Raw genomic sequence first — 57,671 nt, forward strand, 5'->3', positions numbered from 1 at the left:
TATTTTAGTAAGTTAAAACATTAAGGCGGTGAAACTGGAAAAATCTCAGGAAAATTATTTGCCAAAATTTCGCCAAAAACACTTGCCAGTTACATAAAACTTTTAACTGTTTCATCATAACCATTAAAATAACGATTAGACCCACTTTGGATAGCATCAATAGCCATTTGTTCGTGATTTCCTCTCAGTAGAATAATATGATCTTTACCATACTTTTTCTGTAAGCTGATCAAAAGTTGAATTACATCCCAACTATTAGGTCCCCTATCAATGAAATCCCCTAGAAATATGATCTGATCATAATTAAAATCTGCTTTAATCCTATTGAGTAACTCTACTAGCTGAATATAACACCCATGGATATCTGCTACTACAAATTTTCTCATTTCATCGCTCCTTTCTTTGTTATCTTAATTATAGTTTAGATAAAGGTTTTACTCGATGAAGCTGGGCTTCATAATTAATTGCATTTGATGTAAACGAATATTACAATAGAGAAAAGGAGGGGGAGTATGAAGGGAACATTAGCTTGGGAAATTAGAAAATTATATGAAAATAGCAGAAAAAATGGTGGCGTCAAAAAAGAAGATTATGAAAATCTAGTGTCATTTTTCGAAAATTACTATGGGGGAAAAACTAGAGATAGAGAAACTCTAGAAGTGTTAGATATCAGTATGATGGATCTTTTAAGGGATGAAAGCGAATTTATGTTTAATGTTCTTCAGGGGGTTAAATCATACCCAAATGACAAGTGTAAGTTATCAAAACGGTTAGAGGTGTTCTTAGCTCATCTTAAGATAAAGTATGGATTCAATTATAGCGACAATATCTTTGAAAACTTTAAGGTAAATGATAAAAATCAAAGAATATTGTTAATGCTAAAATACCTTCACTCTGGGGAAAAGAGTAGAAGTGATATAGCAGAGGACTTTGGAATCAGTGAAAGAACTGTAGCAGAGGATTTATCCATACTTCAGAATGGATTTACTTTTCTAGGGACTGAGATGAATATTCGAGGGTTAGAGAGAGGTACGAATAAATATAAGTCTATTATTCATCCTATATTTCTAGCAGCAAATTCAGCAGAGATCTATGCACTAACAGTAGGTTTGAAGCTACTTAGTAAGGGCACTGTATTTGAAGAATCCTTAGGAAGAATATCGAATGTAATATATGAACAATTATCTGAAAACTCGAAGAGAATGATTGATCAACATGAGGATGAGATTGTGACCTTTGATAATGGAAGTTTAAAATTCATAGATTCAAGTCGTTTAGTTCAAATGATAGAAACTCCTTTTGCATATTTCTTGAAGGATCCAGTGGAATGTATAATCACCTATAGAGAAGAAGGAAGACAGGTGAAGTATATTGGGACTTTAAAACTAGCAAGAGCATCTAAAGGAAACATATATAATAAAGTTATACTTGAAAATAATGAAGAGACCATTATCCTTGATATGGAAAATATTTTGAGTATTCGTAGAGTTGACGAAGATATATATTTTGAAGATAGGTAGAAAGGTAGTACTAAAAACTTTAGTCTTTATGTTATTAATTAACTCAATAAAGGAGGGTCTTAATGCCATCTATTATAAGTATGCTTGAGGGTTTTATAAATAGCAATTATAAATATGGATGTAAAAAAAGTAGAAAGCTGATTCTAGGTAATGAAGCATATTCTCTATGTGTTCAAGAGGAAATCCTAGATATTCTAGAAAAGAATGTAATTAAAACTACAGATAAAACAATGTTAAGTCAACAAATAGCAGAGGCAATAGAAGGTTCTTTTGGGAAGATATCTGGTTTTAAAGATAAAGCTTTTGCTAAAGAACTTTATATGGATCTAGTAGAATATCTAAATGAAAAATATAAATTTAGAATTAATATTGACTCTATAGTAGAAAACATAATAGGAACTCCGGAAGAAAGATGTCTATATTTACTCAGAGAAACAGAGAGAACTAATTTCTATGGAAAGAAGATGGGCTTAACTGAGATAGCCGCTAAGCTAGGATGTAGCCGACGTGTTCTAGAAAAAGATGTTCAAAGAATCACGGAACAAGGATTTAACTTATTAGGTCTCAATATTAAATTAGTAGATGAGAGAAATAGTGTTCTAAGTATGGAATCAACCCCTCATCCTATAATATTGATGCAGAATATTTCGCAAATAATGGTTATGCTTGAAGGATTACGGGCAATGGAGAACACTAAAGCATATAACAACTATGCTCGTTCAACAGCAATAAATATATGGAATCAATTAACTGAATATGCTCAAAACAAAGTACTAGATGCGATAGAAGTATTAAATAAGGAATCGGATGCTATCATCGAATGGTACTTAAATTTACGAGATGAAAGTTTAGCCCATAAACACTTTATTACTGAGATAAAAAACAGTGAAGGAAATATTAGTAGTCAGTTAATGTATCTTGCTAAAAACCAGAAACCCTTTAATATTACATACAAAGATAAAGACGGCCTAGTACAGACAAGAAATGATTGTTGGGTGATATTTTTTAATCCCTCAAGTGACATATTACGAGTTAAAACTCCCTATTCAGAAGTAGAACTCGAGGAAGATCAAATTATTGAGTTAGATGTCCTGTAGTGCGAATTTTTTGTTCGCACCAAGATTCTAATAAAGTGTTATTATAAGCTTAACAATGAGAGAAAAAAGAATATGGGAGGAATGAATATGATAACACAATTTAGAAGATTTAATGAGGAAAATATAGGGAGAGAACTGGATGATTTTGTAGAGGACCTTAGGGGTGCATTGGATGAACTAGTTGATATAGATACAGTGCAAAATGAAGCTAGACAACTAATGGAGTCATTAATTAAAGAACAAGACGAGGATGGGTTTTGGGGAATAATACCTAGTCCCCGTGTAGATGGTGACATTAGAGTAGCCTATTGGTACGAAACTACCTATATCGCCTCTGCTCTTATGATGAAATATTGGATAAACGCCTTAGCTGAAGCTGAGATAATAGAAGGTTTTGAAAAAGCACTTACGAAGGGACTTAAAGCTTCAACAGGTAGAGGATTTTCTGGTCATGGATTTGATGATATAAGAGGTAGACTCTCAGCAGTGAAGATATTTAAGAAGGGAAAAGTGGCTGATTTTCTAGATCAATTTCCTAACCTTTGTCCAGTTTTTACAGAGGTCTTTAGTGGAGTTCTTGAAGGTCTAAAACATGCATTAGAAAATAATCACACTCAAGGGGCATGGGGAGAGGATTATAAACAGGAAATGGAGAAAGCATTACATGGATTTCCATTAGGAGACGGTTTTTTAGTATTTGTATATGGGACATTGATGAAGGGTAACAGTAACCATAAGAGATTCTTGTCTAATGCCAAATGTCTAGGCACAGGTGTAGTAGTAGGATATACCTTATATGATTTAGGGAGTTATCCAGGGGTTAAGCATAGTAAAGAAGGGGTGGTAAAAGGGGAAGTTTATAAGATTAATACTGACATGCTGAGGGACCTTGATTTATTGGAAGGAGAAGGCAGCTTATATCTTCGTGAAAAAACTAAAGTTATATGTGAAAACCAACAGTTTAATGACGTTTATATTTATATATATAACAATAGTGTTTCTAAGAATAAATGTATCCCTTTTAAGAAACAGCCATGGCGATATAATGATAATTATAGTGGGCAAGAATAAAAAAACTTATTTTATATAATAAGTAGATAAGTATTAATGAAGAAAGATAATTTTCCGAGGATTCATATTGAAAAAAGGTACTAGAACTTTGGGATAGAAGAAAGATAACATATCAAAACATGAGAAAACCTTCTAAAGACATAAAGACGTTTGGTTTAATAAAACTTAATGTCTTTATTAATATGGTGTAAATTAATGAGATTTTATGCTGTTGCAATAAATAAAGTTAATACTGGATTGTATGAAAAAAGTGGTATATTTAGCTATAGTTCCGGCACAAAGGTTTATTGGAAGTGTTCAAAAGATCATTTCTAGATTACTATAAGACCAGCTAAAAAAAGTCAATAGTTAGTTTCAAGTTTTTTAAAAAAGCTCATTTTAGAAAAAAAGTGCAGCAAAGCTAGCCATATGCAAAATACGAACAATGGCAAAATATGAATATTTTCATTGTAATAAGGCTTAAACAGCTTTTGAATTTACTAAGTTTTTACTTTGTCTCCAGTTTTGATGTTCTTCAGGGCTCCTAAGCATGAATGGCTTTTCGTCACGGAGAACCGCAAAGATATAATGGAGAAGCTTGTGCATAACAGCTACTAGAGCTACTTTTTTCTTCTTGTTTTCACATTTTTTATGATAGTAGTCCCTTAGTACAGGGTTGATTGCATCTCCCTTTCGGGTTGTCCTAATGGATGCTAGAGCCGCTGTAAAGAGTACCCTACGTCCAAATCGTGTACCACGCTTTGAGATTTTGTTTCTATCGCCATTGAATTTGCCTGATTGGTTTACACTTGGATCAATCCCAAAGAATGCGGTAAATGCTTTAGGAGAATGTAATTTAGAGAAATCTCCAATCTCAGCTATGAGTGTTACAGCGGTTAAGAAACCAATGCCGGGCATATCTTCAAGGAGATTAATATATCCTCTGACTTTAGTTGGAAAGTCCTCAGCGTCAATCATGGAGTGAGGTTGTTTCATAAGCCCATCAAGGCTGCTTTGAAGACTTCTGATGCCATCAAGATGAAACTTGATTTTCATACTGAGGATACCAAAATCCATGGGCATGGATAGAGCCATTTTAGATATTTCTAACAGGGTATGTACTTTTTTCTGAGCCCACAGGATGTTTTTGCGGCTTGTCTTTGAAATTATTTGAGCCAATTCAAGTGGGTCTGCATCCAGCACATGCCTAGGGGAAGGATATGACTGTAACAACTCTAAAGAGGCTTTTCCGAAAGGATTTGAAAAGACATCTAGGTATCTTGGAAAGAGTAAGTAAAGGTCTGTACAGAGCCTGTTTTTCATCTCAGTGAGCATATCTGATAGGGCATAATACTCACGGGTCATCATGCGAAGCGCAAGAACCTGAGGCTCTGGCACAAGGGAATACTTTACTTCTTGGAATTTAGCAAGCCTTGCAATGGATTCTGCATCTTTTGCATCATTTTTCACTTTTCTTAAGTCAAAATTTTGATAGAATGGACACACAAAGGGTTTAGGACAAAACCTTTGAGGTCATTCGATCTCAAAAAGAAGAAGAGTGGTAAATGAAAGATACCCGTAGATTCTACGAAGTAGATGGGCTTTTGTTTTAACCGCTCTTCTTCTTTTTTGAGAATCTGTAAGAGTTTATTGAATCCGGCAGGATTATGATCAATCCGAAAAGGCTTACGAATAAGTGAACCGCTAGGTTCAAGCATTGCAACCACAGAAAATTCTGAGGAAACATCAATACCGACAACAAAAGCATTAATGAATTTAGACATAAAAAACACAACCTTTCTGTTCAAAATGAATCAGAGCATCCACTAAATGAAGAACGTCAAACAACCTTGCATTTGAAACGGGTAACACCAAATAGTGGCCCAACCAGCTAAACATCGAATCGTCCTTGTGGAGTGACACGCTTTTTTACGGATAAGTCTTCTAGTAAGAAGGATCCAGGAGGAACGCACATCTATCTCTCTGACAAAGAGATTATAGCACGATATTTACAAATTTTAAATGTTAGGTGTCACTGATTCATCTAAACAATAGATTTGAAATTGTCAAAGAACATTCGGGTAGGTTTTTGAACCTTAACCCTATATTTATCTTACAAGGAGGGAGTTATTAATGCTGAATGATTTACATGAGATTGCCCTTTCAGTGCAGAAAAAATATAAAGAAGAGTTTAAGGTAAATGAAATTATATTATCAGATACGTTAAAAGAAGCCTATGGTACATATTTAAGAGAAAACTCTCAGAATGTTAGTTTTTCGCTATATACTGCAACTGTAACTACTTCTCTTAATAAGAAAATGTATATTCCTAATCAGTGGTTTTTGGCAGCTTCGTTCATGGTGCCTTATGTAGTCGAGATTGTTAGGTACAAGAATGAGACTGAGAAAGTTCTAGCTAACATGTTTAATAGTAGCAAGGACAAAAAAGAATATATAGTCAAAATGAAAAATATTGAGGATATGACTAAAATTAGCATATTAAAAGAGAAGATTAAAAGTTATTTTATACAAGTGGGTTCGGATACGGTAGAAGACGATACGAATTATCTTACCAAGTTCATAACTGATTACGAATGGTGGTTTGGTAGCAAGACTATAGACAGAGGAGATTACTATGTATCTCCAGTTTTGTTTTTGCTTGGGGTTGTAAATGTGTCACAGGGTTACATTGCTGATATAGCTTATATTCTTTCCACTGAACCATCGCTTACTGCGGTATGGAATAAAATGATTGAACCAGAAGATATTATCAAACATGATATAACTACTACCATTCCCGTGGATTTGAAAATAAAAAGAAAGACGGGCGGTATAAATGAGATAGTTTACGGTGCACCAGGCACTGGGAAGAGTAGATATTTGGAAGATAGGTATGGCAAAGCACCATTAACAAGAAGAGTGGTTTTTCATTCAGAGTATTCCTATTTTGATTTCATTGGTGTTTACAAGCCTGTTCCAGTATATAAGGAGACGGATAAAGTATTTAAGACCATAGATGGACAACTTATGGATAAAGGCGAACCTTATATCGACTACAAATTTGTTCCTAGACCATTTATCAAAGTGCTTGTAGAAGCTTGGTTGGATCCATAGAACATGCATACATTACTGATAGAGGAGATCAACCGTGCTGATGCAGCATCAGTTTTTGGAGTGGTATTTCAGCTTCTTGACAGAGATGCAGAGGGATATAGCGAATATACATTTGAACCATCTGAGGATTTGTATGCGTATTTGTTTTCAATTGAAGGAATTAAGAACTATATTAAAAATGGCATAAAGCTACCTTCAAATTTGAATATTGTAGCAACAATGAATAGTGCTGACCAAGGAGTTAGACCAATGGATTCAGCTTTCAAAAGAAGATGGAATTTCAAGTACGTTAGAATTGATATAAAAGGAACTGTCTGCGAAAAAGCTAAACTGACTTATGGGGGAAGAACCGTATACTGGGCAGGTTTGTTGAATTGATCAACAGGAAATTAAGTGGTGGGGTTTTAAAAGTTGACGAAGATAAACTGGTAGGGCCATTTTTTATTAAGCCAGAAAAAATTGGAAAAAAACGCTCCATTGATAAATTACTCTTATATTTGTGGGATGATGTATTGAGGCATTCTAGAGATTCTTTCTTTAATAGTGATATTAATAACTTCGCTGATTTATCTGAGAAGTTTGAAGTCGAAGATGTTTTGGATTTAATTCAGCGTAATGAAGATATCAACTATATGACTGTTGACAACATGGCTGAATTGAATGAAATAACAGAGGAATTAGAAGGAGAGTATACTGAAAGCGAGGAGTGAGAACATGGATATAAAACCAATTTGAATCAATGACTCCACGTTCTACAGCATGAAGGTTTATCCAAGGATTGCAGATTATCTCAGAGGACTTCCTGATATTTGCACCGTACATGATGATATGTTTCAATTTAAATTTACTGGCATGGTCATCTTAAATGATGTACCTGTATTAGTATTACCTAAAAATTATGCAATACCAGAAAATATTGATGAAAAGTATAAGCATGCAGGGGTGTTTGAAAAAGTACTTATGAGATATAGGAATGAACCATACCATGAACAAGAAGAAAATAAACTATTATATGGAATGGGGAGTGATAATGCACGGATAGCTGTAGCATTTCAAATTATTGAAGATTATTTGGCATATGGAATACTTGAAGGGAAAAAATCCTGTTCACTGAATCACCAAAAGGTAGAACAGATTGGAATAAGACAATTAATAATACTACCCCTGTAGTAAATCATGGACAGGTAATTTATACCTATCCAATAACCAGATTTAAAAAAACAGATGATATTAATTTGATACATAAAGTCCATTTTTTTTGTGGTAAAAGAATGTTTGAAAATGTGGGGATGGCTTTATGGAGTAGACTCAGAAACAATCCCTCAAGAATATCAGCTGCTGCCATGCTCCAAGGATAAGGCGATAATTGCCCTCTATCAAGAATTGAAAGAAACCTATATTCAAAGAGAAATAACGGTAATTAAAAATCTAATAAGTTACTTGTCTGCTGAATCAGGTAAAACTAGCGAAATGAATTAGGAAATACTAGGAACACAATACTTTAGCTATGTTTGGGAAGCAATATGCGGTTATTTGTTTAGAAATAAGTATGCAACTACTAGGGATATTGTTCCACAACCAGAATGGGAAGGAATTGAGGGGAAGATTAGTCAAAGACCGGATATACTTACAGTTGATGGACCAATATTATATGTTTTGGATGCAAAGTATTACAATTATAATGTTGGTCTTCTAGGATGGCATGATGTTATTAAACAACTGTTTTATAGGCATACAATAATCGAGAACCTAAAAGGGAAAAAGGGTGCGAGGTTATTGCCAAACGTTAAGACAGTAAAAAATGCTTTCTTGCTGCCCGGTAATGAAACTGATAAATTAAAGTATATTGGCCGTGTCTTTGTGCGTGACATAGAAAATCTTGGTGAAGTAAAGGTACTTGCAATTAATCAGTGGGACGCCATGCGAACCTATGCGTTTAGAAATGATGACAGTATAGGGATGACTTGATAAAAAAATTGGCAGCCGAATGTTAAGGGATATAATCTTTACACGAATGAAAATTTGTGATAAAATGAGGACATAACGACCTGATAATGTGGAGGATAAATCATGGGAAATGGAGAAATCATAAAGGAAAAAAGAATAAAGCTAGGGCTTACCCAGAAGGACTTTGCAGATGCACTCGGTATGGGAAGAAATGGAGAAAGGACATTGAGACGTTGGGAAAATAACGAATTTTCTCCTTCAAACATAGAAATGCAATATATTACGCAGTTTGGGATTAATGCACCATATGCAAACATGGTAGGTAATTATAATTTTCGATTCATTGACTTATTTGCCGGAATTGGTGGCATAAGAATACCATTTCAAGAACTTGGTGGAAAATGTGTCCTTACATCTGAATGGGATAAATTCTCCCAAAAGACATATAGAGTGAATTTTGGCGAAGAGCCAAGCGGAGATATATCAAAAATTGAAGCAAAAAATATCCCCGATTTTGATGTGCTTTTAGCTGGATTTCCATGCCAACCATTCTCACAAGCAGGATTAAAGAAAGGTTTTGTAGATACCCGTGGAACCTTGTTCTTTGATATTGAAAGAATTTTAGGCGAAAAGAGACCAAAGACATTTCTACTTGAAAATGTAAAGCAGCTTAAGGGACATGACAAGGGACGTACATTAACTGTAATTCTAAATCGTCTTCACGAACTAGATTATCATGTAAGTACTCGAGTTTTAAGAGCTGCCGATTTTGGAGTTCCACAAAATAGGGAACGTATTTATATTGTAGGTTTCGATGCACGAAGATACAGCCTTAATAGTGAATACGAATTTCCTTACCCAGAGCCAACCCTTGAAGAGACCAGAGTTGGTGATATACTTCAAGAGAATGTAGACGAAAAATATACCATCAGCAATGCATTGTGGGAAGGACATATAAGACGAAAAAACAAACATAGGAAAAAAGGAAATGGGTTCGGATATTCTCTGTTTGATGGGAACTCTCTATATACTAATACTATAAGTGCTAGATATTATAAGGATGGAAGTGAAATCCTTATAGACCAAGGAGCGGGCAAAAATCCTAGGAAATTAACACCTAGGGAATGTGCACGACTTCAAGGTTTCCCAGAAGAGTTTATAATACCCGTATCAGATACACAGGCTTATAAACAATTTGGGAATTCTGTAGCAGTACCTGTAGTACGTGCTGTGGCAAGGAAAATGATAGATGAAATGGAAAGAATGGACGCTGCAGCTAGGCTAGACAGTTAGTGGCAGTGAGCGAGCTATAGCTATCTAGACGTGTCTAATAAGTATTGAAGATAAAAGAATAAATTATTATATCAAATACATAATCATACTAATATTAGATAGCTTATTTAAAAACAGAGTTAGGGGCAACCTAGCTCTTTTTTTCGATTAAAACAACAAACTTATTTTTGGGACTCTACTGAGTAAAGTACTGTAGTAATGAGTAACAGAGAATTTAATTGGAGTATATGCATATAAATATAAATACTGAATATATAATTAATGCCATCCGCTGTTAATGACCTCGAATATATCCCCAATATATCAAAAATAAAAATACATTAATTCATATTTATGGAAGGTAAATACCCATTAAAAGTAGAAATATAAATATTAATTATGTATAGTAGCATTCATTATTGAAAGTAGGTGACAGATATGTTTAGTGAATTTTCAGAAATTTTCAATAAAATAAGGTTCAGTTATGACGGTTTAGACTATCCGCTAAATCAAACAGAAAAATTGATCATACAAGACTTAATTATTAGAAACATTGAAACACATGCAGAAGATAAGAACCAAATTGTACTATATCCTACAGCATTACCCCTAATTTTATTCGTTATATCAGTATTGCCTTTGTTTTTATTAAAAAGAGATATGGACACTAATACTTTTGATATTAACAAAGCTCTAAAAATTAATGATAAAATTAAATACAATGGTTGCTTAGGGGAGTATTCTGGAATATATGAATTTAAATTTAATGGGACTAAAGAGAAAAAGATTAAAATAAGATTTAAAGATATTGATATATCCATTTCTCTTAGAGATGCATGGAAGATAAATAAATATGATGGTGATGCAAAAGAGATAAATAATTATAAACCTAAACCAAGCAAGCAAAAAAGAACTAAAAAATTTTTATCAGAATTATTTGATATAGATCAAAATGAAATACCTATTATTTACCAATCAGATATACTCGTTGTTATGAACAAAAGAGATGTTATAGAAATATATACAAAATTAACTATTAATAATATGCCTCTTAATACTATTTTTCCTGCAGCATATTTCTCATCATTTGACAACTTCGAACGAATTGGTTGTGATGATCTACAAAGGGAGCCACGAGTGTTGTTCTGTTCTAACCTTAATGTAGCTGAAGAAATTATAAATATGAGAAACTCTGTAAAAGCATTATTGATACATGGACTAAATAAAACTGCTGGAAATATATCTTCGTTAGATAATATCATGAGTAATAAAAGTATTGGTAGTATCGCAATAATTGAAGACCTTCATAAATATAATATAGAGAACATTACAAATCTAGTTAATTTAAACTTTAAGTTACAGACTTATAGTGTCGATTTATTGAGAAATATAGATGAATCTATTGTTACAGGAAAAATTAATAATACTATTAATTATTTTGCTAGAAGTAAAGAGTCGATTCGCATATTTGCTCAATCTCAACAACATAAGATTAATATTATAGATGAATCAGCAGAATTAATTAAAAGTATTTATCAGTTGTTAAATAGAGTAAAGAAGAACAATAGTAAAAATGTACATCAGGAAAAATATATTATCAAGGTATATCGGCTTTTAATGCAAATGAGACTTTTACCAGTAACTCTTAGTTATTTAAGCGAAAATGATTTTCCAAATGAATTTAATGGAGCCATCAAATATTTACAAGAGTTGAGAATTTTCATGTATAGTTTTGTAGATAGTGATATTTTTGAGACAACAGGTGAAATAATTAATTTGTTAGAAAAGGTGCAAGATATGTATTTTCAATATCACCCTAAAGAATCGGTGGTATTAAATAAGTATAGAGAATTTAAAAATAACGATGTTATAGTGTGCAGTAATAAAACACATCAATTAATACTAAAACATAAATTAAAAGGAGTATATCCGTATGGTATGGCTAAAGTACTAACCTTAAACGAGTTACTAAAATCAGATAAATTATATGATAAAGTTATTTTTACTGGGTTGTATGGTGAAAAATTAGAAAGAGCATTCTTAAAACCAGGGATTAGAGAATATAGGACTATATGCTATGAAGAGGAAGCTAAATTTTTAGATTACTTTATTAAAAAAAGATCAGATTTTTTTGTAAAACAATCAGAGATGATAGGAATTGTAGACGAAGTAGCTGCTGTTAGAGATAATGATATAGAATTTGAAGATTCAATCTACACTTATAGAACTGACGATATTATTAATGCCATTAAAGATTTTGCTATAACTGAAAACAGCTATAATAATGAAAACAAAATATATGAGGCATTCCCTGTAGAACTTGAAGATGATTATATTGCATTTTTAACAGACGGTTTTAGGTGCAGGATATTTGATTATAACAAAAAAACTATTAAAAAGAAAAAGGTTAAAGATCTTGAAATAGGTGACGAAATTATATTTTCAAAAGATTCTAAAGAAGATATTTTTGAAAAAGTAATTGACACATTAAAGGAAGCATCACAAGATATAAAAGAAAAATCAGAACTGGTAAAAGTCTGGAGACAAGCTTTAATCAGGTATTCTAATGAAAACAATTTATCTCTTGAAGAACTACATAGAAAATTGATGGAGACAGGTTGTACCAGAGGATTTGAGACTGTTAAGTGGTGGATGAACTCTAATGACTGTATCTGTCCTGACGACCAAGTACTATACAATATACTGGAATTAACTAATGACCAAGACCTCAAAGAAAATATATTGGATGTAATTAGATCAGGTAAATTAATTAGAGCATTACATGTTAAAATTGGAAAAATATTAGCTTCTAGAATAGCACACTCATTGACCGCCGAGGAAATTAACGAGGATCCTCTATTCGATCAAATTCAGGAAGATTTATCTAAACATGCTCATGCAGTTATTGTAAAGAAGATACATTTACATAGTGTAAGTATTCCCGCCAGTCAGGTCAATCGATTAATTGACCGTGAAAATTACTAGATGAGGTGATACTAATTGACAAAGATGATTCCACCTTACATACATAAAGATGTAAAAAGTGCAGCTGAAAAAAACTTGTTTAATAAAATAAGAAATGACAACTATCTAGATGATTGGATTTGCTTCCACTCACTAGGTCTAGCTAAACATACCACTAAGACTGAAGGAGAAGTAGATTTTTTACTAGTAGGGAAAGAAGGGATATTCTCTTTAGAGGTAAAGGGTGGTGATGTAAAGAGAAAAGATGGCCTATGGCACTTTACTAATAGATATGGGTTAATAAATAAAAAATCAGAAGGCCCTTTTAAACAAGTTTCTCAAGCACATTTCTCTTTAATGAAAAACTTATCTAATCGATTCCCAGGCATAACTAATGAATGTCTATTTGGTTATGGGGTTTTATTTCCTGATATACCTTTCAAATATGTGTCTGTAGAATGGGACAATCATATTATCTATGATAAAGACGATAGATTAAAACCATTTGCACAATACTTAAGAAGATTGATTAACCACTGGAGAGAAAAACATCCTCAAAAAGGATACTTACACAAAAGTAGGATTAGTGAGGTTATAAACTATTTAAGAGGAGACTTTGAGTTAATAAAACCACTTAATATTACAATGGATGATAATGAAGAACTCTTTATAAAGTTCACAGAGGAACAATATAAAGCTCTAGATCGAATGGAATATAACAGTAGGGTATTCTTCAGAGGAACTGCTGGAACAGGCAAGACTCTTCTAGCGGCAGAAAAAGCTCGGAGGCTTGGTACATCAGGCAAGAAGGTTCTAATGCTTTGTTTCAATAAAATTTTAGCTGGCAAACTAAAGGCTACTTTTCTTTCTAATTCAGACTATAGTAACGTAAAGGTAGACTCAATTCATAAATACTTCCAAAGTGTTATAGTAAATTCAATTATATGTGAGGAGTTTAAATATGTAAAACAAGAGATATTAGAGAATGAATTCTATAAGGTTCTATACCCAGACTATTTTGTTCGAGCATTAAATGATGTGTCAGAAGAATATGACTATCTAATTATAGATGAAGGTCAAGACTTCTTATGTTACGAATATATTATGGCATTAGATTATGTAATTAAGGGCGGATTTGAAAATGGTAGTTGGGCGATATTTTATGACCCTAATAAACAGGCAGATATGTTTGGTAACTTTGATGAAGGACTGGCCAATAGTTTAAGAAATTTTGGAGCAGCAGAATATGTACTAGACTTCAATTGTAGAAACACTAAAAACATTGCAGATGCCGCATCAATGATGTCTGGTTATGATATAGAAGAGACTAGAGTCAAAACTGGAGAAGCTGTAAAATATAGTTTTTACAAAAATAAAAGTGATCAAATAACGATCTTGGCTGATACGATTAAATCATTAAAGTCTAAAGGTGTAGAATATCATGACATAACAATCTTATACCCTAGTCCTGAAATGGAAAATTCTATAATTAAAGGGTTGAATATTAATCATAAACCAGAAAAGATAACATATGACAATGCCGCAAATCTTTCAAAAGGGATAGTATCATATAGTAGTGTTCAGGCATATAAAGGGATGGAAAATAAGATTATAATTCTTATAGGCATTGAAGAATTAGATAATGACTGGATAAGCAGTGTAAATTATGTTGCAATGACAAGGGCAAAGCAAATGTTAATTATTTTACTTAATAAAAACCTTGAAGAAGTAGTGCAGGTGAAAATATTAGACTTATTACAAAGGGGGCGTCTAGTTGATTAATGATTGTAGGAATTTAAGAATTGATTTATTAAAATCTTTATCAAAAGAAATGGCAGGTCCAGGTTCGGAAAGGTATGGAGATATTGAAGAGGAAATAATAAGCGAAAGTCCACTAGAAAGATATTCGATTGGAATTCTGTACCCTCAGAATCAGAATGTTAGAATAGAAGAAGAAAATGATGATACTGGACAAAACCATATTTCGGATGGAAGTGACAAGACTCAAAGTAACGAGCATTTAGATAATGCTATTAATATTTCAAATCAATACTATCCGTCCGCTTTAGGGATGAGCTTTTATGTTAATGGTATGTGCCCTTCTATAGAGGTTCAAATTAATACTGCAATATATAGAAAACCAAAGCCTAACGAATGCTACGCCTATGTAGAATATATCCCTGAAAGTGTTAAAGCAAGCTACTTATTTGATAAAAAATTACATTATTCTGATGAAGATAAAACAATTAGCTTGATAGATAAGATTACTAAAGAAGAAAGAGAGGGGCTTTTAAATCTCTTCAATCATGATGGATATAAGAATGCAATTTATAAATTATACGAGTTTTTGCATAATGGATATAAGAGAATTCCCCTTTATGAATCTATAATCATTCCCGAGGACAACACAGAGAATATTATTCAATGGGAAAAAGAAATAATGGAAGGACTAAACTTATTCTGTGTTAGGCGACCTGATAAAGATAGAAATATTACTCTATTCACTATTACGTTAATCAATACAAATAAGTCCAAGAGAGAAAAAAGTTGTGATGAGTGCTTCTTTCAAACTCATTTTAAGGCTAGAGCAGTAAACTCTTCAACAGAATTCTTAGATTATAATATACATAATAAATACACAGATGAACTAGAAGAATTATCAAATGCAATGTTATACAGGAATTATAAAACATACGCTACTGGCCATGGTTGTGCAGTTTCATGGTCTAATGTTGACTCGGATAGGGTCAATGAACTTAATACAGAAATCATTCCTTATAAGGAAGTACCCCAACTAAAATTTGAAATTAATGAAATATCGGATATTCTACCAGTCCTTTCAATGAAAAATTTATCTGACTTATCTACCCTTTCAAAAACTGAAATAATTGACTTATTATTTAAGTTCTGCCAAAAATATGATAAATGGATTCAGGATACAAATAAGTTGAAGGATTCGCTAGATTCAGATTTCATAGACGTAGCAAATAGACATTTAAATAATTGCAGTATTGCATTAAAAAGAATGAAGGTAGGAGTAGACTTATTAAATACAGATGAAAATGTATTTAGATCATTTCAACTCGCTAATACTGCAATGTATATGCAACGACTACATTCGGAACTCCAGAGTCAGTTAAAATATCCTAACGAAGATGCTATACTTTGGCCAAGATACAAAGAAATGAATGATGAAAAAGCAGCTAAGGCAGCAAGTTGGAGACCATTCCAACTAGCATTTATCTTGTTAAATATAGAAGGCATAGCAAATAAAGAAAGTGAAGATAGAGATATAACTGATTTAATATGGTTTCCTACTGGTGGAGGTAAAACTGAAGCATACTTAGGTGTCTCTGCATACACTATTTTCCTGAGGAGAATAACGAAAAAAGAACTGTCTGGCGGTACTACAATTATAATGAGATATACATTAAGATTGCTGACATCACAGCAGTTCCAAAGAGCTAGTACATTGATATGCGCATGTGAAAAGATTAGAAAAGAAAATCCTGAAGAATTAGGAAAAGACACAATTAGTATTGGGTTATGGATCGGTTCGGATTCAACACCTAATGAAATTAATGAAGCACTACGAGTAAAAGACAAATTGGTTGCAGGTACAGAAGATAAAAACCCTTTTCAAGTTTTAAACTGTCCTTGGTGTGGTACAAAGCTTTCTCGAGAGAAGATAGGGAAAGTAAATAAGGGTAGCTGGGGTTACAAAAAAGGACTAAGACCCAAACGATTCATTATTCACTGCACAGAATTAACCTGTGATTTTAATAATGAGTTACCCATAAGGATTGTCGATGAAGATATATATAATAATCCACCAACACTATTATTCGGTACTGTAGATAAGTTTGCTTTAATGCCCTGGAAAAAAGAGATATCTAATATATTTGCTTTGGATGATAATAACGAAAACCTGACACCTGAACTAATTATTCAAGATGAACTACACTTGATATCAGGGCCCTTAGGTACGGTAGTGGGTTTATATGAAACTGCTCTTGATGCACTATGCTCTGCAAAGGGAGTAAAGCCTAAAATAATAGCATCAACTGCCACAATAAGAAGGGCAGAGGATCAAGTTAAAGCTCTATATAATCGTAGTGTAAGTCAGTTCCCACCACCAGGAATCAATGCGGAAGATTCATTTTATGCCAGACAAGATTCCCTAGAAGAAAAGCCTGGTCGTCTATATGCAGGTATCCTCTCGACTGGTAGAACGCTTACTACAACTCAGATCAGAGCTATGGCTGCATTGCTTCAATATATGAAAGAACTAGATTATTCAGAAGAAGTTCTAGATAAATATTGGACGTTAGTAGGATACTTCAATACTCTAAAAGATATTGGTAAAACATCAACCCTTGCAGATGATGATATTAAAGATCAGGTACGGAGAATATCTAGAAGAAGGAGAGTTGAAACGAGAGTTTATTATGAGGCAGAAGAACTAACTAGTCGAAAAAAAGCTGAAGAAATCCCCAAAATACTTGAAAAATTAAATGTTGCTTATCCGAGCAATGCAATTGAAATTTTGTTAGCATCAAATATGATATCAGTAGGAGTAGATGTTGATAGATTAGGACTAATGATAGTGGTAAATCAACCTAAGACAACATCGGAATACATTCAAGCAACAAGCCGCGTAGGAAGAAAATATCCAGGATTAATCTTTACATTATATGATGGTGCTAGATCAAGAGATAGATCTCACTATGAAATGTTCACGGCTTATCACCAAGCTTTCTACCGTTATGTCGAACCAACGAGTGTTACACCTTTTTCAGGACCAGCTAGAGATAGAGGCTTGCATGCGGTTTTAGTTACTCTCGTTAGACATTGGGCTGGACTTCGAAAAGATAATGATGCTATAAGATTCAGTAGAGATGCTTTAGAAAAGATAGTAGAATATATCCAATCTAGAGTTAATGATGTTATGACCGAAGAGACTGATAATACAATGAATCAGTTAAATTATTTAATAGATTTTTGGTTGGAATGTATAAATAATGGACAGGAGCTAACATACTCTACAGGTGAAAAGGACCACCTGTTATATACAGCAGGTAAAAAAAATGATAAGCATTGGGAGACATTACAATCTATGAGAAATGTTGATGTAGACTGCAATGTTACTGTCTTGGAATAAGTGGAGGTGGGTTAAATGACTAGAGAGACCCATAATAGTGGGATAAGATATCAAGCAATAAGGAGGGCCCAATTTATAACACCCTTTGGGGTTGGTAGTATTGTTGATTTCCCAGATGAATCATTAATGCCAGCAGGCATAGATTTATGGGGAAATAATGTTGGAACGATTATTAGAGACGAAAGATTGCAGCAAAGATTAGGTGTTAATTATTTCAAAATGCCTCCCTCATACGAGGAAAGTAAAAATGGAGTCCCTTTTTTTAGGTTTCCTAAATGGTTATTTTGTCCCAAGTGTCGTTCATTAAAACATGTTGACGAATGGAGGAATAATTATAATAGGCTTCAAAATCAAAAGTATAGTTGGAGAATACCGTATTGTCATACATGTAGTATAAAGTTGATTCCTACTAGATTTGTAATGGTATGTGATAAGGGACATATAGATGACTTTCCCTGGGTTGATTGGGTACATAAAGATGAACCTTGTTCTAATCCAGACCTAAAGCTGTCAACAGGAGGCACTGCCTCTGGACTTGGAGGAATAAGTGTAGAATGTAAATCACCGGGCTGCGGAAAAAAAAGAAGTATGCAAGGTGCATTCGGAGAAGATATACATAAAAATAAGTGCAAGGGTTTTAAGCCTTGGATTAATAAATATGAAGGCTGTGGGGGAACACCAAGAACATTGCAACGTGGTGCGTCTAATGTGTATTTTCCCAAAATTGTGAGTTCAATTGTTATTCCTCCCTATTCAGATGATCTAGTTAATGACGTCATAGGTCACGATGGATATAAGTTTATAGAGGGGCAAAGAGGGGCTTTTGGAGATCCAAACTCACCTTTTTTTAAACAAGCATGTGACCTTATTGCAAAAGATATTAATAGAAAAACAGGGGAAGTTGCAGAATTAGTATGGAAGTTGTTGCATAAAGAAGACAATATATGTGAGTTTAGAGAAACAGAGGTAAGTTATAGATATGAGGAATTTAAAGCTTTTTTAGGTTGCATTGAAGAAGAAAGTAAAAAATCAAAAGACTTCCATATTGAAGAAAGACAGGCCTCGGAATACAATATTCCAGGTATAGAGAATGTTGTTTTAGTACATAGGCTGAGAGAAGTTAGAGCTCATGTGGCATTTAGCCGTTTGAGGCCTTTGGAAAGAAACTATTTATTTGATGAAGAGGAACGAGAAGGAGTAGCAGTACCTGTGAGTGAAGACTCTAGCATTAAATGGCTTCCAGCAATTGAAGTGCGAGGTGAAGGTATTTTCTTATCATTTAGTACTTCTAAATTAGATAAGTGGGTACAAAGTACGCCAGAAATAGTAGAAAAGATAAAACTTATAAATAACCGTTATAATGAATTTACTGAACAACTAAAGCAGGAAAGTAGGTTAATAACACCTAAGTTTGTTTTCCTTCATACACTTGCCCACCTACTTATAAGAGAATTAAGCTTTGAATGTGGATATTCTAGTGCATCAATACGAGAAAGAATATATTGCAATGAGAGTGAAGAAGAACCTGAAATGGCTGGAATTTTGCTATATACAGCCAGCGGTGATTCTGAAGGAACAATGGGAGGATTAGTAAGGCAGGCCAAACCACAGTTTTTAAACCCTATAGTTCGTAAAGCTGTAGTTAATGCCGTATGGTGCTCTAATGATCCTCTATGCATAGAAAGCAGTGGTCAAGGATTCAGTTCTCTTAACTTAGGGGCCTGTCATGCCTGTACGCTATTGCCAGAAACCAGCTGTGAAGAATTAAATAGATTTTTAGATAGAACTACGGTTGTTGGTCTTCCACATAAACCAGAAATAGGATTTTTACATCAATTAATTAATATGATGACTTAGTTCATATATTAAGATTAAATATTAACGGTAGTATAGATTAAAATTGTTAATTTGTTAAAGTGGCTGTCTCTAACTAGAAAATAATTTCTAGGGTTGAGACGCCCTTTCTATGAAAAAAATTTAAAAAGACAAACTCCAAAGAATATACTAGTTTTGGTAAAATATAATTACCACAACTATTATATACCAAAGAGAGTGTATCAAGAATTTGAGAGAATATCAATAGTTTAACGAAATACACTTGAGTTCATATCTAATAAAAGCAAGAGGATGATTTTACTCATCCTCTTCTATCATTTTAGCACTTAAAATTAATACCATAAGCTCATCTATATTTTTAGCATTTGTATCTGTAGAAAATTCTTGATAGACATTATCCATCTAATACCCCCCTTGTAAAAACTGGTAGTGTCAAGTTTCGGCACTACTTTTTTATATTTAACTTAAACTTTTCAAGGGTTACATAGTTTTTTTTGCAAACAAAAACAATGACCCCCTTTTTCTGTTATAATTGTAATCGCCAAACCACAATTTCCATGAAAGGATGTCATTGTTTTGGATTCAATTATAACTTATTTACTACTATATTCAATATCTAGAGAGACAAATTTTTCAACTTATTTTATTTATCTCTAAAAATATTCCTCTTAAACAATGGATGTTTGATGATTCAAGGAGCCCTGAGTATCAGAAATTCAAGGTTGATAAGCTTCCTATAATTTTAAAATTTGAAAAACAGGATTATCAATTTCTTCTTCAGTACTACGAATTTCTTTATTCTAAAAAAATCAAAGCTGTACAAAGGCGTAATGGTAAAACTATTCCAGAAGATACCTTCTGCCCCCGTTGTAGTGCTCCGCACCATTACATCTATGATAATAATGATGGCAAAGGACAGTATCAATGTAAAGTTTGTGGGCAGACTTTTAATACTGGTGAAATAGTGAAAAGACCACTAGTTCTTACCTGCCCTTACTGCGGGCACACCCTTGTTCCAAAGAAAGATCGTAAACATTTTAGAGTTCACAAATGTACTAACAAAAAATGTTCTTACTACTTATCTAACCTCAGAAAACTTCCTAAAGACTTAGCACCAGAAGATAAACATAAATACAAGTTGCACTACATTTACCGTGAGTTTAGTATTGACTTCTTCAAAATGGACCTACATGCGCTGCCTCGTTGGGCTACAAATTTCAAATTTAGAAGACAGAATGCCCATGTCATGGGGTTATGCCTTACTTATCATGTAAACCTTGGTCTTTCCTTAAGAAAAACCGCTCAGGCTTTAAAAGAAGTCCATAACATCAATATCTCCCATACTATGGTGGCAAATTATGCGAGAACTGCATCAGTTGTGATTAAGCCTTTTATAGATACCTATGACTATCAACATTCTAATTCTTTAGCTGCTGATGAAACTTATATCAAAGTTAGAGGTGTTAAAGGTTATGTGTGGTTCATTATGGATGTAATTTCTCGATCCATCTTAGGGTACCAAGTCTCCGATACTAGAGCAACTGGTCCCTGTATACTTGCTATGCGTATGGCTTTTGAAAAATTTAAAAAGTTCCCTGGAGAAAAGCTTGAATTTGTTGCCGATGGCTATAGTGCCTATCCCCTTGCAAGTCAGCAATTTATGATTCAAGAAAATAAGAACTTCGACATTACACAAGTAATTGGTCTAACAAACGATGATCCTGTCTCCACAAAGTACCGCCCATTTAAACAAAAGATAGAACGACTCAATAGAACCTTTAAAGCTTCATACCGTGTTACTTGCGATTATGGTAGTGACGATGGTGCCACCTATGGTGTAGGTCTTTGGGTAGCTTATTACAACTTCTTAAGACCTCACAAATTACATCAATGGAAACGATCTTTAAATGATGTTGACATGCTACGAAAAGCTGAAAATATGCCTGCCAAGTGGCAACTCCTCATTTTCCTTGGACAACAGACAATCCTAACAATGCAAAAGAACAAAGGTTAGCATATCTGTTTTAAGATTCTTGAGCCTGAGGTACCTAGCCATCCAAAACTCTGTTTTGGACATGCCCTTGATTGCTTGGTAAAACAATGCTAAAATGCTGTGAATCAGACGGTGATACCTATCTGTTTTTGAGTTCTTTCGCCGTCGGTAAAAATTTCAGAGCATTGTTTGCCATGCTGTCAAGGGTGGCGGTGGCTAGCAGACCATTTAATTTTGCAACTAAAACATTTACCATGGCCTTTAAAGACCTGTATTTCTAATTCAAAAGTAGATTTCGTGACTTTTTTAGGTTCAGTTTTCTTTACTTTAGTTTTTCATAGGCTACTTTACACTACTGAATTTATTTACACTGTAAAACAGTGCATAAGTTCATTATACAGGGATAAAAGGAGTAGTTTTAGAGGTTAATAAAAGGTTCTCTATCAAATTAATTAAATGGATGAGTAACATAAATTTTACAGAATGTTAAGCCTATCCTATAGCATACAATTAAATGAATGCATAAGGGGGGATAAGATTGAAACAGAGGATGCTAAAAATCTGTATATGCTGTCTAATGATAGCTCTCGTTGTATCAGGTACAGCTACAGTAATAAGCTATTATAAGAAAAATCGTCCTAATGGTGATGTAAGAGGACTTAATGAATACAATCAATGGGAATCCAATATGATCAAGGAAAACCCTGATTACAATAATTTGAAGATTTTAATAGACATTTCAGAAAAAAGACTCTACCTATTAAATGGTAACCAGTTGATAAAAAAATACCCCATTGCCAGTGGCCGGCCAGGGCACCCATCCCCAATAGGGTCATGGAAGGTTGTTAATAAGGCAAAATGGGGTGGTGGCTTTGGTACTAGATGGATGGGGTTGAACGTACCGTGGGGTAAGTTCGGAATCCACGGAACCAACAAACCAAATTCAATAGGGGCCAACGCCTCGGCTGGATGTATTAGAATGAAGAATAGCGATGTAGAAGATCTATACAAATATGTCAAGCATGGTACACCTGTAGCAATTGTCAACGGCGAATTTGGTCCCTTTGGGTATGGATTACAGACCATTCGACCAGGGGATTTTGGATCAGATGTGGTTGAAGTACAAAGGCGACTAAGGGCCTTGGGGTACTATCAGGTGGAATACCTAGATGGAAAGTATGGACCCTATATGGAACAGGCACTGTATAAGTTTCAAAAAGAAAATAATCTTCCTAAAGATCCTGTTATTACATATGAGACATTAAAGGCACTGGGAATCGTCATTATGGAGTAACAAGTGAAATATATCAGCCAAATCCTCAAAATGAAGGTCCTATTGATGAGAAAATCATGATAGGGCCTTTACTATATCTTCTTAGGAACTAATCGCTATAATTAAAATCAATTAAAGGGAATATTCTAAATATATAGAATTAATCATGAAAGACAAATATATATGGTGGTGCATTCCTATGTATGAAAAGATTGTATTGATCGCTCCCTATGCTGGATTAAAGACAATATCAGACCAAGTTGTGGAGGAAAATAATATTGACCTTACTACCAGGACAGGAGATATGTTTTTGGGAGTAGCAGAAGCCCAAAAGGCAAAGGCAGAAGGAAAAAAGGTCATCATTAGTCGCGGTGGTACTGCAAAGGTAATCAGGGAAAATGTGAACATACCGGTTGTGGAGATAAAGGTAACTGGTTACGACCTCCTTAGGGTTCTGCATAAATACAAGAATGTAAAAAAGAAAATTGCAGTTATAGGTTATGACAATGTTGTATCTGGGGCCAAAGTATTATCTGGTATTTTAGGAATAGATATAAAGTATTTTCCCGTACTGGAGGAGGAAGAGGTAGAAAAGAAAATAGAATTAGCCTATCAGTCTGAAATAGACATTGTTATAGGGGATACCATTGCTGTGAGGATGGCGGAGAGAAAGGGAATGGAGTATGAACTGATTAGCTCTGGTAAGGAGGCTATTTTAAACTCTATTGAAGAAGCCATCAAGCTATATGAAGCTATTGAGATAGAGAGGGAAAAGAACCAGAGAAATAGGATTGTACTTGACTTCATCAATGAAGGGGTTGTTGCGGTGGATAAAAGCGGTAAAATAATCATCTACAATCCCATGGCCGAGAAAATTTTTGGTATCCCGAGGGAAAATGCCATGAATAAGAATGTAGCTGAAGTCATCCCCAATACTAGAATCACGAATGTTTTACTCAGTGGAAAGGAAAAATTAGGGGATATCCAAAATGCTGGTAATGCCATCATAGCAACCAACAGAGTACCCATTATACTGGAGGATGAAGTGAAGGGAGTCGTAGTTACCTTTCAAGATATCACGAAAATCCAAGAGGTAGAAAAGCAAATTAGGCAAAAGTTATTAAAGAATGGACTGACAGCAAAAAAGACCTTCAATAACATTATAGGGGATAGCCCAATAATCCAGAAGGCGATCAAAATGGCAAAGGAATTTGCTAAATCAGAATCCACCATATTGATCTCCGGTGAAAGTGGGACAGGAAAAGAGGTTTTTGCTCAATCGATCCATAATGAGAGTAGTAGACGGAATGGACCCTTTGTAGCGATTAATTGTGCAGCGATACCAGGAAATCTATTGGAGAGTGAATTGTTTGGGTATGTTGAAGGAGCCTTTACTGGAGCACGTAAGGAAGGAAAGAAGGGTCTGTTTGAGCTTGCAGATAGGGGTACTATTTTCCTAGATGAGATTAGTGAAATGGATATCCAAGTACAGGCAAGGATACTCAGGGTGATACAGGAAATGCAGGTTATGAGAATTGGGGACGATAAGATTATTCCGATTGACGTCAGAATTATTGCTGCAACCAACAAGCATTTGCTTAAGGAAGTAAAGAATAAAACCTTTAGAAATGATTTGTATTATAGACTCAATGTACTTAATATTTATATTCCACCCTTGAGGGAGAGGACAGGAGACATAGAAGCAATTGGAAACTACCTACTGAGAAAATTATGCAAAAAATACAATAAAAGAATGTGTCGGCTCAGTAAAAGAGTAGTGGAAATCCTGAACAATTATGAATGGCCTGGTAATATTAGGGAAATGGAAAATGTTATGGAAAAATTAGTTTTAATCGGAGAAGAAGAGATCTTTAAGGAAGATAGCCTCCATCTTGTTTTTAATGAACTTCAAACCATGGTGAGTAAGGAAACGGAGGAGATAGATTATCTCGAAGGTTCTTTGGAGGAGATAGAGAAAAAAATTATAAAGAAAGTATTAGAGGAAGAGGGCTATAATAAGACGAGGGCTGCCGAAAGGCTGGCAATTACCAGAGTCACCTTGAATAAAAAGCTAAAAAACGTATAGAAAATATACAACCACCCTTAAAAAATATACAAAAAACCACTATATGAGGAATGTCCATACTACTAAATGCCCCTTTACAGGGACATTTTTTTTTGGCATGATAATTGCTTTATAATACTGTGAAGATATGAATAGGGGGTGAAAGGATGCACAATAATGGAATTATAGCGCATTCAAAGGACAATGTTTGCACAATCGTCCAAGAATTAAAGGCAAAGGACACAATAATGATTAAAGACGCTAATCGGGAGGAGAATTTCCACGTTATTCAGGATATTCCTTGTTTCCACAAAGTTGCCCTAGTGGATATAGCCAAGGGGAAGGAAGTATTTAAGTACGGAGAGGTGATAGGGGTTGCCTCTGGGGATATTAAAAAAGGTGAGCATGTACATGTACATAATGTTGAGAGTACAAGGGGTAGAGGAGATAGAAAGTAGAAATGGAGGTGTTTAAGGTAATGGTATTAAAAGGATATAAGCGGGAAAATGGCACCTATGGCATTAGAAATCATGTTGCAATCATACCAGCCTCAGTATGTGCCAGTGAAACAGCGGTAAGGATCAGTAATTTAGTTCCTGGAAGTGTTGCTCTACCACATCAGCATGGTTGTTGCCAGATTGGGGACGACTTAAAGCTGACAATCGATACTTTAATTGGCCTAGGGAAAAATCCTAATGTTGGGGCGGTTTTAGTAGTTGGTCTAGGATGTGAAGGCGTTCCTCCAAAGGAGTTAGTTGAAGGCATCAGTGAGACTGGAAAAAGAGTAGAAAAAATTATTATTCAAGATTTGGGAGGAACTTTAGGAGCCATTAGAGAGGGAGGCAGGATAGCTTCGGAGATGGCAAGGGAGCTATCCCAGCAGGAAAGAGTAGAATTTGATATAGGGGAGCTTACGCTGGCCATTGAGTGTGGTGGGTCAGATCCTACCTCAGGAATAGCGTCAAACCCTGCTGTTGGATATGCTTCGGATCTATTAATTAAGAATGGCGGATCTTCAATATTATCAGAAACAACAGAGCTAATTGGTGCCGAGCATATTTTAGCCCAGCGATGTATTAATGAAGAAGTTGCCCAGAAACTTTTTAAAATTGTTCAAGATACAGAGGATAGGGCTATTGCAATGGGTACTGACTTAAGAAGTGGTCAACCCACACCGGGCAACAAAGAAGGAGGACTTACGACGATAGAGGAAAAGTCCTTGGGATGTATATACAAGGCTGGCCTTTCACCGGTTATAGGGGTATTAGGATATGCAGAGCAAGTCAATGAAGGCAACAAAGGATTATATGTAATGGATACCCCAGGACAAGACATTGATTCTATCACTGGAATGTTGGCTGGGGGCGCACAAATAGTGGTATTCACCACAGGTAGAGGAACACCTACGGGATCTCCTATAGCACCAGTCATTAAAGTGACGGGCAATAGTTCAACCTTTCATAAGATGCAGGACAATATCGATATAAATGCAGGGAGAATAATTGACGGAGAAGCCAGTATTCAAGAGGTGGGTCAGGAAATACTCAACGAAATGATAAAGGTTTCAAATGGGAAATATACTAAGGCAGAAAGTCTAGGGCATAAGGAGTTTGGCATCTACAGAATTGGAACGACTTTCTAGCATAAAAAATTAATTGAATATTCAACAAAACATTAAATGGTACATACTTTGTGTAAAAATGATTAAATAATACGGGGGGCTTTGTTATGCAAATTAAAAAAGCGATAGAAAGAGTACCGGGTGGAATGATGGTCATTCCCTTGATTTTAGGGGCCTTCATCAACACTTTTTTTCCAGAAGCACTTCAAATAGGGGGTTTTACAACAGCGTTATTTAAGAATGGAGCTGGAACCCTTATCGGGATGTTCCTATTCTGTATGGGGGCAGGAATTAGCTTTAAGGCGGCACCAAAGGCATTAAAGAAGGGGGCTGTAGTCACTGCTAGTAAGTTCCTAATTGCAGTGGCAATTGGTCTGATTGTATCTAAGGTATTTGGTGAAAATGGATTATTTGGTCTTTCATCCCTTGCAATTATCGCTGCTATGTCCAATACGAATGGTGGGCTTTATGCAGCGCTTACAGGTGAGTTCGGTGATGAAACAGATATTGGAGCAATAGCCATCGTATCCATCAATGATGGGCCATTTTTAACGATGATTGCTTTAGGAACGGCAGGAATCGCTAACATTCCTTTGATGTCTCTAGTGGCAGTCATTATACCTATTGCGCTGGGAATGATTATTGGTAACCTAGATGAAAATATGAGAAAATTCCTAGTAGCAGGTGGGCCAATACTAATTCCTTTCTTTGCCTTTGCATTGGGGCAGGAATTGACTTTGCTATGCTAATTAAAGCCGGACTACCAGGATTATTATTAGGGGTAATGACGGTTGTTGTCGGTGGTTTCTTTAATATCTATGCCGATAAGATAACTGGTGGTAGTGGTATTGCAGGGGCAGCAGCATCTTCAACCGCTGGTAACGCCGTGGCAACTCCGATGGCAATCGCCATGGCTGATCCGACAATTCAGGCCCTTGCAACTGTAGCAACGCCACAGGTGGCTGCCTCAACAATCACTTCAGCATTATTGACTCCTGTGTTGACCTCCTATATAGCTAAAAGAAATAAGAAAAAAGAAAAGCTAGAGGCGGAGGCCCAGCAGTAATTTAACTAATGAATATAATGGGGAGAGGACTCATCTCACCATTATATTCATTGTTCTAATGTTGAGTAGCTCAAATAATAGAAGAAGGTGAAGATAATGCAGGATAGAAGACTAATTTTAATAGCAGATGACTTTACTGGATCAAATGATACTGGGGTCCAATTCAGTAAAAATGGTCTGAAAACTGTAGTGATGACAAACTTAGACTTACTAGATGAGGCACTATCTAATTGTGATGTATTGGTGGTGGATACGGAAAGTCGTTTTGACGATAGCAAGACAGCCTATGACAAAACCCTTCGCGTAGGCCATTTGATTAAAAGAAACAAAGTCAATTATTTTTATAAGAAGCTGGATTCTACATTTCGTGGAAATATTGGTAGTGAGATCGCAGGTGCAATGGATGGAATAGGTGTTGACTTTGCCATAGTAGCCCCTGCCTTTCCTGCTGCTGGAAGAAAAACATTGGGTGGTAGGGTTTATGTTCATGATACGCTATTAGAAAAGACTGAAGTGGCAGTGGACCCCAAAAACCCAGTTATGGAATCATTTATTCCTGCTATCATAGCTCAGCAAAGTGACAAGCGAACCGCAATTATCGATAGGTCAATAGTTTTGTACGGTATAGAAGCACTACACAAAGCAATTATAGACCAAAGGAATAGGGGGGTAGAAATCATCGTAATTGATTCTGTTGATGCTGAGGATCTCAATACAGTAGCCCAAGCTATAGCTCAAATGAAAGATAGATTCCTTATGGTTGGTTCAGCGGGGTTAGCGGAGTTTTTGCCCAAGACCTTAAAACTCATGAAGGAAAAGAAAAGTATAGGTGTAATCGTGGGAAGCGTCAGTGATATAACTAGAAAACAAGCTAATTACGCTATCGATAAATATGGTTTAGAAGAAGTAATCATACATATCCAAGACATGTTTACTTCAAAAGAAGAAGAGAAGAAAAGGATCTTAGGGAAGGTAATTAAGCTAGTAGAGGAAAATAAAGATTTTGTTCTACGCAGTACTAAAACAGCGGAGGATGTCAATCAGGCAATTGACATTGGCAAAGAATATGGCCTCGATAGCTATGGAGTAAGCGATAAGATCGCCCAATTTATTGGTGAGATAACAAAGGGAATACTAGATAGCTCCTGTGTAGCTGGTCTAATGCTTACAGGAGGAGATATTGCCATTAAAGCAGCTACCATGCTGGGGGTATCGGGGACAATGATTAAGAATGAAATTTTACCCGGCATCCCCTATGGGTATTTTTTACACGATACCTATGGAAATTTACCGATAGTGACTAAAGCGGGAGGATTTGGGGAAGAGGACGCAATCATCAAGGTCATAGATTATTTAAGAAGGGAATGCTAACAATGGACAATCAAAGACCTATAATAGGGATTACAATGGGTGACCCATCTGGTATAGGGCCAGAAATTATCATTAAGAGTTATTTAGATGAAAACATAGGCAATCATAAATTAGTCGTAATTGGAGATTATGATGTGATGACTGCTGCCGCCAAGGCCTTTCAAATAAATATAAAAATTAAAAGGGTGAAAAAAATTTCAGAATGCCAGTTTGACAAGAATACTGTTCATGTCTATGACTTAAACAATGTGGATGTCACTAGATTAGAGGCAGGGGTGGTTCAAGCCATGTCAGGTAATGCTGCCTTCCAATATGTTAAAGAGGCCTGTAGTCTTGCAATGAAGGGGGAAATAAATGCCATCGCAACGGCCCCCCTCAATAAAGAAGCTATGCATAAGGCAGGTCATTTCTACCCAGGTCATACTGAAATATTAGCTAAATTTACCAATACTAAGGATTATGCTATGTTTTTATATGATGAGGCCCTCAGGGTAATCCATGTATCCACCCACGTATCACTACTGAAGGCAATTCAAGGACTAAATAAGAAAAGAATCGCTACAGTGATAGATCTAGCCCATAATACAATGGTGAAGCTTGGGTGTCATGCCCCTAAAATAGCAGTAGCAGGTATTAATCCCCATGCTGGTGAAAATGGCCTCTTTGGTGATGAAGAAATAAGGGAGATTATTCCCGCAATAGAGCTTAAGAAAAATCAGGGGATAAATGTCATTGGGCCAGAGGCACCAGATACGATTTTCTTAAGGGCAAAGGAGGGTGCATTTGATGTTGTCGTTGCAATGTACCATGACCAAGGCCACATTCCTCTAAAGCTACTGGGGTTCCATAGTGGTGTTAATGTAACTGTAGGTCTTCCTATCATTCGGACTTCAGTTGATCACGGAACTGCCTTTGGAAAGGCATGGAAGGGTATTGCCAATGAAAATAGCATGAAGGAAGCAATCAAATTAGCAATAAAGCTCGTTTGATTTCAGCTTTAATGCACCCTTTAAAAGACTATTTTCTAAAGGGGTCTTTATAAGATCTTCCCTATTGATTAGATCTTTTAAAAATATCAAAGGAGTCATTTAAGAGTATAAAGGAATAAAAATCATCCTAATGGAGTCATCACATTAGGGTGATTTTTTAATTCTGATTGGAAATAATGATAGACAAATCAGATAATAGGGAAATAATAAAGGTATCCTAAAGCTTGATGTAGAATACCTGAATAACCATTATGGGAATGAGTTAAACTGATTTCCTATTGGGGAAGCCAGATGGGGGAAAGATGAGAAGTAACAACTTAAGAAAAATAAATTTAGTACGATAAGGGGAGAACTTAATGACAAAAGCACCGTATCAACCAATATACAGCTTCAAAAACGACTATAGCGAGGGAGCCCATCCAAATATTTTGCAAGCCCTAGTGGACACCAATCTCCAACAACAGGCAGGATATGGCGAAGATGAATATTGCCAACAGGCAATAGAAATATTACGTGAGAAACTTCAAAACCCAAAGGCAGACATACATTTCGTATCTGGGGGGACCCAAGCAAATCTAATCGTAATTTCATCTGTCCTCAGACCCTATGAGTCTGTAATATCAGCCAATACAGGACATATCAATGTCCACGAGACAGGAGCAATCGAAGCCACAGGACATAAAGTAAATTCTGTGGATACAGAGGATGGTAAGCTGACTCCAGAGGATATTAAGCCAATATTAGAGTTTCACGCCGACGAACATATGGTAAAGCCACGAATGGTCTACATATCCAATACAACTGAAATTGGAACCATCTACAAGAAAAAGGAATTAGAAACTCTACATACCTTCTGCAAAGCCAATGGACTATATTTATTTTTAGATGGAGCCAGATTAGGCTCTGCCCTTTGTTCATCAGAAAATGATCTAAGTCTATCGGATCTATCTCATTTGGTGGATGCCTTTTACATAGGTGGAACTAAAAATGGTGCCTTTATCGGAGAAGCCATTGTCATTAATAACGATGAACTAAAGCGGGAGTTTAGATTTAATATGAAGCAAAAAGGGGCATTACTAGCAAAGGGGAGATTGTTGGGAATACAGTTTAGAGAACTGTTCAAAGATGATTTGTTTTTTCAATTAGGGAACCATGCCAATCAAATGGCATCAAAACTCAGCGAAAACATAGAAGCATTGGGACATGGATTTTTAACTAAATCCACCTCAAATCAAATCTTCCCTATACTTCCCAATGAAACCATTGAAAAACTAAGTAAAAAATATGCCTTCTATATATGGAGTAAGGTTGACTCAGAAAAGTCTGTTATTCGCTTGGTAACATCTTGGGCAACTAAAGAAGAGGCAGTTAACCAATTTATTGAGGACTTAAGAAATATCTAAGGAAATTTTCAGACTTTCTTAATAGGTCTACGTATATACTATAGGGTAGAATATAAGGGAGGGGGGAGCCATGAACACTTAAAAGAATCATTATGCAAAACAAGGAATGATGACGGGATTATGGATTGAGGGAATAGGAGTAGCAGCTTAGTACCTGTCCTTGGACTGCTGTAGGGAGTCTTTAAAGACCGTAAATAGATCAAAAAGTTTAGGAGGTAATAACATGAATACAGCCACAAAAATACTTATTGGAATAGTCGTTGTTTTTGTACTGCTGGGAGTAAGCATAGTAGGAAGCTACAATGGTTTAGTAACTAAAGCAGAAGTTGTAGAAACAAATTTAAGTCAAATAGATACTCAACTACAACGTAGAAATGACTTAATACCAAACTTAGTAGAAACTGTTAAGCGATTCGCCCAACAAGAAGAAGATATTTTCACTGATGTAGCCGACGCAAGGGCTAGATTAGCAGGAGCAGGAACGGTTGAAGAACAAGCAGATGCAGATGCAGCCCTTGGGGGAGCCCTTTCAAGATTACTAGCGATCTCAGAGAATTATCCAGACCTGAAGTCCAATCAGAACTTTATTCAATTACAGGATGAGTTGGCAGGGACAGAAAATAGAATTGCAACAGCTAGACGGGACTACAATGAGTCAGCTAGAGCTTACAATACAACAATTAGAAGATTTCCTACTGTACTATATGCTGGTATTTTAGGCTTTGAAAAAGTAGATTACTTTGAAGCCTCTGAAGAAGCAAGAGAAGTACCAAATGTAGGTGGTCAATTTGGTAACTAAATCAAAAAAACCTAAAAAAATATTACTGTTTACCAGTATCCTGCTTCTATTATTTACTTCAATCGTATGGGGAGTGCAGTATCCGTCTCCTACAAGGGACTTTTATGTTAATGATTTTGCCAACGTATTGAGCCCCTCAGCAGAGGCATATATCCTATCTACAGCAGTTGAATTAGAGAGGACCACCTCTGCCCAAGTTGTAGTGGTAACGATGGAGGACTTAGAAAATGAAGCATTGGAGGAATATTCCTTAGGACTCTTGAGGGAGTGGGGAATAGGAGCTAAAGAGGCCAACAATGGGGTTTTAATCCTGTTGGATATAGGGGGAGGACAATCCCGTATCGAAGTGGGTTATGGACTAGAGGGAGCCTTGCCAGATGGAAAAACAGGCAGAATACAAGATAATTATATGATCCCTTATTATCAACAGGGTGACTATAGCAAAGGGATCGTAGAGGGCTTTAATGCCATTGCCAACGAAGTATACAAAGAATATGGATATGAAGATCAAATAGCAGGTGACTATCGTGATTTACAGGATAACTATAGGGATACTACACCTAAGAAAGAAGGAGTACCACCAATAGTCCTAATCATTGGACTAATATTAATCGTTCCCCTCATCATCCTAGACTTTAAGCTAACAGGAGGAGCCTTTACCTATATGTTGATTAGAATGTTGGGTAGAGGTGGAGGAAATTCTGGTGGTCCAGGAAACTCAGGCGGAGGCGGTAGTGGTGGTGGGGGAGGTAGCTCCCGTAGATTTTAAACACCTAAAATCAGCCAAAGAAAATCAATAAAAATTATCTTAAATAAAAATAAACGTATTAAATAAATATCAAATTTAAAGGATGATCTTAAGTGATAAGATCATCCTTTGTTGTTAGTATATCTTTATTTAACTCTTATTCTAATACTCTCATTGATGATTGAAGGGTAGTCAATTATCTCTAGGATAATAGGACTAGCAATTTCCTTATCCAGTGGGATACAATTTTCAACAAAGTTGTTAAATTCACTGCCATCATTACCCATCCTTAAAAAATTTTTAAATCTATTGAAAAGTACTGACTTAACAAAGTATAATAGAAAGGATGCAAATATAATTTCGAGAGTAGAAAGAGGTAACTTAATGATTAAAAACAACTTGACTGAAGGAAATATATCGAAAGTATTATTAAAACTAGCTCTTCCTATAATGGGAACCTCCTTTGTCCAGATGGCATATAACCTAACCGACATGTTTTGGGTTGGAAAGTTAGGGAGTCTTGCAGTGGCAGCCGTAGGTACAGGCGGCTTTTTCATGTGGTTATCCATGGCTTTCATATTTATCTCCAAAATAGGAGCCGAGGTTGGGGTAGCTCAATCAGTAGGAAGAGATGATGTTACTGGAATTAGAAGTACAGTAAAAAGTGCGCTACAAATCAATGTAATTCTTGCCTTGGTTTATGGGGGAATATTAATGCTATTTAAAAGACCCCTTATCCAATTCTTTGATATCAAAGAAGTAGAAGTAGTGGACCAAGCCGTGGCATATCTAGCCATAGTTGGCGGGGGAATGATCTTTAGCTTTAGCAACCAAGTTTTTACAGCTATTTTAAATGGATACGGCAACAGTAGGACACCCTTTGTCATCAATGTAATAGGCCTACTAATCAATATGGTGTTAGACCCACTACTGATTTTAGGGGGAGGACCCTTCCCAGCTTTGGGAGTGAAGGGTGCTGCGATTGCCACAGTAATTGCCCAGATGATAGGAACCTGTATTTTTGTATATAATATGAGAAAAGACCCAGTACTATTCAGTGGGTTAGATTTTTTCAAATTTACAGAAAGTAAAAGAATTAAGCAGATTATTCGATTAGGTACACCCGTTGCCCTCCAGAGCGGACTATTCACCATATTTGCCATGTTTATAGCAAGAGTCATAGCCGGATATGGAGCTACGCCTGTGGCAGTTCAAAGAATCGGTAGTCAAATAGAATCCATATCTTGGATGACAGCAGGGGGCTTCTCTACAGCCATTAGCGCCTTTGTTGGCCAGAATTACGGAGCAGGGAAATGGGACCGTATTAAGCGGGGTTACTTTACAGCCCTGTATCTGGTAGGTGGAATTGGTATATTTGCCACCTGTCTATTATATTTTGGTGGAGGAACCATCTTCAGCGCCTTCCTTGAGGAGGAAGAGGCTGTGCGATTAGGGATCGACTATCTAAAAATATTGGCCTACTCTCAAATCTTTATGTGTATAGAAATTACAACAGCTGGGGCATTCAATGGGTTAGGAAAAACAGTTCCACCATCTATTGTAGGAATTATCCTAAATTTCCTACGTATACCAACAGCCATGTTCCTTACAACTGTTGACTCATTAGGGTTGAATGGAGTGTGGTGGAGTATCAGCTCCACCAGTATTCTAAAAGGGATTATTTTAACATCATGGTTTATCATAGTGTTAGGGGTAAATCTACAACCTAAAGAAGAAAAATTGATAGTGAAGACACAAAACTAATGCTAATCTAAATCCACTGCTTTATGGTGGATTTTTTTCTACATATTTATATAAAGGGAGTGGAGGAAATGAAGAAGACCAATGCAGCTAGGATATTAGACAAACATAAAATACAATACGAGATGATAGAATATGAAGTGGACGAAAATGATCTAAGTGCCGAAAATGTTGCTAACAAATTAAATATGCCCTTAAATCAAATCTTCAAGACTTTAGTGGCTAGGGGCGACAAAACAGGAGTCTTAGTGGCATGTGTTCCTGGGGGAGATGAGCTTAACCTCAAATCCCTTGCGAATTTAAGTGGTAATAAAAAAGTAGAAATGGTACCCCTCAAAGAAATACAACAACTGACAGGATATATTAGAGGAGGATGTTCCCCTATAGGTATGAAGAAAAACTATCCTACTTTTATAGATGAATCGGCACTAGCCTTTTCTCAATTAACCATCAGTGCAGGGATGAGGGGACAGCAACTCTCCCTCGCTCCAGAGGACTTAATTTCAGTGACTAAGGCACAGGTTGGCCCCATAACCGTAGCCTGTTGAAAATACCTCATCTTCTGCGTCACTGCGACACCCCAGCACCCTCACGTATTACAGATACGCTACGTTCGCTGGCTTGTCTTGTTCCTTGAATCTAAGGAATTTTGAACAGGCTAAGACGATTGAAAATACCTCATCTTCTGCGTCACTGCAAATGACCAGCATTCTTGCGTATTACATATACGCTACGACTGCTGGTCACTCTTGTTCCTTGAATCTAACGACTTTTGAATTGTCTACGTGTCTACGCCTGTTGAAAATACCTCATCTTCTGCGTCACTGCGACACCCTAGTATGTAAAAAAGAAAGGAGTCCCATCTATGGTAGGACTCCTTTTGAGTATAGATTATTTTTAGACTGCACTTTCAAACTGAGATTGATAGAGTTTTGCATAGATCCCAGCATCCTGTAACAGAGAATCATGGCATCCCTCTTCCACAATGCCATCCTCCGTTAATACCATAATTCGATCAGCATGGCGAATCGTAGCCAAACGGTGGGCTATGACTAAAGTAGTTCTACTTTCTGAAAGCTTTACAAAGGATTCTTGAATAACCTTTTCTGTCTCATTATCTAAAGCTGAAGTAGCCTCATCTAATATCAGTATCGGTGGATTTTTTAAGAAGATTCTAGCAATGGATATTCTTTGTTTTTGACCACCAGAAAGCTTCACTCCCCGCTCCCCGATGTAGGTATCATAGCCCTTTTCTAGAGACATGATGAACTCATGGGCATTTGCCATCTTAGCAGCTTCAATAATTTCAGCATCAGTGGCTCCGATTCTTCCATAGGAGATATTTTCTCGAATCGTACCAGAGAAAAGAAAAACATCCTGTTGAACAATGCCAATATTATTTCTTAAGGATTTTTGAGTAAATCTTCGAATATCAGTACCATCAATCTTTAAACTCCCTTGATCAATCTCATAAAATCTAGGGATTAAGCTACATAGGGTAGTTTTTCCTCCGCCAGAAGGACCAACAAAGGCAACAGTCTCACCAGGCTTAATAGAAAGGTTAATGTCAGTTAAAACATGACTATGATTGCTATAACTAAAAGTAACATCCTCAAATTGAATTGCTCCCTCCATTCGTTCTGCTTCGATTGCATCTGGGGCATCTGTAATATCAGGATGTATATCTAATGTCTCTGTAAAACGTTGGAAACCTGCCATACCTCTTTGAAGATTTTCAATCAGAGCAGTAATCCTTCTAATAGGTTGCAGGAACATGGATACATAAAGTAAGAATCCAATTAACTCACCTGTAGAGAATTTACCATAATAAATAAAGACTCCACCACAAATCAACACTACAAGGTTGATAAAATTAGATAGAAAGCCTATTCCAGAGAAGAATTGCCCCATTACCTTAAAGGCAGTTTCGCGGGATTTTCTGAAATTAATATTTCCTACCTCGAATTTCTCTTGCTCATACCACTCGTTGGTAAAGGATTTTACCACCCGAACACCTGAAATACTATCCTCCACCTGTGCATTTATGTCAGCGATCTTAAGTCTCATATCCTTAAAGGCAGACTGCATTTCTTTATTCTTTAGGATAGCAAACAACAGCATAATTGGAATGATGGCAAAGACGATTAAGGTAAGCTGCCAATTAATCTGCACCATGATGACAAAGGCCCCAAGTAGCGTGACAGTAGCGATAAAAATATCTTCAGGACCATGGTGGGCCAGCTCAGAAATTTCATTTAAGTCGTTTACTAGACGGGACATAATATGACCTGTTTTAGTATTATCGAAATAGGTAAAGGAGAGTTTTTGGATATGGCTGAATAAGTCATTTCGCATATCATATTCCATCCTAACTCCTAAAACATGACCATAATAATCTACAATATAGTTTAGAATAGCCCTAACAATATAAAGGACTAACATGCCTACTCCAGTCATAATAATTAATCTAAGATTTCTTGCTGGGAGGACTTCGTCAATTACATAAGTCACTACCCAAGGGAAGACCAAATCCAGTAGGGCCATAACAAAAGCACAGCCGAAATCAAGAAAGAATAATGGTAGATGATTGCCATAGTATTTTATAAAACGCTTCATATCCCTTCGTCTCCTTTAATCTAATATAGTTTACTTCAATTTATACTTCGGTACTCTAACTAAAGTATTATAACATATTTAAAATAAATTTTAAATATTTCCATAAAGCTTAAATTTTAATGGAGTACTTAGTTCGGCGTAAATCTACAGCAAGAACTAAAATATATCAAAAACCTTATAAAAAGTGAATTTTTAATGTAGACAAACATTAATTGTACACTTCAATCATATGTTTGAATATGATGAAAAAATCTTAATAGATTCAATAAGTATATTCGTGAAGTGGAAAAAGGAGTGGGAGATATGTGTGGTATTGTCGGATGGGTAAACTTAAAAGAAGATTTGTCGGAAAAAAGAAAAATAATGGAAGAAATGACCAATACTTTGGTAAATAGAGGACCTGATGCTTTTGGACTTTACAATAGTGCTAATGCCCTCTTTGGCCATAGAAGACTCATTGTTGTCGACCCAGAAGGGGGAGGGCAGCCAATGACAAGAATGATAGAAGACCGAGAATACACCATGGTGTATAATGGGGAGTTATATAATACAGAGGAAGTTAGAAAAAAACTTTTAGATCTAGGCTATCAATTTATGTCCTACTCAGATACAGAGGTATTATTAGTTTCTTACATTGCTTGGGGACCAGATTGCGTTGATCATCTAAATGGAATCTATGCCTTTGGAATATGGGATGAAGAAGAAAGAAGATTATTTATGGCAAGGGACCGTTTAGGAGTAAAACCCCTGTTCTACACCAACAAAGGGCATAATTTTATGTTTGCATCAGAATTGAAGGCCCTATTAGCCCATCCAATGGTGGAACCAATCATTGATGAAACAGGAATTATGGAGCTATTTGGATTAGGTCCAGCTAGACCATTGGGAAGTGGTGTATTTAAAGATGTCAAAGAAATTCCACCAGCCCACCGTCTTATTTGGGATGAAAATGGATGCAAAATCCAGCAATATTGGCAACTGGAAAGTCGCCCCCATGAAGAAGATTTGCAGACAACAATAGCCCACACAAGGGAACTGTTGGTGGATGCAATAGAAAGACAGTTGGTCTCAGATGTACCGGTATGTACCTTCCTATCAGGAGGTTTAGACTCCAGTGCCATTTCTGCCATTGCGTCAAATGCTTTCAAAAGGGATGGAAAAGGTCAGTTGCATACTTATTCAATTGATTATCGAGATAATGATATCTATTTCAAACCCAGTGAATTTCAACCTAACTCCGATAAAATGTGGATAAAGAAAATGACTGAATTTTTAGGCTCTCAGCATCATGACATCATCATTGATACTCCTCAATTGGTGGATGCCCTAGAGGATGCAGTCAAGGCTAGAGACCTACCAGGTATGGCGGATGTAGATTCTTCCCTATATCTTTTCTGTAAAGAAGTCAGAGAAAATGCAACCGTTGCCCTATCAGGAGAATGTGCCGATGAAATTTTTGGAGGTTACCCTTGGTTTAGAAGACCACAAGATATCCATGCCAATACCTTCCCATGGTCAAAGTCAGTGAAGGAGAGAAAAATGATGTTGGGCAGTTCCTACAATCACCTACCATTGGAGGAATATGTGGCATCTCAATATGAAGATACCTTGAAGCAAGTCCCAGCCCTAAGTGGTGAGTCAAAGGAAGTTCATCGCATGAGGGAAATATCCTATCTAAATTTAAAATGGTTTATGATTACCCTATTAAATAGAAAAGATAGGATGAGTATGGCCAATGGGTTAGAAGTAAGGGTTCCCTTTGCAGATCATCGTATTGTAGAATATGCTTGGAATATTCCTATCGAAATGAAGTATACTGGAGATCGAGAAAAGGGATTGTTACGTCAAGCTTTAGCTGGTATTCTACCACAGGAGGTTATCGATAGAAAGAAGAGTCCTTATCCAAAGACCCACAATCCAGGATATCTAAAGGCAGTACAAAGAAAAATGAAGATGATTCTACAAGACCCTACATCTCCAATTCTACAAATAGTTGATAAGCATCGTATGTGGGATATTGTCAACTCAGGGGGGGCATCCTTCGATAAGCCTTGGTTTGGTCAATTAATGACAGGGCCGCAGCTGATTGCTTATTCCATTCAAATGAATCAGTGGATGAAGGCGTATAATGTAAGATTTAAATAAATTTTTCGTGTTTTAAAAAAAGTACTGTTGTATTTTTTTCTACAGCAGTACTTTTTCATATACATAGAAAATAATAGACAATATGATTACTAATGAAAATAAAACGATGGCTGTGTCCTAAAAATTCACCTAACATTAACAAAAGCAAACAAAACCATTACATTGAGTTAATACTTCTTCCTTATAATAGAAAAGAATAAAATAGAATATACTGTTTCTTGTTATGGGAACTGAGCTGTTTAGTGATTATAATGAAAAGATTAATGGATTACAAGAAAGAAAAATAAAATAGCTATACAATAAAAAATGTGAGTTACCTTTTTTGTTAGAAGGGTATAATAATTTTAGAAAAGCCTCAAGGGTATTGTCAAAGATGTGATGGAGGTTAAACAGTCCTTGTAATACCTCAAAAAACTTGGTAAAATATAGTTAATACAGATGGATTGCATTACAAACTAATTAATAAATTAAAGGGGGTATTTAGAAATGTATATTAGGAATTTAATTGTTGGAGTTGAAAATTTAACTACTTTAAGTCCCACAGTTACAGTCGGAGAGGCACTTAAAACCATCGAGGATAATGGTTTTTTATCCCTACCAATTATAGATGGAGGGGTTTTTAAGGGTTGCATATCGACCTACGACATCTATAAAATCTACTTTAAAAAGACAAAAGAAGAACAAGAGAAGATGTTCAACGAGCCAGTAATGAGTTATGCCCAAACCAATATGCCAACAGTAACAAAGAATACTGTAGTGGAAGATGCTTCAACACTGTTAAGACAGCATAACTTACCTTTTATTCCCGTTATAGATGAAAATGGAGTACTTAATGGAATTGTAACCCATAAGGCTTTGTTTGATGCTATTGACAGGCTTTTAGGTTACCGAAAAGGAGTTAGATTTACGCTTCATACACCAGATTTTAAGGGTGGTATTTCAGTGCTAGCGAAAGCGATTAAAAAGGCAGATGGAAACATTATCTCCTTAGTGGTAAATGACCTAAATAAAATGATACCTACAAAGGAGATTGTTGTTAGAGTAGAAGCTGATGACATAAAGAAGGTCAAAGAGTTTGTTGAGAAAGAAGGATTTAAAGTCTTTGAAGTAATCCAATAATAAATACAAATAAAAGCATGGTCTGTATTGTCTCAGAAATGAGATTATATCCGAATCCTAAGGGATCTAACTACTTCCGAAAGATAAATTTATGGAATCGTTTTAAATAAGTATTTAAAATGTTAGTTAAATTTATTTTAGTAAATACACAAGTTTTAATGATAAAATTTTTACATATACAATTAAAGCATAGCAATTGTAAACACTACAGTCAAATAAATATAAAATTTAATATGGCTAGATTTAAAATACTGGTGTAGAATACACCAGTATTTTTTGTGGGAATGGAAAATTCTACATTAAATTAATAAAAAAGAGATTTTCTTCGTAAATGAGTTTCAACATAAGTCATCAATCAATCTTCCAAGGAAGACTTTGTTCTGAAATTAAAAATTAATATTCATATAAAAAGTAGAAGTGATTAATGTGAAAAAATAACAATCCAGGAAAAGAAGTTGAACTTTATATCCTGTATAATCGTATAGAAGAATCATTGACAAAGTTTCTAAGGGGATCATTAATGACTTAAGAAAGTAAAAAAATATTACGCTACAAAAAACCTGCACTATAAAAAGTACAGGTTTTTAAATGAGTGCAAAATTAATTAAATTAGATTGTTTCTTTAGTGAATCAAGTTAATCATCTACAGCACATTAATCTCAACATCCTTCACAGGTCCCTCTACAATAGTATCCAAAACAGGGTCTAGCCCCAATACATTAACCTCTCCTAACAATTGTTTTCCAGCTTCAGAGAAGGAACCAGTAATCTCAACTGACAATACAACCTCCTCCTCAGACTTTAAAGAACCGATACTCCAAGTAATACCGTGTCCCACAAACAAGGCATAACCCTTTGATACCGACAATACATTAACATTTGAAATATGATTTAAATGGATAACGTTGGACATGACAACATTACTAATTCGACCTTTTCCAATATTATTTACATGAATTTCTAATACCCAAGTACCCTCTTCGTCAATAAAAACAGATGATGGCCCATTGATAATAAGCTTCTTTAGAGAAAAGCTGGGTAAGCGACATGTTAGTGACATACAAACCCTCCTTATAAAATGGTTTACTGTCATTTTATGCATACATACTAGTGAGGGTGCATATATATAAGGTTTTATTAGTTTAATATCCTCATCTGTTCACCACCATACTCAATACCACAGGCCCTGCCCCAATCCTCCAACAGAATTTTACCACTGGGCTCTTCCCACAACCGAATAAATACTTTACTCCGAAGGCTTTCCTCCACTAAAGGAACCATCTTGCCATCCCTTGGGCCATTGCAAAGGATATAGGAATCCGGTTCGCTACTGGTTATAATCCTTAAGCCGTGCTTTTTATTCTTTAATATAATTTCAACATCATTCCCTTGTTTATTAATCGTCATTTTAGTCCCCTTCATGGTGGTAAATTCATAGAGGGTAGATTCGTGATAGAGCCCTATTAAGAATCCGCGAAAACTAGTGAGCCAGAGGGGGATATGACCAATGGAGCAGCTGAGGGAGGTGGTGGGACTACTGAAATGGTTAGACTGAATCCAAATCCAAGAGTAGGGGAAAGCATTGCCCCAGTTTTTCTCCCCATAGCCCTTACCCCCATCAAAATTGTAGGTTTTCCCATTAATTATTAAATCTCCTGACAAATCCATATCCATAGCCCATACATGGCTATAGCATTGAAGGAAGGGGATAAAATTAAAATATCCCATACTACCGGGGGAATATGGCTTATCTCGCCAATCCACTCGATTGGAGAACTTCAAACTTCCTTGAACCTTTTGTTGTGGAGAATCAATGGAAAGGGACATTCCCTCTAAAGAAAAATGATTCTTTTCCACTTGGATCCTAAGGGAGGATTGGGTAGTAGCATGGAAAACCTCAGGACTAAAACGATGATAATTATATTTGACAGTCTTACCTTCTAATACCTGTAGAAAGCTATGGGATTCTTGAGGATGATTACCCCAAAAAACACCAGGGATAAAGGCAAAGGCTTCAGTTGCATCTTTATTAACGATTTTAAAATACCACCCTTCAAAACGATTCCACGGGGTCTTACCATGATATAGTTCTGGTCGAAACATCTGTATGATCAAAAAAAGCCCTCCTATATTTAGACTATTAGAAGTATTCCCGTAGGAGGTGATGTTAAACAAGAATGATGGATTTGTGCTAGGGGAATATTGTTATAAAGGAGTCACTTTTGATATAATGCATATATAGAAAGAATACATAGGCAGAAATTGAAAATAAAGTAAAAAAACACTGGTGCTTTAATGGAAGGAGAGGAAGTCATGACAACAGAAAATCAATTAACCATAAAAGAGATGCAAAAAATCGTAGATGACTACATAGGGCAATTCAAAGAAGGATATTTTAGCCCACTGGCATTAATGGCTAGACTAACGGAAGAGGCCGGTGAGTTAGCAAGAGAAGTAAACCACTATTACGGGGAAAAGCCAAAAAAGAAGGATGAACCCCACAATACCATAGATATGGAGTTAGCAGATATTATGTTTATCATAACTTGTTTTGCCAACTCTTTAAATATCGACTTGGAGGAAGCCTTCCACCAAATGATGCACAAATTCAATACCCGTGATGCCGATCGCTGGACAAGAAAAGAGCAAAGCATAGCAACTATTGATTAGTCACATCAAAAAATCCAGTCGCCTATAAATCGTAGAATAGGAAGACTGGATTTTAATTAAGTTGTAAAGTTTGATGGTAAAATAGTATATCTGTTGATTTTATTAGGTTGTATGCACAATCCTAGTTAAGCTTTATTTAACTAATGAAAGAATAACAATGATGCCACCGATCCCCCAGGTATAGAAGGAAAAATAATAAAGCTTTTCTTTTTTTATGAAGTTAATTAAAGCTCTAATGGCAAATACTCCTGACAAGAAGGCAGATAGAATTCCTGCCACTAAAATACCAGAGGTCAAATCCCCTAGACCTAACGATAAGGCATCCTTTACCTCAAAAGCCGTCGCTCCGAGGATAGCTGGGATGGAGATCAAGAAGGAGAATTTAGTGGCAAGTTCCTTATTAAACCCCCTCAATAAAGATCCAACAATAGTAGATCCGGAACGGGAAATGCCAGGAGTAATGGCCATACCTTGGAAGATACCAACAATCACAGCATCCAGCCACTTCATATTATGGATATTCCTTTTGCCAGAATGAACCTTTTCCGCAAACCAAAGGAGGGTACCAGTAATCATAAGGGCAACACCAATAATCAATTGGGAAGTATAGAAGCTTTCAAAGACATCCCCAAAGAAAAATCCCATAAGTCCAGTAGGGATGGTGGCAATCATAATATAAAGCCCCAATTTGCGATATTCATTATCGAACTTTAGACCCCTGCCAGTCAGTAACTCCACTGTCATTTTCAAATATTCCAGTACAATATTAAAGATATCCTTACTATAAATGAAGAATACAGAGATTAAAGTACCGAAATGTAACATTACAGTTAAAAACAAGACCTTATCCTCTGGAACATTTAAGAGGCTTTGGGTAACTGCCAAATGACCAGAGCTACTAACGGGTAAAAACTCCGTCAGACCTTGTGCAATTCCTAAGATTATTGCTTTAAAGATATTCATGAGATCACCTCCTTTAAAAGTATATTCACAAATCAGGATTATAAAACAAAAAAGAAGCAAATCACGATTTAAAAAATTATCCTACAATATTGGCTTTTCAGAGGAAGGGTTGTAATGTAATATATATGTATGACCCTGCTACTTTAATTGGTGTCCAATGGTCTATGGCTGTCTAGGACAATGGAAGTAGTTATAAGGCTTTAATTTATTCAACAACTAAATAAAATAATTATTATGATATCTTCATAAGAAGGGAGAAAAGCTATGGAAACCTATAAAATATACATTGACGGAACATGGGTAACAGCAGATGAAGGAAGCAACCTAGAAGTACATAATCCCGCTACTGGAGAATTAATCGCAAACGTGCCAAATGGCGGAGAAAAAGAAACTAAAGAGGCAATTGAAGCCGCCCACCAAGCCTTTACAGAATGGTCAGCGGTGCCAGCCAATATACGGAGTGGATATCTAAGAAGGGTATACCAATTAATGATGGAGAGACAAAATGAAATCGCAAGGGTCATGACCCTAGAGCAGGGAAAACCCCTTAAGGAGGCCATCGGCGAAGTTCATTATGCAGCAGGATTTTTAGACTGGTACGCAGAGGAAGCAAAAAGAATCTATGGAGAAACAATACCAGCATGGAGTCCCAACAAACGATTGATGGTACTTAAACAACCTGTGGGTGTCGTAGCAGCCATCACCCCTTGGAATTTTCCTGCAGCCATGATTACACGAAAAATTGCTCCAGCCTTAGCAGCTGGATGTACAGTTGTCCTAAAGCCAGCATCCCAAACACCCCTTACAGCCATCAAGCTATTTGAAATCTTTGAGGAGGCAGGTATCCCAAAAGGGGTTGTTAATTTAGTGACGGGTTCTGCTCAAAAGATAGGAAAAGCCCTAATGGAAGACACTAGGGTTAGAAAATTAACCTTTACAGGCTCTACAGAAGTAGGCAAAAAATTGATGGAGCAATCAGCCCAAACCGTCAAGAAGGTATCATTGGAGTTAGGAGGACATGCCCCTCTGATTGTTTTTGAAGATGCGGACTTAGACAAAGCTGTAGAAGGAGCCTTAGCTTCAAAATTACGAAACTGTGGTCAGACTTGTATTTCATCAAATCGCTTCTATGTTCATCACAAGATCAAAGAAGTCTTTATCGAAAAATTAAAGGAAAAACTAAAGGATTTCAAAGTTGGAAATGGAATGGAGGAGGGGGTAGAAGTTGGGCCCCTCATCGATGGCAAAAGCTTTGAGCGAATCAAAGCACAAATAAATGATGCAGTAGCAAAAGGAGCAAAAATTGAATTCGGAGGTAAAGCAGAACATAATGGCATCACCCAACAGGGGGGATACTTTATAGTTCCAACCCTATTGTCAAATGTAACTGGCGAAATGCTGGTGACGAAGGAAGAAACCTTTGGACCAGTAATCCCTGTCATTACCTTCGAAACCGATGAAGAAGTCATTAAAATGGCCAATGATACCAACTATGGTTTAGCAGCATATTTCTTTACTGAATCCCTATCCAGAAGTATGAGGGTAGCAGAAAAACTAGAGTTTGGAATTATAGGCATCAACGATGGAAAAACCTCCACGCCACAAGCCCCCTTTGGTGGATATAAGGAAAGTGGAATAGGACGTGAGGGTGGCCATTATGGACTAGAGGAATTCTTAGAAGTCAAATATATTTCGATGGAAATTTAATAAATAAAGAGGTTAAGGGGACTTCGTAAAGCTCCTTAACCTCCTTATTAAGTTGTTTGAATAAAATACTTTTTAGTCCCTTACCGACTCGGAGACATTTTCTTCTGGTCTTTGCACCCTTAACGGCTTGCTTATCCTATAACTTAGACCTTTCATACTGCCGAGGCCATTCAATTTCCGCCCCCAACTCCTTAGCCGCCTGCAGAGGCCAGTAGGGATTTCTTAGAAGCTCCCTTCCTAGATACACCATATCTCCTCTACCGTTGGAAACAATCTCTTCTGCCATTAAAGGAGAAGTAATCAGCCCTCCAGCAATCGTAGGAATACCTGTAAGTTTTTTTATTGTTTCAGAAAAAGTTATTTGATAGCCTGGGTAGGTGTTTATGGTAGCAGACACCACTGCACCAGAGCTCACATTCACTAAATCTATTCCGTATTCCTTCGTCAGATTAATCAATTCCGCCACATCTTCAGGATGATTTCCGGCTTCATCATAATCCTCAGCAGAAACTCTAAGAATCAGTGGATAATCCTCACCCAATACTTCTCTTATCGCCTCTATAATCTCCCTCAAGAATCTAGCACGATTCTCTGGATTTCCACCATACTCATCCTTCCGTTGATTAGATAATGGAGATAAAAATTCATTAATCAAATAACCATGGGCACCGTGGATTTCAATGATATCAAAACCAGCCTCTTTTGATCGTCTAGCGGCCTGCTTAAATGCTTCAACTATTCCTTTGATTTCACTCTTAGATAATTCATGGGGGACTGGATAATCTTTACTAAAGGCAATGGCACTGGGGGCAACGCAGGTTTCAGTTGGAACATTCCCTTTTCGGCCAACATGGGCCAATTGAATACCTACCCTACTGCCATATCTTCTACATTGGTCTACAATGGATTTTAATCCAGCTATATGCTCGTCCTCCCAAATGCCTAAGTCCTTAGATGAAATACGTCCTCTTGGTTCTACAGCGGTTGCTTCAATAATAATTAGTCCAACACCACCGACGGCACGGCTAGCATAATGGGTGGTGTGCCAATCCTGCACATAACCCTTCTCATCAGCACTATATTGGCACATGGGGGCCATTACAATACGGTTTTTCAATGATAAATTTTTAAAACTCATAGGAGAAAATAAGTTTGCCATACATCATCATCCCTTCTTAAGACTAAAGATACTATAAATAAATTACCCAATCCCAAAAGGTAATAACCAATAATTACACTACTAAAGACTAAAGACAGACTTATATTCCAAATAATATAGGCAATAATAAAAGTAATTGAGACAAAGGAGCTGATAAAATGCTGATTATGTTTGTAAGAGCTTTTATATTATATTTCCTAGTTGTGGTAGTAATGAGAATGATGGGAAAAAGACAAATAGCTCAAATGCAGCCCTTTGAACTGGTTATTACATTACTGATTGCAGAACTGGCAGCTACTCCAATGGAAAACGCCTCAATTCCATTGCTCAATGGAGTTATTCCAATTCTCACATTGCTTTCGGTTCAAGTGATTGTATCCTATCTTTCCATTAAAAGCGAAACCATCAGTAATATAATCTGTGGAAAGCCAAGTATACTCATTAGTAAAGGGGTAGTAGATCAATCGGAGCTCAGAAGACTTAGAATTAACATGAACGACCTACTGGAGCAATTGAGATTAAAGGATTATCCCAATATTAGTGATGTCGAGTATTGCATTATGGAGACCAACGGTGATATTAGTGTTATTCCCAAGACTGGCAAAGCTCAAGTATCCTTAGAAGATTTAAATATATCAAAACAACAGGAGCAATTACCAGTGACCTTAATACTCGATGGGCAGTTGTTGAGTAAAAACTTGATGAATGCTGGTTTCAACGAAGATTGGTTAGAGCAGCAACTAAGAAAGCATAAGATTGATAAAATAGATGAAGTATTTTTTGCATTTCTGACCTCGAGTAAAGAGTTTCATCTTCAAAAAAAGCAGATATCATAAGAATCATCAAGGAGGAAATATGATATGAAGGTTGTAATCATTACAATTGTTATACTGGCACTATTTTTAGGTGGTGCCTTCTACTTCGCTGAATACATAAATATAAATAGTGGAAAAATGCTCAACAATATAGACAGGTTAGATCAAGCTGTATTGGCGGAAGATTGGGAATCTGCACAAACACAATTGCAGGAAATAGAAAGAGACTGGATTAAAATACTCAAGGTCTATGAGGTAATTCTTGAACACTATGATTTAGATGAGATTAATAAAACTTTAGTCAAAATTGAAAAGTACATTGAAGTAGAGGAAAAAAACCTTACGTTAGGGGAAATATCGCAATTAAAATTCGTAGTTGAGACTATTAAAGAAAGGGAAGTCTTTAGTATATCAAATTTATTTTAGTTTGAAATTTAAAGGTTGCAAGAAGAACTATACTTCGTGTAACCTTTTTTGATCTTTTAAATATCCCCTTTACCCATCGTCCGTAAAATTATACAATAGAAGGAGAACTCTAGAATAACGATCAGTTTTAAAAAATTAGATATATGCAAAAAAAATTAAAGATTACATGAGAGGAGAAGGATGGAATTGAATACGCAAGAAAAAAGCCTCCAACTACATAAGGAGGCAGTGGGGAAAATAAGTATTAATTCGAAGGTAAAGATAGAAACAAGAGAAGACCTCAGCCTAGCCTATACACCAGGAGTAGCAGAACCCTGTAGAGCTATTCACCAAGAAAAATCAAAGGTATACACCTACACATCAAAGGGAAATTTAGTTGCAGTGGTTTCCGATGGAAGTGCTGTACTAGGATTAGGAGATATTGGACCTGAGGCTGCGATGCCTGTGATGGAGGGTAAGGCAATTTTATTTAAGAGTTTTGCCAACGTAGATGCCTTCCCAATTTGCTTAGATACCAAGGATGTAGATGAAATTATTAAAACAGTAAAGTACTTAGCCCCTACTTTTGGGGGGATCAACCTAGAGGATATAGCTGCCCCTAGATGCTTTGAGATTGAAGAAAAGTTAAAAAATATCTTAGATATACCTGTTTTTCATGATGATCAACATGGAACAGCAATCGTAGTGCTTGCAGGGCTAATTAATGCATTAAAGGTGGTTAACAAAAAATTTGAAGAAATTAAAGTCGTGATTAATGGAGCGGGATCTGCTGGGATTGCCATAGGGAAACTGCTTTTAAATGTTGGAGTACAAGATATTCTTCTACTAAATAGAGAAGGAATCATTTACGAAGGAGCACCTGGAAACAATCCATATCAAGAGGAAATGGCGAAGAAAATAAATCGTCAGCAGACAAAAGGAAAATTAGACGTAGCTATGGAGGGGGCAGATGTATTTATCGGAGTTTCAGCTCCAAATGTAGTGACAAAGGAAATGGTTCAATCGATGGAGGATAACGGCATTGTCTTTGCAATGACAAATCCGATACCAGAGATAATGCCAGACCTTGCAAAGGAAGGTGGAGCAAAGGTAATTGGAACAGGTAGATCTGATTTTCCAAATCAAATTAATAATGTGTTAGCCTTTCCTGGGATATTCAGAGGAGCTTTAGATGTAAGGGCATCAGAGATACATGAAGAAATGAAGGTGGCAGCAGCCTACGCTATCGCTGGAATTATAGAGGAAAAGGAACTACGCCCTGAATATGTCATACCAGACCCCTTCGATAAAAGAATTGTAGAAAGGGTAGCAAAAGCAGTGGCAGAAACCGCCATCAAAACAGGTGTTGCAAGAAAAAAAGATTAATATTAAAGGCATCCAGTGGAAACAATATACCCTAAAGGAGTTAAATAACTTCTAAAAAAGAAATGAAGGAGTGTTTAGAATGGATGCCAAAAGAGCTCAAGATATTATTGAATCTAATGATAAAATCCAAGTACAATACAACGGTCAATCTATCTGGATTGCAGGAGTAAACCCATCAAAGAATACAGCGAATATTAAAACTAATATCTTTGATCAAGAGACAAGGGAAGTTTCTTTAAATGAATTAAAGGAAGTACACTAATATAGTTCATTAATATTAATAAAAACAATTAATTAATAAAAACAATTAAGGGATATAGTTCATGCTATATCCCTTAATTGTTGAAAAGGATCATACTAGTTTATGGGTTTTTTGTACTACAGTAGTCGCTAATATTTCCTCGGTAGAAGCAGAATCTTTTTTATGGAATAGCAGTAATACTTACTATAACTTTCTTCTATGATACTACTACCTGTCATTAGTATTTACAATCAATTGCAGTACATATAGGAGCAACCTCCGTAGCAATATAACAAAGGTACAGAATATATGTAAGCTCTGCTGATGATTAATAGAATATTGCGCCCTGGTTAAATCTAAATATTCTAAATAAACAAACTTTATTATTTAATAAAATTTATTGTTTAAGAAATATCAGCTGGGCTATATATAGACTAAATCAAACAAAAGTTAAAATTATAGGAGGTACATAAAATGGCAGAAAGAATGGTAGGTTTAAAAGCACCAAGTTTTGAAATGAACACAGTTGATGGAGAAGGTAAAAACTTTGGAAGGGTATCGTTAGAAGATTATAAAGGAAAATGGTTAGTAATGTTCTTCTATCCACTTGACTTCACATTTGTTTGCCCAACGGAAATCAGAGGGTACAACACTAAAATAGATGAGTTCAAAAAGTTAGGAGCAGAAATCCTTGGAGTAAGTACTGACAGTGAGCATTCCCATAAAGCATGGATTAATGCAGCAGAAGCCCATGGAGGATTAGGAAAACTAGCCTTCCCATTAGCATCTGATATGACTCAAAGAGTAGCTAGAGACTATGGAATATTAGTTGAAGAAGCAGGAATCGCCCTAAGAGGATTATTCATCATCGACCCAGAGGGAGTTCTAAGATACTCAGTAGTACATGACTTAAATGTTGGAAGAAGTGTAGATGAAACTCTAAGAGTATTACAAGCCCTTAAGCATGGTGGTCTATGCCCAATAGATTGGCAACCAGGTGAAGAAACATTATAATTTCTTTCCCATAGTATTTTTTATCTTTTGATTCAGTAAATTAGTTATAGCAAAAACCAGTTACCTAATGTATTCTAAATACATCTAGGTAACTGGTTTTTCTTTATTTCCAATATTCGATTCTTTAACAAATATCATAATTATGTTAACATCAAACTAGATAAATAAATCATAAGCCTAAAAATTAACATTAAATTACTGATTTAATATTAATCGACATTTAAAATTAATTTTATTATTTAACCAATATCATACCATCAACGAAGGGAATAATCATATGATAGAAAAAGAGCAAATAGTAATTGACCTACTTAAATGGTTCAAACAAAACAAAAGATGGATGCCTTGGCGAGAAACCAAGAATCCCTACTATATATGGATATCAGAAATTATGCTACAGCAAACAAGAGTAGAAACAGTAATAGACTATTATACCCGTTTCATAGAGAGATTTCCTACAATAGAAGACCTAGCAGCAGCAACGGAAGAAGATGTTTTAAAAAGCTGGGAGGGGTTAGGTTATTACTCAAGGGGGCGGAATCTCCACAAGGCAGCAAAGGTGATTCTCGAAAAACACCAAGGTATTGTCCCCAGTACCTATAAGGAAATCATCAAGATACCAGGAATAGGACCCTATACAGCTGGGGCAGTTCTAAGTATTGCATACAATCAACCTGTCCCTGCCATCGACGGAAACGTAATGCGGGTATATAGCCGGTTGTATAATATATCAAAGGACATAATGGCAAAAGAAACAGTAGAGGAAGTTCGACAAAGGGTGGAGGTAATGATGCCCGATGGTTACTGTGGGGACTTCAGCGAAGCCCTAATGGAACTGGGGGCCACCATATGTACCCCTAAAAACTATAAATGTGAGGCATGTCCAATAAGAGATTATTGTAGAGCAAAAGAACAAAATCTACAAGAACAATTACCTGTTAGAATCATCAAAACCAAAGTCACCCAACATAACAAGGCTGTCCTATGGATAGAAGACAAAATTCATAACCAAATCTTAGTCAAGAAAAACAAAGACTCAGGTCTCTTGGCAGGAATGTGGGTTTTACCAACCTTAGACCTAGAGAAAAAGAGTAAAGCTGTGGAGGATGTGCAACAGGTAATAGATGAAAAGACTGATAGTTTAAAGGGTGTTACCATAGAAGAATACGTAGGTGAAAGTAAGCACGTCTTCACCCACCAGAAATGGCAGATATCAATCTTTAGGGGAGTTTGTACAAATCATGAAGACTTAAGAGATACAGAATTTCAATGGGTTAGTAAGGGACAGCTCAAGGATTTGGCTTTTCCTACGGTGTACATCAAAATCATCTCTGTCTCTTGAAAAGTCACCATCTTCTGCGTCGCTGCAAACACCTAGCACCCTTGTCAATTTTCATAACAAACGACCAAAATTTTGTGCAGGATGACAATAGCCCTCGGAGAAATAATATATTACAATATTATTAGATAAGAAAGAGGGAGGAATAGAAGGTGGCTAGTTTAACGCTTAAAAACATATATAAGATTTATTCAGGTAATGTAACAGCCGTAAAGGATTTCAATCTTGGAATAAAGGATAAGGAATTCTTAGTATTAGTAGGTCCTTCAGGGTGTGGTAAATCCACCACCTTAAGGATGATTGCAGGTTTAGAGGAAATCTCAAAGGGTGAGTTATATATTGACGACAGATTGGTAAATGACATAGCTCCAAAGGATCGTGACATAGCAATGGTGTTTCAAAACTATGCCCTATATCCCCATATGTCGGTGTATGACAATATGGCCTTTGGATTAAAACTAAAGAAAATGCCAAAGGATGAAATCAATAGAAGAGTATTAGAGGCGGCAAAAATTCTTAATATAGAAGAATACCTAGATCGAAAGCCAAAAGCCCTATCCGGTGGACAAAGACAAAGGGTAGCTCTAGGGAGAGCCATTGTTCGAGAGCCAAAGGTATTTTTAATGGATGAGCCTTTATCAAACCTAGATGCAAAGCTAAGGGTACAAATGAGAACTGAACTATCAAAACTTCATCAAAAGCTACAGACTACCTTCGTCTATGTAACCCATGACCAGACAGAAGCCATGACCATGGGGGATCGAATCGTCGTAATGAAGGATGGGGTTGTACAACAGGTGGATACACCATTAAACCTATACAACCATCCTACAAATGTATTCGTAGCAGGATTTATAGGAAGTCCTCAAATGAACTTTATAGAAGGAAAAATTGAAATCAAAGAAGATCAAGCCAGCTTTGTCTTCGGTTATAACTCCGCGGCCTTATCAAAAGAAAAATCAAAACTTCTAAAGGATAAAGGGTATAATAATAAAGAAGTCATACTTGGGATTAGACCAGAAGATATCCACGAAGAAGCAGTATTAGATAAGTGTCCAGACTCTACCCTAGAGGGAGTCGTAGAGGTGACAGAGCTTATGGGTTCTGAGATATACCTATACTTAAAAATAGCAGGGGAAAGTGTTACTGCCCGTATAGGAGCCAACGCAACACTTAAGCCAAACTCAAAAATGAAACTCGTATTTAATCCAGATAAAATTCATATTTTCAATAAAGAAGATGAAATGGCAGTATTCTAGACTTAAACAGTGGGGGTGTTGATCATCAAGACATTAGAGGAATTATTTAAAAAAATCCATAAAGTCTACCCCGATCAACTGGTTCTATTAAAGGATAACCAATTCATCATTTCCACCTATGGTGAAGCCAACAAGAATCAACAGCGTCATCACAGGATGGAAGAGAAATTCATATATCCAATAAAATCTCCTGCAGGGGAAGATTATCAAGTTCTAGCAGCTACAGAATTAAATAAAGAAACTCTTGGATTTTTGGAACTACTAATCAATCTATATCTAGAAGAGATCCACAGTCTCGATAAAAAACAAATTCTACAATATATTGCTACGGGTCATGGGAAGGAAGTCTTCTTAAAATCCAGCCATATGAATATCTTAAAAGATCAAAAATCATATCAATTGATTTGGATAGAAGCCCCCCTGTTAGAAGATGAAAAAGAACTTGCGGAAGTGTTGGAGGAATGTTTCAAAGAGGATGAAGGTTTGACAGTAGTACCAACCGAGGAAGGAATCTTTATACTACTGGAGGATAAAAGACAAAAAGAACAACTATTAGGGATGGCAAAGACCATACGGGACATGGTGAATGCAGAGCTGTACCTAGATGTATACATCATTATAAGTAAAGAATTCAATCAGCTGAAAAAACTACCAAAGATTCTTCAAGGACTTAAAGAAGTATTGTTGATCGGTAAAACAGTAACCGTCAGAAGTCATATATATTTAGAAGATGAATTAAAACTGGAAAAGACAATCTTCTCTATTTCAAAAAAGGAAAGGGAAGGACTCTATGCCGACATCTATGAGAATAAAGGCTTTGAAGAAATGGATGAAGAAGCCCATTTAACCATAGAAACATTTTTAAAAAATAACCTTAATTTAGGCGAAACCTCTAAGGCGCTGTTCATTCATAGAAATACATTAGCCTATCGATTAGACCGAATTTCAAGGCTTACGGGCTTAGACCTAAGAAAATTTGAAGATGCAATATTTTTTAAGATTGCAATGTTGTTGAAGAAAAGTATATAATAAAACTAAATTTAAAGAGTAAATAATAAAGCGGTGGTTTTGACTAATCATAAGACTACCGCATATTATATAACAATTTACGCAACCGTTTGCACAAAGAGGAGGAAAAGAAAATGGAAAAGAAATTACCAAAAGTAGCTTATTTCTGTATGGAATATGGGTTAGATAACAGCTTCAAGATTTATTCTGGCGGATTAGGGATCTTAGCTGGGGATCATCTAAAGGGAGCAAAAGACAACAACCTACCTTTAGTAGGTATCGGTCTAAAGTGGAAACAAGGTTATGTAGAGCAGAAAACAGATGAAAACGGAAATCTATACGATTGCTATCGTCAATATAAATACGACTTTTTAGAAGATACAGGGGTTAAGGTAAAGGTAAGAATTCGGCAAGATGATGTATACTGTAAGGTATGGAAGGTAGACTGCTTTGGTAATGCACCTCTTTATTTACTGGATACAGACATTGAAGAAAATGGTCAAAGGTGGATTACGGGACAACTTTATGGTGGCTTCAGCGAAGATCGTATAGCCCAAGAAATTGTACTGGGAATTGGTGGAGTTCGTGCTTTAAGAGCGTTAGGTCACGAAGTAGATGTTTACCACTTCAACGAAGGTCATGCAGTATTGGCAGGATTAGAGCTAATGAGGGAAAAAATCCAGCAGGGGCTAGGATTTCATGAGGCATGGGAAACCACTAGAAAAGAAGTTGTATTTACTACCCATACCCCAATCCAAGCAGGCAATGAGCAGCATAGCATCGAAACCCTATTCTACATGGGGGCTAATCTAAATTTTACAGTTGATCAAATGAACCAAATCGGTGGTGTGCCCTTCAATATGACAGTGGCTGCCCTTAGATTATCAAGAAAGGCAAATGCAGTAGCGGCCCTTCATAACGAAACCGCCAATGACATGTGGAAGGATGTAGAAGGTAAATCAAATATCGTAGGGATTACGAATGCGGTCCACAGAGGTACTTGGGTGGATGAAAGAATGATGCAAGACTTCCAGAGTCCAGAAGATGTATGGAATAGCCACATGGAGATTAAAAAAGAATTAATTAACTTTGTGGAAGGGAGAAAAGGCATTAAACTGAATCCAAATGCTTTATTAATCGGATTCTCAAGAAGAGCTGCCACCTACAAGAGAAGTAACCTAATCTTTAGAGATGAAGAAAAATTAGAAGGGTTATTGGAGAAAGGTGAAGTACAAATCATCTTCTCAGGAAAAGCCCATCCATTGGATGACGGTGGAAAGCACATTATCTTAGATTTAATCAGAATGTCAAAGAAATATCCCCAAAGCGTCGTATTTATTGAAAATTATGATATGGAAATCGGTCAAATCCTTACAAGAGGTTGTGATGTATGGTTAAACAACCCCCGTAGACCTAACGAAGCCAGTGGTACATCTGGAATGAAGGCAGCCATGAATGGGGTATTAAACTGCTCTATCCTTGATGGATGGTGGCCAGAGGCTTGTCAACATGGCGTAAATGGATGGGCGATAGGGGATGAAGTTGTTCTTGAGAATACTGAAGAACAAGATGTAAGGGATGCAAAGGCCCTATACGATACGCTACTTAATGAAGTAGTACCGACCTACTATAGCAATCCAACCAAGTGGAGGGATATGATGTTAGCCAGCATTAATTCAACAAAAGATTTCTTCTCAGTTGATCGTATGGTGAAGGAATATTATGAAGTGCTGTATGCACCAATGGAAGATACGTATTGATGTATACGCTACCTTCGCTATTTTGTCTTGTTCCTCGAATCTAAAGACTTTTGAACAGGCAGATTTTAATTGTTTCGAAAACCTGAAAAAAATAGGATTAATTTTTATACAAACACAGTATACATATCAGATTGTCAGGAGGGTTAATATGAAATTTGAGAGATCCAACGGAGTACTATTACATCCGACATCATTACCCTCTAAGTATGGAATAGGGGATTTCGGTAGAGAAGCCTATAGATTTATTGACTTCCTAAAGAGGGGTAGTCAAAAACTATGGCAGATTCTTCCCTTAAATCCTCCTGGTTTTGGTGAGTCCCCCTATCAAAGTTTTTCAGCCTTTGCAGGAAATCCTTTACTAATCAGTATAGATCAATTAGTAGAGGAGGGCTTACTCCTTCAGGAGGAAATCCCCCAACCTCCAGATTTCAATCGAGAAAAGGTTGACTTTCAAGAGGTTAAGAAATACAAAGAGGAGCTATTTAAAAGAGCCTTCACTAGATTCAAGAAAAATTCTACAAAGGATTACCATGACTTTATAGACGAAAACAAAGAATGGATTGTGGATTATAGCTTATTTGCCGCCCTGAAGGAACACCACGGAGGGGCTCCTTGGAATCAATGGGATCGAGGGATAGCCTTTAGAGAACAAGAGGCTTTAGAAAACTATCAAGACCTATTGAAAGAAGAGATACTATATCAGCTATTCTTACAATACATTTTTGAAAAACAATGGCGGCAGCTTAAAGCCTATGCCCATCAACAAGGGGTTAAATTGGTGGGAGATTTACCAATCTTCATATCCTATGACAGCAGTGATGCTTGGGTAGAACCCCATCTTTTTGAACTAGATGGAGATGGAAATCCATCAAAAATGGCAGGAGTACCTCCTGATTACTTTAGCAAAACTGGTCAACTATGGGGAAATCCTCATTTTAACTGGACTAAAATGGCGGAGGACGATTACTACTGGTGGAGAAGACGATTTAAAAAATTGCTTGAACTGGTGGATATT

At 36.2% G+C, this 57,671-nt stretch carries 45 protein-coding genes and 3 pseudogenes (1 of these 48 running past the window's edge); 41 read left to right on the forward strand and 7 right to left on the reverse strand.

Going from position 1 to position 57,671, the window contains the following annotated elements; translation table 11 throughout:
• Window positions 1-89: 89 nt before the first annotated feature.
• The gene (locus JOC73_RS10665) at window positions 90-386 is read right to left on the reverse strand and encodes a metallophosphoesterase (RefSeq protein WP_204403007.1); all 297 of its coding nucleotides are present in this window, start codon (window positions 384-386) and stop codon (window positions 90-92) included.
• A 126-nt stretch (window positions 387-512) separates the two neighbouring features.
• Between JOC73_RS10665 and JOC73_RS10670 the strand changes: the two genes are divergently transcribed.
• The 3 genes from JOC73_RS10670 (at window position 513) to JOC73_RS10680 (ending at window position 3,688) form a co-directional block, all read left to right on the forward strand.
• Window positions 513-1,520, forward strand: a complete 1,008-nt coding sequence (locus tag JOC73_RS10670; RefSeq protein ID WP_204403009.1) for a hypothetical protein — start codon at window positions 513-515, stop codon at window positions 1,518-1,520.
• 62 nt (window positions 1,521-1,582) lie between these two features.
• Window positions 1,583-2,617, forward strand: coding sequence for a hypothetical protein (locus JOC73_RS10675; protein ID WP_204403011.1), 1,035 nt, complete (start codon window positions 1,583-1,585; stop codon window positions 2,615-2,617).
• Between the two features lie 87 nt (window positions 2,618-2,704).
• A complete protein-coding gene (locus JOC73_RS10680; RefSeq protein WP_204403013.1) occupies window positions 2,705-3,688 on the forward strand; it encodes a gamma-glutamylcyclotransferase family protein in 984 nt (327 codons plus the stop codon).
• A gap of 459 nt (window positions 3,689-4,147) precedes the next feature.
• Here the strand turns inward: JOC73_RS10680 and JOC73_RS10685 are convergent.
• A pseudogene (locus JOC73_RS10685) lies at window positions 4,148-5,451 on the reverse strand (IS110 family RNA-guided transposase).
• Between the two features lie 349 nt (window positions 5,452-5,800).
• Between JOC73_RS10685 and JOC73_RS10690 the strand changes: the two are divergent.
• The 24 genes and pseudogenes from JOC73_RS10690 to ybaK all read left to right on the forward strand — a co-directional run bounded on the left by JOC73_RS10690 (window position 5,801) and on the right by ybaK (window position 35,598).
• The gene (locus tag JOC73_RS10690; protein WP_204403015.1) at window positions 5,801-6,781 is read left to right on the forward strand and encodes a 5-methylcytosine-specific restriction endonuclease subunit McrB; all 981 of its coding nucleotides are present in this window, start codon (window positions 5,801-5,803) and stop codon (window positions 6,779-6,781) included.
• 3 nt (window positions 6,782-6,784) lie between these two features.
• Window positions 6,785-7,159, forward strand: coding sequence for an AAA family ATPase (locus tag JOC73_RS10695; protein ID WP_204403018.1), 375 nt, complete (start codon window positions 6,785-6,787; stop codon window positions 7,157-7,159).
• On the forward strand, window positions 7,156-7,491 hold the full coding sequence (locus JOC73_RS10700) for a hypothetical protein (protein ID WP_204403020.1): 336 nt from the start codon (window positions 7,156-7,158) through the stop codon (window positions 7,489-7,491). The genes JOC73_RS10695 and JOC73_RS10700 overlap by 4 nt, the downstream gene beginning before the upstream one ends.
• A 49-nt stretch (window positions 7,492-7,540) precedes the next feature.
• On the forward strand, window positions 7,541-7,951 hold the full coding sequence (locus JOC73_RS10705; RefSeq protein ID WP_204403022.1) for a hypothetical protein: 411 nt from the start codon (window positions 7,541-7,543) through the stop codon (window positions 7,949-7,951).
• Window positions 7,930-8,139, forward strand: coding sequence for a hypothetical protein (locus JOC73_RS15525; protein ID WP_408626929.1), 210 nt, complete (start codon window positions 7,930-7,932; stop codon window positions 8,137-8,139). Before JOC73_RS10705 ends, JOC73_RS15525 begins: the two co-directional genes overlap by 22 nt.
• A pseudogene (locus JOC73_RS15150) lies at window positions 8,042-8,749 on the forward strand (LlaJI family restriction endonuclease). Before JOC73_RS15525 ends, JOC73_RS15150 begins: the two are co-directional and overlap by 98 nt.
• Window positions 8,750-8,851: 102 nt before the next feature.
• Window positions 8,852-10,021 carry a DNA (cytosine-5-)-methyltransferase gene (gene dcm / locus JOC73_RS10725; RefSeq protein WP_243427943.1) on the forward strand — a complete coding sequence of 390 codons (1,170 nt, stop codon included), beginning with the start codon at window positions 8,852-8,854 and terminating at the stop codon, window positions 10,019-10,021.
• 417 nt (window positions 10,022-10,438) lie between these two features.
• Window positions 10,439-12,985, forward strand: coding sequence for a DrmE family protein (locus JOC73_RS10730; RefSeq protein ID WP_204403026.1), 2,547 nt, complete (start codon window positions 10,439-10,441; stop codon window positions 12,983-12,985).
• A gap of 24 nt (window positions 12,986-13,009) precedes the next feature.
• Window positions 13,010-14,746, forward strand: coding sequence for an NERD domain-containing protein (locus tag JOC73_RS10735; protein ID WP_243427947.1), 1,737 nt, complete (start codon window positions 13,010-13,012; stop codon window positions 14,744-14,746).
• On the forward strand, window positions 14,739-18,125 hold the full coding sequence (locus JOC73_RS10740) for a helicase-related protein (RefSeq protein WP_204403030.1): 3,387 nt from the start codon (window positions 14,739-14,741) through the stop codon (window positions 18,123-18,125). The genes JOC73_RS10735 and JOC73_RS10740 overlap by 8 nt, the downstream gene beginning before the upstream one ends.
• A gap of 15 nt (window positions 18,126-18,140) precedes the next feature.
• A complete protein-coding gene (gene drmB / locus JOC73_RS10745) occupies window positions 18,141-19,982 on the forward strand; it encodes a DUF1998 domain-containing protein (RefSeq protein ID WP_204403032.1) in 1,842 nt (613 codons plus the stop codon).
• A 658-nt stretch (window positions 19,983-20,640) separates the two neighbouring features.
• Window positions 20,641-21,975: a DDE-type integrase/transposase/recombinase gene (locus tag JOC73_RS10750; RefSeq protein WP_330613171.1), complete on the forward strand. Its 1,335-nt coding sequence runs from the start codon at window positions 20,641-20,643 to the stop codon at window positions 21,973-21,975.
• A 517-nt stretch (window positions 21,976-22,492) separates the two neighbouring features.
• Window positions 22,493-23,248: a L,D-transpeptidase family protein gene (locus JOC73_RS10755; RefSeq protein WP_243427944.1), complete on the forward strand. Its 756-nt coding sequence runs from the start codon at window positions 22,493-22,495 to the stop codon at window positions 23,246-23,248.
• A 178-nt stretch (window positions 23,249-23,426) separates the two neighbouring features.
• Complete coding sequence (locus JOC73_RS10760; RefSeq protein ID WP_204403034.1) at window positions 23,427-25,313, forward strand: sigma 54-interacting transcriptional regulator; 1,887 nt, start codon at window positions 23,427-23,429, stop codon at window positions 25,311-25,313.
• Between the two features lie 146 nt (window positions 25,314-25,459).
• Window positions 25,460-25,750 carry a UxaA family hydrolase gene (locus JOC73_RS10765; protein WP_204403037.1) on the forward strand — a complete coding sequence of 97 codons (291 nt, stop codon included), beginning with the start codon at window positions 25,460-25,462 and terminating at the stop codon, window positions 25,748-25,750.
• 2 nt (window positions 25,751-25,752) lie between these two features.
• The gene (locus JOC73_RS10770) at window positions 25,753-26,934 is read left to right on the forward strand and encodes a UxaA family hydrolase (protein ID WP_330613172.1); all 1,182 of its coding nucleotides are present in this window, start codon (window positions 25,753-25,755) and stop codon (window positions 26,932-26,934) included.
• 128 nt (window positions 26,935-27,062) lie between these two features.
• Window positions 27,063-27,979, forward strand: a pseudogene (locus JOC73_RS10775) (2-keto-3-deoxygluconate permease).
• A 96-nt stretch (window positions 27,980-28,075) separates the two neighbouring features.
• The gene (locus tag JOC73_RS10780; RefSeq protein ID WP_204403039.1) at window positions 28,076-29,350 is read left to right on the forward strand and encodes a four-carbon acid sugar kinase family protein; all 1,275 of its coding nucleotides are present in this window, start codon (window positions 28,076-28,078) and stop codon (window positions 29,348-29,350) included.
• A 2-nt stretch (window positions 29,351-29,352) separates the two neighbouring features.
• Entirely contained in the window at window positions 29,353-30,339 is a 987-nt protein-coding gene (pdxA, locus tag JOC73_RS10785) for a 4-hydroxythreonine-4-phosphate dehydrogenase PdxA (protein WP_204403041.1), read from the forward strand.
• A 356-nt stretch (window positions 30,340-30,695) separates the two neighbouring features.
• A complete protein-coding gene (locus JOC73_RS10790) occupies window positions 30,696-31,742 on the forward strand; it encodes a threonine aldolase family protein (RefSeq protein WP_207755102.1) in 1,047 nt (348 codons plus the stop codon).
• 223 nt (window positions 31,743-31,965) lie between these two features.
• Window positions 31,966-32,541 (forward strand): LemA family protein, encoded by a 576-nt coding sequence (locus JOC73_RS10795; RefSeq protein ID WP_204403043.1) that lies wholly within the window; start codon window positions 31,966-31,968, stop codon window positions 32,539-32,541.
• Window positions 32,531-33,310: a TPM domain-containing protein gene (locus JOC73_RS10800; RefSeq protein WP_204403045.1), complete on the forward strand. Its 780-nt coding sequence runs from the start codon at window positions 32,531-32,533 to the stop codon at window positions 33,308-33,310. Before JOC73_RS10795 ends, JOC73_RS10800 begins: the two co-directional genes overlap by 11 nt.
• Before the next feature lie 363 nt (window positions 33,311-33,673).
• Window positions 33,674-35,053, forward strand: coding sequence for an MATE family efflux transporter (locus tag JOC73_RS10805; RefSeq protein ID WP_204403047.1), 1,380 nt, complete (start codon window positions 33,674-33,676; stop codon window positions 35,051-35,053).
• A gap of 68 nt (window positions 35,054-35,121) precedes the next feature.
• Window positions 35,122-35,598, forward strand: a complete 477-nt coding sequence (ybaK, locus tag JOC73_RS10810; RefSeq protein ID WP_204403050.1) for a Cys-tRNA(Pro) deacylase — start codon at window positions 35,122-35,124, stop codon at window positions 35,596-35,598.
• A 349-nt stretch (window positions 35,599-35,947) separates the two neighbouring features.
• Here ybaK and JOC73_RS10815 read toward each other — a convergent pair whose 3' ends face one another.
• Window positions 35,948-37,666: an ABC transporter ATP-binding protein gene (locus JOC73_RS10815; RefSeq protein WP_204403052.1), complete on the reverse strand. Its 1,719-nt coding sequence runs from the start codon at window positions 37,664-37,666 to the stop codon at window positions 35,948-35,950.
• A 303-nt stretch (window positions 37,667-37,969) separates the two neighbouring features.
• Here JOC73_RS10815 and asnB point away from each other — a divergent pair, with 303 nt between their 5' ends.
• Window positions 37,970-39,811 (forward strand): asparagine synthase (glutamine-hydrolyzing), encoded by a 1,842-nt coding sequence (gene asnB / locus JOC73_RS10820; RefSeq protein ID WP_204403054.1) that lies wholly within the window; start codon window positions 37,970-37,972, stop codon window positions 39,809-39,811.
• A 486-nt stretch (window positions 39,812-40,297) separates the two neighbouring features.
• Window positions 40,298-40,930: a CBS domain-containing protein gene (locus JOC73_RS10825; RefSeq protein ID WP_204403056.1), complete on the forward strand. Its 633-nt coding sequence runs from the start codon at window positions 40,298-40,300 to the stop codon at window positions 40,928-40,930.
• Window positions 40,931-41,573: 643 nt separating this feature from the next.
• Here the strand turns inward: JOC73_RS10825 and JOC73_RS10830 are convergent.
• The gene (locus JOC73_RS10830; protein WP_204403058.1) at window positions 41,574-41,990 is read right to left on the reverse strand and encodes a hypothetical protein; all 417 of its coding nucleotides are present in this window, start codon (window positions 41,988-41,990) and stop codon (window positions 41,574-41,576) included.
• Between the two features lie 77 nt (window positions 41,991-42,067).
• Window positions 42,068-43,045, reverse strand: coding sequence for a tocopherol cyclase family protein (locus tag JOC73_RS10835; RefSeq protein ID WP_204403060.1), 978 nt, complete (start codon window positions 43,043-43,045; stop codon window positions 42,068-42,070).
• Window positions 43,046-43,243: 198 nt separating this feature from the next.
• On the opposite strand from JOC73_RS10835, the gene JOC73_RS10840 reads away from it, so the two are divergent.
• A complete protein-coding gene (locus JOC73_RS10840; protein WP_243427945.1) occupies window positions 43,244-43,600 on the forward strand; it encodes a nucleotide pyrophosphohydrolase in 357 nt (118 codons plus the stop codon).
• Between the two features lie 132 nt (window positions 43,601-43,732).
• Here the strand turns inward: JOC73_RS10840 and uppP are convergent, their stop codons facing one another.
• The gene (gene uppP, locus JOC73_RS10845; protein ID WP_204403064.1) at window positions 43,733-44,563 is read right to left on the reverse strand and encodes an undecaprenyl-diphosphatase UppP; all 831 of its coding nucleotides are present in this window, start codon (window positions 44,561-44,563) and stop codon (window positions 43,733-43,735) included.
• 264 nt (window positions 44,564-44,827) lie between these two features.
• Between uppP and JOC73_RS10850 the strand changes: the two genes are divergently transcribed.
• Window positions 44,828-46,270, forward strand: coding sequence for an NAD-dependent succinate-semialdehyde dehydrogenase (locus tag JOC73_RS10850; RefSeq protein ID WP_204403066.1), 1,443 nt, complete (start codon window positions 44,828-44,830; stop codon window positions 46,268-46,270).
• Window positions 46,271-46,406: 136 nt separating this feature from the next.
• Here the strand turns inward: JOC73_RS10850 and namA are convergent, their stop codons facing one another.
• Window positions 46,407-47,429 carry an NADPH dehydrogenase NamA gene (gene namA / locus JOC73_RS10855; RefSeq protein ID WP_204403068.1) on the reverse strand — a complete coding sequence of 341 codons (1,023 nt, stop codon included), beginning with the start codon at window positions 47,427-47,429 and terminating at the stop codon, window positions 46,407-46,409.
• Between the two features lie 158 nt (window positions 47,430-47,587).
• On the opposite strand from namA, the gene JOC73_RS10860 reads away from it, so the two are divergent.
• From JOC73_RS10860 to malQ, 10 genes are all read left to right on the forward strand, one after another.
• A complete protein-coding gene (locus tag JOC73_RS10860) occupies window positions 47,588-48,265 on the forward strand; it encodes a YetF domain-containing protein (protein ID WP_204403070.1) in 678 nt (225 codons plus the stop codon).
• Between the two features lie 24 nt (window positions 48,266-48,289).
• Window positions 48,290-48,670 carry a DUF4363 family protein gene (locus JOC73_RS10865; protein ID WP_204403072.1) on the forward strand — a complete coding sequence of 127 codons (381 nt, stop codon included), beginning with the start codon at window positions 48,290-48,292 and terminating at the stop codon, window positions 48,668-48,670.
• A 180-nt stretch (window positions 48,671-48,850) separates the two neighbouring features.
• Window positions 48,851-50,035 carry an NAD(P)-dependent malic enzyme gene (locus tag JOC73_RS10870; RefSeq protein WP_408626928.1) on the forward strand — a complete coding sequence of 395 codons (1,185 nt, stop codon included), beginning with the start codon at window positions 48,851-48,853 and terminating at the stop codon, window positions 50,033-50,035.
• A gap of 79 nt (window positions 50,036-50,114) precedes the next feature.
• Entirely contained in the window at window positions 50,115-50,297 is a 183-nt protein-coding gene (locus JOC73_RS10875) for an H-type small acid-soluble spore protein (RefSeq protein WP_204403074.1), read from the forward strand.
• Window positions 50,298-50,750: 453 nt separating this feature from the next.
• The gene (locus JOC73_RS10880; RefSeq protein ID WP_204403077.1) at window positions 50,751-51,290 is read left to right on the forward strand and encodes a peroxiredoxin; all 540 of its coding nucleotides are present in this window, start codon (window positions 50,751-50,753) and stop codon (window positions 51,288-51,290) included.
• Between the two features lie 277 nt (window positions 51,291-51,567).
• Entirely contained in the window at window positions 51,568-52,632 is a 1,065-nt protein-coding gene (gene mutY, locus JOC73_RS10885; RefSeq protein ID WP_204403079.1) for an A/G-specific adenine glycosylase, read from the forward strand.
• Window positions 52,633-52,781: 149 nt separating this feature from the next.
• Complete coding sequence (locus JOC73_RS10890; RefSeq protein WP_204403081.1) at window positions 52,782-53,888, forward strand: ABC transporter ATP-binding protein; 1,107 nt, start codon at window positions 52,782-52,784, stop codon at window positions 53,886-53,888.
• Between the two features lie 15 nt (window positions 53,889-53,903).
• Window positions 53,904-54,917 carry a PucR family transcriptional regulator gene (locus JOC73_RS10895; RefSeq protein ID WP_204403083.1) on the forward strand — a complete coding sequence of 338 codons (1,014 nt, stop codon included), beginning with the start codon at window positions 53,904-53,906 and terminating at the stop codon, window positions 54,915-54,917.
• A 113-nt stretch (window positions 54,918-55,030) separates the two neighbouring features.
• Window positions 55,031-56,656 carry an alpha-glucan family phosphorylase gene (gene glgP / locus JOC73_RS10900; RefSeq protein ID WP_204403085.1) on the forward strand — a complete coding sequence of 542 codons (1,626 nt, stop codon included), beginning with the start codon at window positions 55,031-55,033 and terminating at the stop codon, window positions 56,654-56,656.
• A gap of 148 nt (window positions 56,657-56,804) precedes the next feature.
• Window positions 56,805-57,671 carry the 5' portion of a 4-alpha-glucanotransferase gene (malQ, locus tag JOC73_RS10905; protein ID WP_204403087.1) on the forward strand. The gene runs 636 nt beyond the window's last position, so only the first 867 of its 1,503 coding nucleotides appear in the window; its start codon is at window positions 56,805-56,807; the stop codon falls past the right edge of the window.

The organism is Alkaliphilus hydrothermalis, assembly GCF_016908555.1.
GTDB classification, from domain to species: domain Bacteria; phylum Bacillota; class Clostridia; order Peptostreptococcales; family Natronincolaceae; genus Alkaliphilus; species Alkaliphilus hydrothermalis.

Excerpts from the sequence above, each read along its gene's own strand:
- JOC73_RS10665 (WP_204403007.1), bottom strand. The coding sequence starts at position 386 with ATGAGAAAATTTGTAGTAGCAGATATCCATGGGTGTTATATTCAGCTA.
- JOC73_RS10670 (WP_204403009.1), top strand. The coding sequence starts at position 513 with ATGAAGGGAACATTAGCTTGGGAAATTAGAAAATTATATGAAAATAGC.
- JOC73_RS10675 (WP_204403011.1), top strand. The coding sequence starts at position 1,583 with ATGCCATCTATTATAAGTATGCTTGAGGGTTTTATAAATAGCAATTAT.
- JOC73_RS10680 (WP_204403013.1), top strand. The coding sequence starts at position 2,705 with ATGATAACACAATTTAGAAGATTTAATGAGGAAAATATAGGGAGAGAA.
- JOC73_RS10690 (WP_204403015.1), top strand. The coding sequence starts at position 5,801 with ATGCTGAATGATTTACATGAGATTGCCCTTTCAGTGCAGAAAAAATAT.
- JOC73_RS10695 (WP_204403018.1), top strand. The coding sequence starts at position 6,785 with ATGCATACATTACTGATAGAGGAGATCAACCGTGCTGATGCAGCATCA.
- JOC73_RS10705 (WP_204403022.1), top strand. The coding sequence starts at position 7,541 with ATGAAGGTTTATCCAAGGATTGCAGATTATCTCAGAGGACTTCCTGAT.
- dcm (WP_243427943.1), top strand. The coding sequence starts at position 8,852 with ATGGGAAATGGAGAAATCATAAAGGAAAAAAGAATAAAGCTAGGGCTT.
- JOC73_RS10730 (WP_204403026.1), top strand. The coding sequence starts at position 10,439 with ATGTTTAGTGAATTTTCAGAAATTTTCAATAAAATAAGGTTCAGTTAT.
- JOC73_RS10735 (WP_243427947.1), top strand. The coding sequence starts at position 13,010 with ATGATTCCACCTTACATACATAAAGATGTAAAAAGTGCAGCTGAAAAA.
- drmB (WP_204403032.1), top strand. The coding sequence starts at position 18,141 with ATGACTAGAGAGACCCATAATAGTGGGATAAGATATCAAGCAATAAGG.
- JOC73_RS10750 (WP_330613171.1), top strand. The coding sequence starts at position 20,641 with ATGTTTGATGATTCAAGGAGCCCTGAGTATCAGAAATTCAAGGTTGAT.
- JOC73_RS10760 (WP_204403034.1), top strand. The coding sequence starts at position 23,427 with ATGTATGAAAAGATTGTATTGATCGCTCCCTATGCTGGATTAAAGACA.
- JOC73_RS10765 (WP_204403037.1), top strand. The coding sequence starts at position 25,460 with ATGCACAATAATGGAATTATAGCGCATTCAAAGGACAATGTTTGCACA.
- JOC73_RS10770 (WP_330613172.1), top strand. The coding sequence starts at position 25,753 with ATGGAGGTGTTTAAGGTAATGGTATTAAAAGGATATAAGCGGGAAAAT.
- JOC73_RS10780 (WP_204403039.1), top strand. The coding sequence starts at position 28,076 with ATGCAGGATAGAAGACTAATTTTAATAGCAGATGACTTTACTGGATCA.
- pdxA (WP_204403041.1), top strand. The coding sequence starts at position 29,353 with ATGGACAATCAAAGACCTATAATAGGGATTACAATGGGTGACCCATCT.
- JOC73_RS10790 (WP_207755102.1), top strand. The coding sequence starts at position 30,696 with ATGACAAAAGCACCGTATCAACCAATATACAGCTTCAAAAACGACTAT.
- JOC73_RS10795 (WP_204403043.1), top strand. The coding sequence starts at position 31,966 with ATGAATACAGCCACAAAAATACTTATTGGAATAGTCGTTGTTTTTGTA.
- JOC73_RS10805 (WP_204403047.1), top strand. The coding sequence starts at position 33,674 with ATGATTAAAAACAACTTGACTGAAGGAAATATATCGAAAGTATTATTA.
- ybaK (WP_204403050.1), top strand. The coding sequence starts at position 35,122 with ATGAAGAAGACCAATGCAGCTAGGATATTAGACAAACATAAAATACAA.
- JOC73_RS10815 (WP_204403052.1), bottom strand. The coding sequence starts at position 37,666 with ATGAAGCGTTTTATAAAATACTATGGCAATCATCTACCATTATTCTTT.
- asnB (WP_204403054.1), top strand. The coding sequence starts at position 37,970 with ATGTGTGGTATTGTCGGATGGGTAAACTTAAAAGAAGATTTGTCGGAA.
- JOC73_RS10825 (WP_204403056.1), top strand. The coding sequence starts at position 40,298 with ATGTATATTAGGAATTTAATTGTTGGAGTTGAAAATTTAACTACTTTA.
- JOC73_RS10830 (WP_204403058.1), bottom strand. The coding sequence starts at position 41,990 with ATGTCACTAACATGTCGCTTACCCAGCTTTTCTCTAAAGAAGCTTATT.
- JOC73_RS10840 (WP_243427945.1), top strand. The coding sequence starts at position 43,244 with ATGACAACAGAAAATCAATTAACCATAAAAGAGATGCAAAAAATCGTA.
- uppP (WP_204403064.1), bottom strand. The coding sequence starts at position 44,563 with ATGAATATCTTTAAAGCAATAATCTTAGGAATTGCACAAGGTCTGACG.
- JOC73_RS10850 (WP_204403066.1), top strand. The coding sequence starts at position 44,828 with ATGGAAACCTATAAAATATACATTGACGGAACATGGGTAACAGCAGAT.
- namA (WP_204403068.1), bottom strand. The coding sequence starts at position 47,429 with ATGGCAAACTTATTTTCTCCTATGAGTTTTAAAAATTTATCATTGAAA.
- JOC73_RS10860 (WP_204403070.1), top strand. The coding sequence starts at position 47,588 with ATGCTGATTATGTTTGTAAGAGCTTTTATATTATATTTCCTAGTTGTG.
- JOC73_RS10865 (WP_204403072.1), top strand. The coding sequence starts at position 48,290 with ATGAAGGTTGTAATCATTACAATTGTTATACTGGCACTATTTTTAGGT.
- JOC73_RS10870 (WP_408626928.1), top strand. The coding sequence starts at position 48,851 with ATGGAATTGAATACGCAAGAAAAAAGCCTCCAACTACATAAGGAGGCA.
- JOC73_RS10875 (WP_204403074.1), top strand. The coding sequence starts at position 50,115 with ATGGATGCCAAAAGAGCTCAAGATATTATTGAATCTAATGATAAAATC.
- JOC73_RS10880 (WP_204403077.1), top strand. The coding sequence starts at position 50,751 with ATGGCAGAAAGAATGGTAGGTTTAAAAGCACCAAGTTTTGAAATGAAC.
- mutY (WP_204403079.1), top strand. The coding sequence starts at position 51,568 with ATGATAGAAAAAGAGCAAATAGTAATTGACCTACTTAAATGGTTCAAA.
- glgP (WP_204403085.1), top strand. The coding sequence starts at position 55,031 with ATGGAAAAGAAATTACCAAAAGTAGCTTATTTCTGTATGGAATATGGG.